Genomic DNA, 53452 nt, shown 5'->3' on the forward strand with positions numbered 1-53452 from the left:
TGACGAGCATCTCGAAACCGGGACGGATCCGGCCCTCCCACAGGCGGTCCATCCGCTTCGTCAGCCAGGCGGCGATCGGACCCATGATCATGGCCCCGAGGAACATCGGGATGTTCGTTCCGACGATCACACCGACGGTCGCGATGGTCGCCACGACACCGCCGCGCTCGCCGTAGACCAGGCGGCCCGCGGTGTTGGCGATGAGGAGGGGCAGGAGGTACGTCACCATCGGGCCGACGAGGCCGACGTAGGCGGCGATGTTGCCGCTGTCTCCCTCGGCGACGGCGGTCATGGCGCCCTGCCATCCGATCACGGCCGAGTCGCCGCCGCCGCCGATGATCTCGGCGACGCCGGCCCAGTGCCAGCCGAACGGACTCCGGGCACCGAAGAACCCGTCGGGGATGAAGAGCATCGTGATGAAGCCCCAGGCGATGAAGGCCGCGATGTTCGGCATGATCATGCCGGAGAGGAACGTGCCGAAACGCTGCACGCCCACGCGGAGGCCACCGGTGCGGGTGGCGGCGGGTGACGTCGTCGTCATGATGTGGTCTCTTTCTGGTGAGGGGGGAGGGCCGCGGCGAGGGTCGCCGCAGCGGTGCGGGCGGAGGGGGCGTCGTCCGCGGCCAGCGCGGCTTCCGCGAGGCGCACGGCCTCATCGGGCGTGCGGGCGGCGAGCGCCTGACGCACGTCGGCGAGGGCGGACGGGGCCATGGACAGACTCGTGGCGCCGAGCCCCACGAGGACGACGGCGAGCAGCGGGTCGGCGGCGGCCTCGCCGCAGATCCCGACCGGCTTGCCCAGGCGGGCGCCGGCCGTGCCGACCTCCCGCACGAGGCGCAGCACGGCGGGATGCCACGGGTCCTGGAACGAGGCCACCGAGCCGAGGAGACGGTCTGCGGCCATCGTGTACTGCGTGAGGTCGTTCGTGCCGATCGACGCGAAGTCCGCGTGAGCCAGCACGCGGTCGGCGAGCAGCGCGCTGGAGGGCACCTCGACCATGACCCCTGCGGTCTGCAGGCCGTACTCCCGGGCGAGGCCGGTGAAGTACGCGGTCTCCTCGACCGTGGCGACCATGGGTGCCATGACCCAGAGGTCGGCGGAGGTCTCGGCGTCGGCCTCGGCGAGCGCCGTCAGCTGCTCGCGGAGGATGTCTTCACTCGCCCGGAGCGCTCGCAGACCACGCAGGCCCAGGGCCGGGTTCTCCTCGTGGGCGTCGTTGAGGAAGGCCAACGGCTTGTCCGCCCCCGCGTCGAGCATCCGCACGACGACCTTCTGCCCGGGGAAGGCCTCCAGCAGCTCCCGGTACGCCTGGCGCTGCTGGGCCACGGTGGGCGCCTGCGACGCGGACAGGAAGAGGAACTCGGTGCGGAACAGCCCGACGCCCTCCGCGCCGCGCGCCACCGCGTCCGCCGCGTCCGCGGGCTTGCCCAGGTTCGCGAGCAGCGCGACCGGCGTGCCGTCGGCGAGGGCACCGGGCGTGAGGGGCGCGTCGTCCGCGGCCCTGCGGGCGGCGGCGCGCTCGGTGGCACGAGCACGCTCGTCGTCGGTGGGTTCGCGGGTGACGACACCAGCGGCGGCGTCGACGATCACCGTCTCCCCGGTGGACAGCGCCGTGCCGCCGGCGACGCCGACGACCGCCACGATGCCCTTCTCCCTGGCGAGGATCGCGGTGTGGGAGGTGGGTCCGCCGTCGGTGGTCACGAGGGCGAGCACCTGGTCGAGGTTCAGCAGGGCCGTGTCGGCCGGGGCGAGGTCGCGCGCCACGAGGACGAAGGGGTGGCCGGGGTCGGGGACGCCGGGGGCGTCCACCCCGCGCAGGCGGGCGAGCACCCGCTGGGCGATGTCGTCGAGGTCGGCGGCGCGCTCGCCGAGGTAGCCGCCGACGGCCTCGAGCGTCGCACGGAACCCGGCGAAGGCGTCATGCACCGCCCACTCCGCGGTCGCACCGGCATCGATCCTGGCGTCGACCTCGTCCTGCAGGGTGGGGTCCTCCGCGATCATCGCCTGCGCCTCGAGGACCTCCCTGGCCGCCCCGCCGGCGGCCTCGCCGCGTTCCGTGAGTTCGCGGGCGACGACCGCGACCGCCTCGCGGGCCCTGGCGCGCTCTGCCTCGGCTCCCGCCGTGCTCGGAACGTTCTCAGGCGCCGGCAGCGCCTCGGTCATGCGCACGACCGGCCCCTGCGCGACGCCGAGGCCAATCCCCACTCCTCGCAGCGCGCTCATCCGGTCGCGTCCTGGTCGTGGTCGGTCGTCAGCAGCTCCGTGAGAGTGTCCAGCACGTCCTCCGCGCCGTCGCCCTCGGCCGTCAGCGTCACGTAGTCGCCGTGCTCGATCGCCAGGGCGATCACCCCGAGGATGCTCGCCGCGTTGACGGGCTTGCCGGAGTCCTTGGCGATGGTGACCGCGAGGCCGGAGTCCTTCGCGGCCTGCGCGAAGATCTTCGCCGGACGGGCGTGCAGGCCGTGCGAGGAGCCGATGCGGACGGTGCGGGTGGCGGTCATGGTGTTCCTTTCGGGGCCTCGCCGGCCGCGGCGAGGGTCGACTGGGCGAGCAGGAGGGTGCGACGGCCCTCGCGGTCGGCGAAGACGTCGTCCGGGAGGACGACGACGGGTGCGGACGTGAGAGTGCGGAGCATCGCCAGGCGCTCACGCAGATGCGGGCCGACGAGGACGAGATCATGGCCGCCGTGGGCGACCGCGCTCTCCGTCCCGGCGTCCGCGTCCCAGTCGAGACCGGTCGCGGCGGCGGCGGTGCGCAGGCGCTGTGCGACGAACGTGCTCGACGCCCCAGCGCCGCAGACCACGAGAATCCTCATCGATGTCACCTTCCTGAGAACAGTCTGGGAAAGCAGGGCGCGTGGGCACCAACACGTTCTCTTCCGCCCCTGCGGAACCCCCGTCGCCGCCCCGGAGCCGTCCGGGGCTGTCATCATGGAGAGCAATCGGACAGTGCCGTCAGCACGGGAACTCGGAGGGATCATGTCGCGCCAGCGTCAGGACCAGCTCCTCTCCGCGCTGCTGCGCGAGGAGGGCTGGGCGACCGCCGGCACCCTCGCCGATCTCCTGGGCGTGACCCCGCGGAGCATCCGCTCGTACGTCGCGGCGCTGAACGCCCGCACACCCGGCGCCGCCGTCGTCGAGTCCGGTCCCGCGGGCTATCGCGCCGGCCCCGGCGCCCGTGGCGCCCTCCGGGTCCGGCAGGGTGGCGACTCCGCACCGCGGGAACGCCTCCACGCGCTCGTCCGGCTGCTCCTCGACGCGCCGGAGGGCATCGACGTCTTCGACACCGCGGACGCGCTGCACGTGAGCGAGGCGACCCTCGAGGCCGATCTCGTGCGGGTGCGCGGCCTCCTCGACGGCACCGACCTGACGTTGGAGCGGGCGCGCGAACGGGTGCGGCTCCGCGGCGACGAGGCGGCGCAGCGGCGTCTGCTCAGCCGCCTCGCCCATGACGAGATGGACGACGCGTCCTTCCACCCCGAGATCTTCCGGAGAGCCCTCTCCGGCACGGCCGTCGACGCGAGGGCCGTCGGTCCCTTCAAATCCGCCCTGGTCGGCGAGCTCGGCGAACTCGGCTACTACGTCAACGAGCTCGCGATCGCCGACGTCCTGCTCCACATCGCCATCGCGGCCGAGCGCGTGGCGGCCGGCCGGGCCCTCGAGGCTCCGCCGTCCGGCGCCCGACCCGAGATCCCGCGGGTGGGTGCCGTCATCGCGCGGCTCGCGGCCGCGCACTTCGATGTGGTGCTCGGGGAGGGGGACAGCGGACACCTGGCCTCCCTCGTCCTGACGCGCATCGTCGCTCCGGGCGGCGAGGCGACAAGGGAACTCGCGCGCAGCGGTGTCAGTCCGGACGTGGAGGCCGCGGTACGGGCCGAGATCGCGCGGGCGGCCGACGACTACCGGGTCGACCTCGTCGACGAGACCTTCGTGCTGCGTCTCGCCCTGCACGTGCAGAACCTCCTCCGGCGGGCCGAGGAGAGCGCCCTCACCCGCAACCCGCTGACCCGGTCGTTGAAGACGACGTATCCGATGATCTTCGAGGTCGCGGTCTCGATCGCGAGCGGCCTCCACGACCGGCTCGGGACCCCGATCCACGACGACGAGATCGCCTACATCGCCATGCACGTCGGGGGACGGCTGGAGCGGAGCCGCAAGGCGGAGTCCATCCTCACCGCGACGATCGTCTGCCCCGGCTACTACGAGCTGCACGAACTGCTCCGCTCCAGCGTCGACCGCTCGCTGGGGTCGGCCATCGAGGTCACCAGCGTCGTCACCAACGTCGACCCGGACTGGGCGTCCTTCGACACCGACCTCGTGCTGAGCACGATCGAACCGGGAACCGGCGGCGACCGGTTCGTCCGCATCCAGCCGTTCCTCACCGATGCCGATGTCGACCGCATCCAGCAGGCCGCGGCCCGGCTGCGGCGCGGTCGGCGGCTCACCAGACTCCGCGAGGAGCTCGCCCGCTACTTCCACCCGGACGCCTATGTGCACCCGCTCCCCGACGACGGCGAGGAGGCCATCATCCGACGCCTCGGCGCTCCGCTCGTCCGCGCCGGGCTCATCGGCGACGACTACGTGGACAACACGATCGTGCGCGAGCGGATGTCATCGACGGCCTTCACCGACGCGCTCGCCGTCCCGCACGCGCTCCAGATGACCGCGACGCGCACGGCCATCGCACTCGGTGTGGCCGACGGATCGGCGGCGTGGGGAGACGGCCGCGTGCAGGTCGTCGCGCTCGCCGCCTTCAGCGAGAGCGACCGGGCCGCGTTCCAGACCGTGTTCGAGCAGCTCGTCGAGGTGTTCAGCGAGCGGGAGAGCGTGCAGCGGATCGTCCGCCGCGGCACGACGTTCGAGGGCTTCCTCGACGAGCTCGTCGCCGTCATCGACGGCTGAGGCTCAGGCGTCCGGCGCCAGCACCCGCGCGAGCTGCGCGAGGACGCTCTCCGACGTGGCGGAGGGGGCGGTCTCCAGCAGCACCTCGTCGCCCGGAGCGAGGGCGAGGTCCATCACGGCGAGGACGCTGCGCAGATCGACCGTGGTGCCGTCGGACGTGCGCAGCGTGACCGGGAGCTCGTGCGCCTGCGCAAGGCGCACGAGCTCCGCGACCGGTCGTGCGTGCACCCCGTTGTGGGCGCTGACGACGACGTGGCGGACCGGCATGGTCAGGAGCGCTCGTCCAGGAGCGTCCGCACGCCCGCCTCGAGTTCGGCGACGGCGGCCGCGGCGGCCTCCGCCGACTCGCCCGTGGCATCGATGTAGACCTTGAGCTTCGGCTCGGTGCCGCTCGGTCGGACGATCACCCGCGAGCCGTCCGAGAGGCGGTACCGCAGGACATCCCCGGACGGCTGGCCCGGCGCGCTCCGGAGCAGGTCCTCCGCGGAGCCGATCGAGCGTCCGCCGATCTGCGTCGGCGGAAGCGAACGCAGCGAGAGCATGACCGTGCCGATGAGGGAGAGATCGGCGACGCGCACCGACACCTGCGCGCTCGCGAAGTGGCCGTACGTGTCGCCGACCTCGCGGACGAGGTCGGCGAGGGTCAGGCCGCGCTCCTGTGCCTCCGCGGCGAGTCCGAGCACCGCGACGGCCGCCGAGATGCCGTCCTTGTCGCGCACGGTCTCCGGGTTCACCAGATAGCCGAGCGCCTCCTCGAATCCGAACACGATGCCGGGGGCACGCGAGATCCACTTGAAGCCCGTGAGCGTCTCGTGGAAGTCCAGGCCGTGGTGCGCGGCGATCGCGCCGAGGCCGGGGGAGGACACCAGCGAGCAGGCCAGGGAGGCACCGGGCGTGCCGGCGGCGGCGCGTGCGGCGCGCGCGCCGAGCAGCAGACCCACCTCGTTGCCCGTCAGCCGTCGCCACCCGTCCGGGGCGGAATCGTCCGGGATCGCCACGGCGAGACGATCGGCATCGGGATCGTTGGCGAGGATGAAGTCCGCCTTCGTCCTCCGCGCCTTCGCGAAGGCGAGGTCCATGGCCCCCGGCTCCTCCGGATTCGGGAAGGACACCGTGCGGAAGGTCGCGTCCGGGTGCAGCTGCTCGTCGACGACCAGGGGGCGCGGGTATCCGGCGGTGTCGAGGATGCGGGCGAACGTCTCCCAGCCGACCCCGTGCATCGCCGTGTAGACCCAGCGGAGGCGACGGGCCGCGGCGGGAGCCGGGGCGACGGCCGCGGTGGCGGCGACGTACGCCTCGACGAGGTCCTCGCCCGCGGTCTCGTAGGCCGTCGACCGCGGCAGTGCGCGTGCGTCCGCGGTGTCGGCGATGCGCTGGATGTGCGCCGCGATCTCGGCGTCCGCGGGAGCGACGATCTGCGAGCCCGCGTCGGCACCGCCGAGGTACACCTTGTAGCCGTTGTCGTCCGGCGGGTTGTGGCTCGCGGTCACCATGACGCCCGCGTCGGCGCCGAGGTGCCGCACGGCGAAGGCCAGCACCGGCGTCGGCAAGAGGCGGGGGAGCAGGATCGCGCGCAGCCCCGCACCGGCGAAGAGCTCCGCCGAGTCCTGGGCGAACACCCGGGAGTTGCGCCGCCCGTCGTAGCCGATGACGACGGTGGGCGTCGCCCCGCCGGCGCGCTCCCGCAGATACGCCGCGAAGCCGGCCGCGGCCTGCGACACGAGCAGGCGGTTCATCCGGTTGCTCCCGGCGCCGAGGGCGCCGCGCAGGCCTGCGGTCCCGAAGGCCAGGCGACTGCCGAAGCGGTCGTCGAGGTCGGCTGCGGCGGCGTCGTCGCCCGCGGCGGCACGCGTGACGATGCCCGCGAGCTCGTCGCGGGTCTGCGGATCGGGGTCCTGGCGCAGCCAGGCGCGGGCCTGGGCGAGACGCTCCTCGCTCACAGCGCCTCGACCACCCGCGCGAGGAGGGCGGAGATCACCGGCTCCGCCTCGCGTCCGGCCTCGATGACCTCGGCGTGGCTGAGCGGCGTCTGCTGGATGCCCGCGGCGAGGTTCGTGATGAGCGAGAACCCGAGGATCTCCATGCCGGCCTCGCGCGCCGCGATGGCCTCCAGCGCCGTCGACATGCCGACGATGTGCCCGCCGATGTGCTTCGCCATCTGGACCTCGGCCGGGGTCTCGTAGTGCGGGCCGCGGAACTGCGTGTACACGCCCTCGTCGAGGGAGGGGTCGACCGTGCGGGCGATGTCGCGCAGGCGCTTCGCGTAGAGGTCGGTGAGGTCGATGAACGTCGCGCCCTCCAGCGGGGAGTCGGCGGTGAGGTTGATGTGGTCGCTGATGAGCACGGGCTGGCCGGGCTTCCAGGTCTCGCGGATGCCGCCGGCGCCGTTGGTGAGGACCATGATCGAGGCGCCGGTCGCGGCCGCCGTGCGGACGCTGTGGACGACCCGGCGGACGCCGTGGTTCTCGTAGTAGTGCGTGCGGGCGCCGATGACGAGGACGTTCTTCCCGCCCGGGGTGCGGATGCTGCGCAGCGTCCCGACGTGGCCCTCCAGCGCGGGCTTCGAGAAGCCCGTCACCTCGGTCGCCGGGATCGTGGCGACGGTCTCGCCGATGAGGTCGGCCGCCTTGCCCCAGCCGCTGCCGAGCGTGAGGGCGATGTCGTGCTTCTCGACGCCTGTCAGCCGCGCGATGTCGGCGGCGGCTTCGGCGGCGACCTCGAACGGGTTCGCGGCGGGGTCGTCGAGGGGGTTGCTGTGGGTTTCAGGCATGGATCCACTCTAGGAAGTGGCAGGCTCCGGTGCCAGGATTGCGGAAGAATGGAGAGCATGTCTTCCACCACTTTCGAGCGCACTCAGCGCGTCGCCGTCCTCGGCGGCGGACCCGGCGGTTACGAGGCGGCCCTGGCGGCCGCCCAGCTCGGAGCGGAGGTCACCCTCGTCGAGCGCGTCGGTGTCGGCGGATCGGCCGTGCTCACCGACGTGGTGCCGTCGAAGAGCCTCATCGCGACCGCGGACGCCGCCGTCGCGATCTCCGAGGCGAGCGACCTCGGTGTGAACTTCTACGCCAAGGGGGAGAACGGGAAGCCTCTCAAGCCGGAGATCGCCATCAACCTCGCCGCGGTGAACAAGCGCCTCGTCGCGCTCGCCGGACAGCAGTCCGAGGACATGCGCACGACCCTGCTCGACGCCGGCGTCCGGATCCTGTCCGGGCACGGCCGACTGGAGGGGCCGAACGCCATCGTCGTCTCCACCGGCGAGCGCGGCACCGACTTCGACCGGGTCGAGGCCGACACGATCGTCGTGGCGGTCGGCGCCTCGCCGCGGGAACTCGACTCCGCGAAGCCCGACGGCAAGCGCATCCTCACCTGGACCCAGCTCTACGACATGAAGGCGCTGCCGGAGCACCTCATCGTCGTCGGCTCCGGTGTGACGGGGGCCGAGTTCGCCTCGGCCTACATGAACCTCGGCGCGAAGGTCACCCTGGTCTCCAGCCGCGAGCAGGTGCTCCCCGGCGAGGACCAGGATGCCGCACGCGTGCTGGAGAAGGTGTTCAAGCGGGGCGGCATGCAGGTGCTGTCGAAGTCGCGGGCCGAGAAGGTCGAGGTCGTCGGCGACGGCGTCACCGTGACCCTGTCGGACGGCCGCACGGTCGAGGGCAGCCACTGCCTCATGGCCGTCGGCTCGATCCCCAACACGGCCGGCATCGGGCTGGAGGAGGCGGGCGTCGAGCTCGACGACTCCGGTCATGTCCGGGTGAACCGCGTCGCGCGCACCTCGGTGCCGAACGTGTACGCGGTGGGGGACTGCACGAACTTCTTCCCGCTGGCCTCGGTGGCCTCGATGCAGGGACGGACGGCGGTGTTCCACGCGCTGGGCGACATCGTCATCCCGCTCGAGCTCATCAAGATCACGTCCAACATCTTCACGGCTCCGGAGATCGCCACCGTCGGCTACGGCGTGAAGGACGTGGAGGACGGCTTGGCGGACGGCATGGTCTACAAGCTTCCCCTCGCCGCGAACCCGCGCGCGAAAATGATGGGCATCAAGGACGGCTTCGTCAAGCTCATCGCCCGCAAGGGCTCCGGCACCGTCATCGGCGGTGTGATCGTGGCGCCGAAGGCCTCGGAGCTGATCTATCCGATCGCGATCGCGGTGGAGCGGCGCCTCACCGTCGACCAGGTCTCCCGCGTGTTCGCCGCGTACCCCTCGCTCTCGAGCAGCATCACCGACGCCAGCCGCGCGATGCACCTCGTCAACATCTCCTGATCCGAGACCCGGTCTCACGCCGAGACCCCGGGCTGCATACGTCTGCAACCCGGGGTCTCGGCGATTGAGCGGGTTCTCGGCTCAGGAGATCGTGAGGAGCTGGTGACCGGCGGCGACCGTGGCCCCCGCATCGGCGTTGATGTTGCCGACGACGCCGTCCTTGTGCGCCTGCAGCGGCTGCTCCATCTTCATGGCCTCGAGGACGACGACGAGGTCGCCCTTGACGACCTGCTGCCCCTCCTCGACGGCGACCTTGACGACCGTGGCCTGCATGGGCGACTTCACCGCGTCGCCCGACGCACCGGCGTTGGCGACGGTGGCGTGGCTGCGGCGCGACGGCGGGACGGCCGCCGGGCGACCCGTGGTCCCCGGCACTGTCGCGACGCGATCAGGAAGGCTGACCTCCAGGCGCTTGCCGCCCACCTCGACCACGACCGTGTGCCGGGCGTTCGCGGGAGCCGGAGCCTCGAGCTCGCCGTCCCATGCGGGGATGTCGTTGTCGAACTCCGTCTCGATCCAGCGCGTGTAGACGCCGAACGTCCCGTCCTCGGCCGTGAAGGCGGGGTCGCGGACGACCTTGCGGTGGAACGGGATGACGGTGGGAAGGCCCGCGACCTCGAACTCGTCGAGGGCCCGGCGCGAACGCTCCAGCGCCTCGGCGCGGTCCTTGCCGGTGACGATGATCTTCGCCAGCAGCGAGTCGAACGCGCCCGAGACCGCGTCCCCGGCGGTGACGCCGGAGTCGAGGCGGATGCCCGGGCCGCCGAACGTCTTGAAGACGTGGATGGGGCCCGGCTGGGGGAGGAACCCGCGGCCGGGGTCCTCGCCGTTGATGCGGAACTCGATGGAGTGGCCCTGCGGCTGCGGATCGTCGTAGTCGATCGTGCCGCCCGCGGCGATGCGGAACTGCTCGCGGACCAGGTCGATGCCGGTGACCTCTTCGGACACGGGGTGCTCGACCTGCAGACGGGTGTTCACCTCGAGGAAGGACACGGTGCCGTCGGCGCCGATCAGGAACTCGCAGGTGCCGGCGCCCACGTAGCCGACCTCCTTGAGGATGGCCTTCGAGGCCGAGTAGAGCTTCTCGTTCTGCTCGGGCGTCAGGAAGGGGGCGGGAGCCTCCTCCACGAGCTTCTGGTGGCGGCGCTGCAGGGAGCAGTCGCGGGTGGAGATGATGACGACGTTGCCCTCGGCATCGGCGAGGCACTGGGTCTCGACGTGGCGGGGCTTGTCGAGGTACTTCTCCACGAAGCACTCGCCGCGACCGAACGCGGCCACGGCCTCGCGCGTCGCGGACTCGAACAGCTCTTCGACCTCGTCCAGTTCGCGGGCGACCTTGAGGCCGCGTCCGCCGCCGCCGTACGCGGCCTTGATCGCGATCGGGAGACCGTACTCCTTCGCGAAGGCCACGACCTCGTCGGCTCCGGAGACCGGACCGGGGGTGCCAGGGGCGAGCGGGGCGCCGACCTTCTCGGCGACGTGGCGGGCGGTGACCTTGTCGCCGAGCGCCTCGATGGCCTCCGGGGAGGGGCCGATCCAGGTCATGCCCGCGTCGATCACGGCGCGAGCAAATTCGGCGTTCTCGGCGAGGAACCCGTAGCCGGGGTGCACGGCGTCGGCGCCGGCGCGGCGGGCGACGGAGAGGATCTTCTCGATCTGGAGGTAGGTCTCCCCGCTGGTCGCGCCGCCGAGCGCGTAGGCCTCGTCGGCCAGGCGCACGTGCAGAGCGTCACGATCCTGATCGGCGTAGACGGCGACCGAGGCGATCCCGGAGTCACGAGCGGCACGGACGATGCGGACGGCGATCTCGCCGCGGTTGGCGACGAGCACCTTCGCGATTTCAGGCATGGTTGCCAGCCTAGCGAGTAGCATCCCGATACTTTTGACGACTCTCGACAAGAAAGAGGGAAAAACGTGGAGGGGAGTCTACGACCACAGATCCGTCCACCGGACCCCCAGGTCGGCCGCGAGGCGGCGCACGGTGGACAGTGACATCCCGACGACCGTCGAGGGATCCCCCTCGACGCGGGTGATGAAGGCGCCGCCGAGGCTGTCCACGGTGAAGGCGCCAGCGACATGGAGCGGCTCCCCCGAGGCCACGTAGGCCGCGATCTCCTCCTCGCACACGTCATCGGCGAACGTCACCGCGGCGTCGGCGACCGCGGTCGCCTCGACGGGGGCGGCCCCCGGCGCGACACGGAACACCGAGTGCCCGGAGTGCAGCACCCCGGTCGCGCCGCGCATCTCCCGCCACCGTCGCGTGGCCTCTTCGGCGGTATAGGGCTTGCCGTAGACGCGGTCCCCGAGCGCGAACATCGAATCCCCGCCGATCACGATGCCGTCGAAGTCGCCCTCGGCGGCCAGTCGCTCCGCGACCGCGGCCGCCTTGGCCCGGGCGAGCAGCAGCACGAGGTCGGCAGGGGCCAGGGGGCCCATGCGCTCCTCGGCGGCGGTCGCGAGGGCGTCCTCGTCCACATCGGGGGAGAGGGTGAGGGGTTCGATGCCCGCCTGGCGCAGCAGCATGAGCCGGGCGGGGGAAGTCGAGGCGAGGCAGACGCGCATGGAGACCACCGTATCCTCGAAGGATGACTTCCTCCGCAGCCGACGTGCTCGATCTCGACATCACCGGCATCGCCCACGGAGGCACGTTCGTCGCCCGACACGAGGGCCGCGTGGTCTTCGTGTCCGATGCGATCCCGGGCGAGCGGGTGCGAGCCCGTCTCCTGGAGTCCGCCGCGGGGGCCGGCGACGCGGACACGCGGAGCTTCTGGCGGGCGGAGACCGTCGAGGTCCTGGAGGCGTCGCCGCACCGCCGGCCGCACATCTGGGCGGAGGCGGACGTCACGCACGACCCGGCGGACCGACCGGGCGGTGCGGATCTTGGTCACATCGAGCTCGGGCAGCAGCGGGTCCTCAAGCGGCAGGTGCTGACCGAGGCTCTCGACCGCTTCGCCGGACCGGGTCTCGAGGCGCCGGAGATCGAGGCCGTGGAGTCCGGGGACGGCACGGGATGGCGCACGCGGATGACTCTCCACGTGGACGACGACGGCCGCGTCGGTCCGTTCGCGGCCCGCAGCCATCGCATCGTGCCGGTGTCGTCGTATCCGCTCGCGCGACCGGCGATCGCGGAGGCCGCGCTCGCACTGGGAGCGGAGCGGCCGGGCCGCATCGACCTCGTCGAGCCTGCGGACGGCCGGGTGCGGATCCTGCGTCACCCGGAGGCGGCGCGGCGATCGGCGCGAGACCGCCGGGCGCGGCCCACGCCGGAGGTCGTGCAGGAGCGGGTCGGCGACCGCGGGTTCGCCGTCGACGCCGGAGGATTCTGGCAGGTGCACCCGCGGGCCGCGTCCGTCCTCGACGGCGCCGTCTACGGCCTGCTCGACGGGCACGTGGAGCCGGACGCGACGCACTATGACCTGTACGGGGGCGTCGGCCTGTTCGCCCGCACGCTCGCGGATCTCGGCGGCACGGACATCGTCACGGTGGAGTCGAGCCGGCGGGCCACGGAGCACGCGGCCGCCAATCTCGCCCCGCTCGAGGTGAGCGCCGTCACCGCCCGGGTCGACCGCTTCCTGCAGCAGCCCCGCGGCGCGGGCGCGACGGGGGCCGTCGTGCTCGACCCGCCCCGCTCCGGCGCCGGTCGTGCGGTGGTCGAGGGGGTGCATGCGATGGCGCCGTCGGCGATCGCGTACGTGGCGTGCGATCCGGTCGCCCTCGCCCGTGATCTCGGCACGTTCCGGGGCCTCGGCTGGCGGGTGGACACGCTCCGCGGGTTCGACCTGTTCCCGCACTCGCACCACTTCGAGGTCGTCGCGCTGCTCACTCGGTGAGCGCATTCCCGGGCCCCCACGCGACTCAGTAGGCTGAGGGCATGAGCACCGTCGCCCTCATCGACGACCACGAGTCCGTCCGCCTCGGCCTCGAGGCCGCGTGCGCCAGGGACGGCCATGCCGTGGTGTTCTCGGGAAGCACGGTCGGCTCGTACCTCTCCTGGCGCTCCGCGACGGGGGCCCCGCCGGCGGACGTCGTGGTCCTCGACCTCACATTGGGCGACGGGACGACGGTGACGGAGAACGTGACGTCGCTGGTCGCCGACGGCGCCAGCGTCGTGATCCACAGCGTCGCCGACCGCCCCGCCGCGGTCCGCGAAGCGCTCGCGGCCGGTGCCGCCGGAGTCGTCAGCAAGTCGTCCGCCCTCGACGACGTCCTGGACGCGATCCGCACGGTCGCCCAGGGCGAGGCGCTGAACAACGTGGAGTGGGCGAGCGCCGTCGACGGCGACCGTGCCTTCGCCGACGCGCAGCTGTCCACGAGGGAGCGCGAGGTGCTGCGGCTGTACGCCACAGGACTGCCCCTGAAGGCGGTGGCGGAGCGGCTCGGCGTCGCGTACTCCACCGCCAAGGAGAACATCACCCGCATCCGCGTGAAGTACGTCGAGGTCGGGCGGCCCGCGCCCACGAAGGTGGACCTGCTGCGACGCGCGATGGAGGACGGCATCGTGACGGCCGACGGGGCGCCGAGTGCCCGCTGAGCCGCTGAGCGTCCGCGACGCCTGGAGCAAGATCCCGTCTCCCGGCAGCGCGGAGAACGGCTTCGAGCGGTTCACCGGCAAGCGGATGGAGCGCATCCTCGCGATCGTGGTCGCGCTGGGCTCCGCCGTCCTCGGCGTCCAGGCGCTGATCGCCGCTCTGCATACGCTGTCGCGCCCGGACGCGCCGCACATCGCGATGCTCGTCATCGTCTTCGTGCCCCTGGCCGCCATGCTCATCGCGTGTCTCATCGGACGCGGCGTGCGCGTGGCGTCCGGTGTCTTCGCCGTCGTCTACGTCCTCGCGCTCGCGGCCTGGCCGGCCGTCGTGGACCCGACGGACAAGGTCGCCGGGGACCAGCCGTGGATCTTCTTCCTCGTCAACGTCGGGGTCGTGGCGGCGATGCTGGCCTTCCCCGTCCGCCTGCAGTTCGCGTGGGCGGTGGGAGTGCCGTTCGTCTACGGGTACGTGCGTCTGGTGCAGGGGGAGTTCTCCCGGGAGTTCTGGGTGACCACGGCGTTCGACGTCTCCTTCACCCTCATCCTCGGTGTCGTGATCGTGTCGCTCGGCTGGATGTTCCGGTCGGTCGCCGCGGGCGTGGACGAGGCACGGGGCACGGCGGTCGCGTCGTATGCGACCGCCGCCGCCGCCGCGGCCGCCGAGGAAGAACGGGTGGCCATGTCGGCGCTCATGCACGACAGCGTGCTGGCGGCGCTCATCGCCGCGGAGCGGGCGGAGGGGGACCGGGCCCGCGAGCTCGCGGTCGCGATGGCCAGGGAAGCCCTCACCCGCCTGGCGAACACCGAGGCGGCGGTGGCGGAGGAGGGCAGCGACGAGCCGGTGGGGGCGGCGCAGATCGTGGTGGAGCTGCGGCGGGCGCTCTCCGAGCTCGGCGCCGACGCGATCGTGGAGGAGCGCGGCGGCAGCGGCCTCATCCCCGGACGTGCCGCGCGGGCGCTCGTCCTGGCGGCCCGCCAGGCGATCGGCAATGCGGTCGCGCACGCGCAGGGACGCGGCCTGCACATCCTCGTCGTCGGGCACGGCGACGAGGGCATCGCGGTCACCGTCTCCGACACCGGGCCCGGCTTCGCCGTCGACGCGATCGGCCCGGATCGTCTCGGCATCCGGGCGTCGATCCTCGCGCGCATGGCCGGGGTCGCGGGGACGGCGGACATCGCGTCCGACGCGGACGGCACCGTCGTGACCCTCGGGTGGGAGCGCTCATGAACCGGACCGTCCGCAGTGTCGCGACCTCGCTCGCCGTGGGCTTCGCCCTCTACTTCGTCGCCCGAGGGATCTGGTGGATCGAGCAGCCGACGGCGCCGCTGCTCATGGTCCTCGCCATCGCCGCCTACCTCGTGGTCGTCAACCTGGCGATCCTCGGGAGTCCTGCCACGGTCCGTATGCCGCTGTGGTCGGCGCTCCTCGCCCTCGTGGTGAGCGCCGCGGTCCCGGTGCTCGTGACCCTTTCTCTGGAGCCCGACGACCGCACCGCGCCGTTCGCCACCTGGTACATCGGTGCCCTCGGACTCCTCGGGGTCGTCTGCGTGGTCCGGCGGCGCCCAGCGGTGGGCTGGACCATCCTCGCCGTGCTCATCGTCGCCGCCTCGCTCGCCCTGGGCATGGGGGTCGCGATGAACCTCGGCGTGGTCGGCTCGATCATGTGGGTCGCCGTCGCCCAGCTGCTGGTGATGTTCTGGGATCGCGCCGTGAGCGACACGGAGCGGCTGTCCGAGATCCAGCAGGCCGTATCGGCGTGGCACGCCACGCAGCGCGTCCGTCAGCGTGAACGCCGCCTGCGCACGCAGTTCGCGCTCGCCGTCGCCGGTCCCGTCCTCAGCCGGGTGGTGGCGGCGCGCGGCGAGCTCGACGAGGAGGAGCGGCTGGAGGCGCGGCTCGCGGAGGGACGCCTCCGTGACGAGCTGCGGGGCGCGGACCTCCTGAACGACGACGTGCGCAATGCGATCGATGCCGCCCGTCGCCGCGGCGCCTCCGTGACCGTGTTCGACGAAGGCGGGCTGGACGGCGTGGACGAGGGCCGGCGCATGGAGATCCGCGACGAGCTCGCCGGGGTCCTCCGCAGTGCCGGGACCGGCCGCATCATCATCCGCTCCGCGCGGGACCCGCTCGTCGCGGTGACCGTGGTCGGCCGCGCGGGCCTGCGGGCGTCGGACGACGACTCCGTCGACCTGTGGCACGAGATCGCGAGGAACCGGAAGGGGAAGCCCTCCGACCCGCGGAAGTGAGAGTGGGCGAGGGGCGGCGAATCCGCCTGCCCCTCGCCGTGCGGACAGTTACCCGAAAACCGTCCGCTGGTGGCCGATCAGCGTCTGTCTACCCTGGGACAGAGAGACCAGCCGAACGCGAAGCGTCCCCTTCAGTCTGCGCGGTCCTGCGCAGGATGTCTGTAGGTATTTTGGGGGACAAATTCCGGGGAGTCCGGATCAGCCCGCGAAGCGGCCCCACGGGATGTCGCGCCGGAGCGGGCGGCGCAGCGGACGTTGCGTGCGCGCCCAGGCGGAGACCTGCGGCTCCTCGACCGTGGCCGCGGCCTCCTCGCTCGCATACGCGTCCCCGAGCACGGCGATGAGCGCGGCGAGCTCCTCTTCCGTGGCGGCGCCGCGCGTGATCTCGAACAGCAGGGGCGTGGGCGCCGCCGCGGGGTCCTGAGCGGTCACAGCGGGATGTTCCCGTGCTTCTTCGGGGGCAGCTCGGCACGCTTGCCCCGGAGCGCCCGCAGCGCCTTCGCGATCGCCACCCTCGTGTTCGCGGGCTCGATGATGCCGTCCAGCTCGCCGCGCTCGGCCGCCAGGAACGGCGACGCCACGTTGTACGTGTACTCGTTCGCGAGGCGTGTGCGCACGGCCGCCACGTCCTCCCCGGCTTCCTCCGCCTTGCGGATCTCTCCGCGGTACAGGATGTTGACCGCGCCCTGCCCGCCCATGACGGCGATCTCCGCCGTCGGCCACGCGAGGTTCACGTCGGCGCCGAGCTGCTTCGAGCCCATGACGATGTACGCGCCGCCGTAGGCTTTGCGCAGGATCACGGTCACGAGCGGCACCGTGGCCTCCGCGTACGCGTAGAGGAGCTTGGCGCCGCGGCGGATGACACCGGTCCACTCCTGGTCGGTGCCGGGCAGGTAGCCGGGGACGTCGACGAGGGTGACGATGGGGATGGAGAACGCGTCGCAGAAGCGCACGAACCGGCTCGCCTTCTCGCCGGCCTCGATGTTGAGGGTGCCGGCCATCTGCGACGGCTGGTTGGCGATGATGCCGACCGAGCGTCCTTCGACCCGTCCGAAGCCGATGACGATGTTCGGGGCGAACAGCGGCTGCACCTCGAGGAAGTCGCCGTCGTCCACGACGTGCTCGATCACGGTGTGGATGTCGTAGGGCTGGTTCGGCGAGTCCGGGACGACGGTGTTGAGGCTGCGGTCCGCGTCCGTGGTCTCGAACTCGAAGGCGCTCACGTAGGAGGGCAGCTCCGCCATGTTGTTGTCCGGCAGGAAGCCGAGGAGCGTGCGGGCGTAGTCGATCGCGTCATCCTCGTCCTCGGCGAGGTAGTGGGCCACGCCCGACCGGGTGTTGTGCGTGTACGCGCCGCCGAGCTCCTCCATGCCGACGTCCTCGCCGGTGACGGTCTTGATGACGTCGGGGCCGGTGACGAACATCTGGCTCGTCTTGTCGACCATGATGACGAAGTCGGTGAGGGCGGGGGAGTAGACGGCGCCACCGGCTGCCGGGCCCATGATGATCGAGATCTGCGGGATCACGCCCGAGGCCCGGGTGTTCAGGCGGAAGATCTCCCCGTACTTGCCCAGGGCGACGACGCCCTCCTGGATGCGCGCCCCGCCGGAGTCGAGGATGCCGATGCAGGGCATGCCGCCGGCCAGCGCGAACTCCATGATCTTGATGATCTTCTCGCCGGCGACCTCGCCGAGCGAGCCGCCGAACGTGGAGAAGTCCTGCGAGTACACCGCCACGGTGCGCCCGTGGATGGTGCCGACGCCGGTGACGACGGAGTCGCCGTACGGACGCGACCGGTCCATCCCGAAGGCGGTGGTGCGGTGCCGCACGTACTCGTCGAACTCGACGAAGCTGCCGGGGTCGACGAGGAGCTCGATGCGCTCGCGGGCGGTCATCTTGCCCTTCGCGTGCTGCTTCTCCTTGGCCTTCGCCTCGGCGTCGACGACGGCCTCGGTGTAGCGAGCGCGCAGGTCCGCGATCTTTCCGGCGGTGGTAAAGGGGTCGGGCTTGTCCGTCACGGATTCCACCCTAGCGTCGGCTCCGCGCCGTCCGTTGGATGATCGGCACAACGGGTCGGCGGATCCTTTGGCGACGCGGGCGATCCGTCACTCGGCGGAGGCGTCGGCACCCGGGCGGGGCGGCAACGTGTGCGCGCCGTCCGCGTCACCCGTCTCGATCTCCTCCGGGGAGTGGTCACGCCGACGCAGGGCGAGATCGCCGACCCGGTGTCCCACCCAGCCGGCGCCGCGGGCGACGGTTCCGGCGGCGCCCGCCACGGCGTTGCCGGCGTAGCGGGCGCCGCGCAGCATCCGCAGCTCCACCTTCTCGGCGCCGGGCACCGGCTCCAGCTCAGCGGGAAGGGTGAGGGGGGCGGCGCCGAACGCCCGGTGCGAGGTGGTGAGCACGCGACGGCCGAGGAGGTGGTTGCCCGCGCCGCCGATCGCGGCCCCGATGCCGAACGGCATGGCCTTGCCGATGAACGAAGCGCCGCCCCGCGCGGCGAACTGCTTCACGAACATGCCCTTGAGCTGGTCGACCAGGGGGCCCACGGCGGCGCGCGGCAGCGACTTCGTGACCATCTCGCCCCAATAGGCCGAGCGGCTGCCGCCGCGGCCGGTGGCCTGGCGGGCCAGCTGTCCGACGAGGTCGACGCCCTCCTTCCCGAGCATGAGCGTCATCACCAGCGCTCGGGCGCGGTCGGGGTTGGCGACGGCGATGCCGTGCACCTCGGCGACCGACTGGGCGAAGAGGGCCGTGGACTCCACGAACCCCACGGTCTCGACCCCGGAGAGGGCGAGCGTGATGCCGGTGCCGATCCCCGGGACGACCGCGGTCGCCCCCACGGCGGCCCCACCCGTCGTGACGGCGGCGAGGTAGCGGCGCTCCAGGATGCGGATGATCTCATCGGGGGTCGCGTGGGGGTTGCGGAGACGGATGCTGCGGATGTGCGCGAGGACGAGCGGACGCTGGATCGACAGCACCCGATCGAGACCTCGGACCATCATCGGATGCTCGGGGGAGCCGACCGGCGGCACGCCCTTGTCCCACGGGGCGTCATCCGGCAGGGAGTGGATCTTGTGCACCTTGGGGGCCATGTGCTGATCCTATGAAGCCCGTCCGCGAAAACACCGAGAGCCCCCGTCCGCGAAGGACGGGGGCTCTCTCGGAGCGGAAGGTCACACGAAGAGGTTCGCGCGCTCCAGGTCCTCCGCGAAGTCGACCTCGACCGCGTACAGGTCGGAGACGTCCATCGGCTCGAGCAGCAGGCCGTCCTCGGCGATCGCCAGCTCGAGTCCGCGCTCGAAGTAGTCCTGGTCCTCGACGCGCTGCAGCTGGCGCATGAACGCCTTCTTGAAGCCCGAGGAGATGTAGTTGATGCCGACCGCCTCGCCGAGGCCGCCCTTGACGGACTTCGACAGCTCCTTGATGAAGCCCTCCGCGGTGACGGTGTACTTGACCTCTTCGTCGCTGACCTTGGCGGTGTTGACGGTGACGAACGACTGGTCGCGCTCGATGTACGCCGCCGCGCGGCCGAGGATCATCGGGTCGAACACGACGTCGCCGTTCATCCACAGCACGCCGCTCTTGCCCGTGGCGCCGAGGGCGCGCAGCAGGCTCTTCGACGTGTTCGTCTCGTCGTAGCGGTCGTTGTGGACGTAGTTCACGGAGGGGAACGCCTCGATGATGGTCTCGGCGCGGTAGCCGACCACCGTGGTGATGCGTGCATCGGAGCCGAAAGCGGCGCGGATGTTGTCGTGCTGCTGGCCCATGATCGTGCGGCCGTCGCTGAGCTCGGTGAGCGGCTTGGGCAGCGCGCGGCCGAGGCGAGAGCCCATGCCCGCTGCGAGGATGACGGTCTGAAGAGTCACGAATGCTCCTAATGGAAGATGTGTTCACGGTCGGTTCACCGACCAGACACTTCGTCGTGCCGGGGTTCATGCTAGCGATTCCGCCTGGGAACCCCCGGGCCAGGCGGGCCCCGTTGCCATTTCGTGATCGAGTACACACGCAACGCTCAGGCACGACAACCCCCTTGCGCTTTCCGAAAAGGCGGGGATCGGAGCGCCGATTGTCGCGTGGGGCCTTGGCTCCCGGCCAGCCGTTGGTACCGTAGGACGGTGACTTCCTCCCCTGATGACCGTACCGCCCAGGCAGAGGGAGCCGAGACTCCGACGGACGCCTCCGCTCCGGCTCGGAAACCGGCCGCCAAGAGACCTGCCTCCGGCGCCAGCGCCGCGAAGAAGACGAGCTCGTCGACGAAGAGCGCGACGGTGAAGAGCGCCGACACGACGTCCGCGACCACCGCTGCGAAGGCTCCCGCGACGAAGACCGGCGCCGGCACGAAGCCGAAGGCCGCTGCCAAGACGGCCGCTGCCAAGTCAGCGGCACCGAAGTCGACGGCCGCCACGTCCACGGCTGCGAAGTCGACGGCTGCGAAGACGACCCCTGCGAAGACGACCGCTGCCAAGTCCACGGCTGCCAAGTCCACGGCTGCCAAGTCCGCGGCACCGAAGTCGGCGGCCGCGAAGACGACCACCGCGAAGACGGCGGCAGCGAGGTCTACGCCTGCCAAGTCGACGCCCGCGAAGACGACCACGGTGAAGACGACGACGGCGAAGAGCGCCGCGGCGAAGGCGAAGGCGACGCCGACCAAGGCGGCGGCGGAGAAGGCCGCGGCGTCCGCGGATGTCGTCGTCGAGCCCACCCCCCGGGCGAGCGTCGATCCCGCCAGCGCACCGGCCGGCGCCCGCACGGCGTCGGCGGCCCGGGCGGCGGCGGCGAAGAACACCGCGGCGCGCTCCGCCGGCACCACGCGCGCACCCGCGACGAAGAAGCCGGCCGCCACGTCCGCGGCGAAGACGGCGGCGGCGAAGAGCGCGGCCGCCAAGGCGCAGGCGTCGAAGACCACGGCGCGGGCAGCGGCAGCCAAGACCGCGGCGGCGAAGGCGGCCGCGGCGAAGGCAGCAGCGACCAAGGCTGCGGCGGCGAAGGCGGCGGAAGCCGCTGACCTCGAGGTCTCCGAGCCGGCGTCGATCGAGGCCCCGGCGACGAACACGGCGGTCGAGGCGCCGACCGAGGCTCCGGTCGTCGCGACCCCGGTGGCGGAACCGCAGGAGGAAACCGCCGCGCCTGAAGCCCCCGCGTCCGAGGACGTGGTGACCACGACCGCGGAGAGTGGCGCCCGGGAGAACGAGGTCGAGATCTCCGACACGACCGTTCCGGTGACGGAGGATCCCTCCCCGGAGGACAGCCGCGTGGCGGACGTGGAGGTCGTCGAGGTCGTCGAGCCTGTGACCGCCGAGGAGCCGCCCGCCCGCGTCGACCAGGAGTCGGAGGAGGGGGCGGCCACGGAGGCGATCCGGATCCGCGGTCTGGTGAAGCAGTTCGGCGAGAACCGGGCGGTCGACGGCATCGACCTCACGGTTCCCGCCGCCTCGTTCTACGGCATCGTCGGCCCCAACGGTGCGGGCAAGACGACCACCCTCTCGATCGTGGCCGGCCTGCTGCGTGCCGACGAGGGCAGCGTCCTCATCTGCGGGATCGATCAGGCGCGCGAGCCGCTCGCCGCGAAGCGCGTGATGGGTGTGCTTCCCGACCGTCTGCGCACGTTCGACCGGCTCACCGGGCGCCAGCTGCTCTATTACTACGGGCTGCTGCGCGGGCTCGCGGTCGACGTAATCGAGAAGCGCACCGCCGACCTCGCGCGGGCGTTCGACCTCGGTGACGCCCTCAACCGGGTGGTCTCCGACTACTCCGCCGGCATGACGAAGAAGATCATGCTCGCCGGCGCGATGATCCACTCGCCGCGCGTGCTCGTCCTCGACGAGCCGTTCGAGTCCGTCGATCCGGTGTCCTCCGCCGTGATCCTCGACATCCTCCGGGCCTACGTCTCGCACGGCGGCACGGTGATCCTGTCGAGCCACGGCATGGACCTGGTCGAGCGCGTCTGCTCGCGGGTGGCCATCATCGTGAACGGCGAGGTGCTCGCCGAGGGCACCATCGACGAAGTGCGTGCGGGGCAGACCCTCGAATCGCGCTTCGTGGAGCTCGCCGGCTCGAGCGGAGAGGTGGAGGGGCTCGAGTGGCTGCACACGTTCTCCGACTGAGGTTCGCCCTCCTCCTGGGTGCACTGCGCGGGGAACACCGCCTGCGGACCCTGCTGTCGTTCGGCGCCGTCGTCGCCGTCACCGTGGTCGTCTGCGTCGCGGTGTTCAGCCTCGCCGATGCGCCGGTCCCGGTCTCGAGCGCGGTGACCGTGCTCGGCGGCGCGGCCGTCCTGCTCGGATTCCTGGTGGGCCCGCTGCTGGTGGGCGCCGTCGACCAGCTCGATCCGCGTCGTTTCGCGGTGTTCGGGGTCGACGAGCGGCAGATGCCGTGGGTCCTCACCATCGCCTCCCTCGTGAGCGTGCCGAGCCTTGCGCTCCTCGCCGTCTACACCAGCGTGGCGACGGTGGCGATCCGTGCGGGTGCGCCCTGGCCTCTCGCCGTCGTCCTCGCCCTGGTCGGGCTGCTGACGACCGTGCTCCTGTCGCGGGTCGGGATGGCGCTCAATGCGCTCCTGCTCCCCGAGCGTCGGTCGCGCGAGCTCACCGCGCTCTTCGCGCTCGCCCTGATCGTCATCGCGTTCCCGGTCGCCGTGTTCCTCGGGTCGCTCCGCTGGGACGGCGAGGTGCCGACGTCGCTGGCCACCCTCACCGCGGTGATCGGCTTCACGCCGCTGGCCGCGTCGCCCGCCGCGATGTTCGCCGCGGCCGAAGGGGAGACGGCCGCCGCATGGATCAGCGGCCTCGTGGCGGTCGCCACGCTGGCGCTGCTGTGGGTCGCCTGGGCCTGGTTCGTGCGACGGCTGCTCACCACCACGGAGCGCCCGGTGGCCGCGCGGGAGCGCAGTGGGCTGGGCTGGTTCGGCCTGCTGCCCTCCAACGCCTTCGGGGCGATCGCCTCACGCAGCCTCGTGTACTGGCTGCGTGACCGCCGGTACATCATGAACATCATCGTGGTGCCGGTGGCCGGCCTGCTGACCGTCTTCCCGCTGATCGTCGCGGGGGTGCCGGTCGAGATCGCCGCCCTCGTGCCGGTGCCCGTCATGGCGCTCTTCTTCGGCTGGCTGCCCCACAACGACGTCGCCTACGACTCCACCGCGCTGTGGACCCACGTCGCCAGCGGCGTCCGCGGCCTTCCGGACCGTCTCGGGCGCCTGGTGCCGGTGCTGCTGGTCGCCGTGCCGGTCCTCGCCGTCGCGGTGCCGCTCTCGCTCCTGCTCGCGGGACGCTGGAGCCTCCTCCTCCCGCTCGTCGGCCTCGGCGCGAGTCTGCTGTTCTCCGCCCTCGGGATCTCCAGCGTGGTGTCGGTCGTCGCGCCCTACGCCGTCTCCCGGCCCGGCGACAGCCCGTTCCAGCAACCCCAGCGGCCCACGTCCCGCGGGGTCTACGGACCGGCCGCGGCGTTCCTCGGCGCGATCGTCCTGAGCGTGCCGACGATGTGGCTGTTCGCGGCGACCATCGTCGCCGATCCCGGCTTCGCGCCCGCCGCGTTCTGGGTGGGCGTCCTCACCGGCGTCGTCGTGTTCATCGGGGGCGCGGTGCTCGGCGGACGCATCTTCGAGCGCAGCGGGGAACGCCTGATGGAGTTCGTCGAGACGGCATGAGACCGCCCCGCCGGGGCGTTGACGCCGCTAGAATCACGGGATGAGTACTCCGCTGGACAGCCCCGATCAGGGCGGCGTGGCAACGCTTGATCGCGAACTGGAAGAGCTCCTCCGCGAGGAGAACATCGAACCGGGCGACCACGAGCGCTTCTCCCACTACGTCAAGAAGGACAAGATCCTCGAGTCGGCGATCACCGGCAAGCCCGTCCGCGCGCTCTGCGGCAAGAAGTGGACGCCGGGCCGTGACCCGGAGAAGTTCCCGATCTGCCCCACGTGCAAGGAGATCTACGAGTCGATGGTCCGCTGAGGGCCGTCAGTCGGCCTCGGCATAGATCGTCGGGATCGCCGGGTCGGACTTGCTGAGCGCCAGTGCGCGCACCGGAAGCTCCTCACGCACCCGCAGATGATGTGCGCGGGCGGCGGCGGTCCCCGCAGGCCCCTCGAACGCGGTGTCGATCTCCCCGTCCTCGACGAGGACGACCTGCAGCGGCCGTCCGTCCGGGTGCTCGGCCGGGGTGTCGAGCGCCTCGAAGCCGTCGGAGACGACCACCGTCTCTGCGGCGGCCACGCCGTCGCTGAGTGTGCGGAACGCCGCTTTGCGCCCGCCGAACGAGGCCTTGTCGGCGGAGGCCTTGGCGACTCCCACCCAGCCGCCGTCGGCGTCCTGCCGGGCGACGAGCTTGTAGACCATGCTCGCCGTGGGGTATCCGGATCCGGTCACGACGGAAGTCCCGACGCCGTAGGCGTCCACCGGCGAGGCGGCGAGCGCGGCGATCGCATACTCGTCCAGGTCGCTGGTCACGGTGATGCGGGTCCCCGTGGCGCCGAGCTCATCGAGCTGCGCGCGGACCTCCGCGGCGACGATCGGGAGGTCGCCGGAGTCGATGCGCACGCCGCCGAGCCCCGTTCCGGCCACCCGGATCGCGGTCTCGACCCCGGCGCGGATGTCGTAGGTGTCGACCAGCAGCGTCGTCTCCACTCCCATGCTCTCCACCTGGGCGCGGAAGGCGGCCTCCTCGCTGTCGTGCAGCAGGGTCCAGGAGTGCGCGGCGGTGCCCATGGTCGGGATGCCCCAGGCGCGCCCGGCCTCGAGGTTGCTGGTGGCGCCGAAGCCGGCGATGTAGGCCGCCCGCGCGGCGGCGACGGCGGAGCGCTCCGCCGCGCGGCGGGAACCCATTTCGGCGAGGGGACGCTCTCCGGCCGCGATGCTCATGCGCGCGGCGGCGGTGGCGACCGCGGAGTCGTGGTTCAGCACGCTCAGCGCCAGCGTCTCCAGCACGACGGCATCTGCGAAGGACCCCTCGACGGTGAGGATGGGCGACCCGGGGAAGTAGAGCTCGCCCTCCCGGTACCCGCGGATCGTGCCGGTGAACCGGTAGCGCTCGAGGTAGCTGAGGGTCTCGGAATCGACGACGTGCTCGTCGCGGAGGAAGCGCAGCTCGTCCTCCCCGAAGCGGAAGTCCCGGAGCAGTTCGAGCAGTCGGCCGGTGCCGGCGACGACGCCGAAGCGGCGTCCGCCGGACAGTCGCCGGGAGAAGAGCTCGAAGACGCTCGGACGGGACGCGGTGCCGTCTCTGAGTGCGGCGGCGAGCATCGTGAGCTCGTAACGGTCGGTGAGCAGCGCCGTCGACGTGGTCATGCGCTCAGCTTAGTGAGCACGGCGATGCACGAGGCGGCGCGCACGCGGGTAGGCTGGGGAGTCATGAACGACGCGCCCATCGGGATCTTCGACTCCGGTGTCGGCGGGCTCACGGTGGCCAGGGCCATCCGCGCCCAGCTGCCCCGCGAATCGTTCGTCTACATCGGCGACACCGCCCACTCGCCGTACGGACCCAAGCCGATCGCCGACGTGCGGCGATACGCCCTCGAGGTGCTCGACACGCTGGTCGACCAGGGCGTCAAGATGCTCGTGATCGCCTGCAACACCGCCTCCGCGGCCATGCTGCGCGATGCCCGTGAGCGGTACGACGTGCCCGTGGTCGAGGTGATCGGCCCGGCTGTCCGCCGCGCGGTCTCGACGACGAGGAACGGCCGCGTCGGCGTGATCGGCACCGTCGGCACCATCGGATCCCGGGCCTACCAGGACATGCTCGAGGTCAACGAGCGGCTGCAGGTGTTCACGGCCGCGTGTCCGCGGTTCGTCGAGTTCGTCGAGGCGGGTGTCACCGGCACGCCCGAGGTGCTCGCCGTCGCCGAGGAGTACCTCGCTCCGCTGCGGGAGGCCGACGTGGACACCCTCGTCCTCGGCTGCACGCACTACCCGTTCCTCCGCGGCGCGATCAGCTATGTCATGGGGGAGGGCGTCACGCTCGTCTCCAGCGACGATGAGACCGCGGGGGACGTGTACCGCCAGCTCGTCCGTGGCGACCTGCTGGCACCGGCTGATGCCACCGCGACCTACGTGTACGAGGCCACTGGCGACTCCGCCGACGACTTCACGGCGCTCGCCAACCGGCTCATGGGCCGCGAGGTGCGCGACGTGCAGCTGGTCCAGACCGGCGTCATCACGCTTCCCGATTCCGCCCTCGACGCGCGCTGAGCGCGTCGCTCCATCCCCGACCGAGAGAAGCCCATGACCGACATCGTCCGCGCCGACGGCCGTTCCGCCTCGCAGCTCCGCGAGATCACCATCGAGCGCGGCTGGAGCGCGCAGGCCGAGGGGTCGGCTCTCATCAGCTTCGGGGGGACGAAGGTGCTGTGCACCGCCTCGTTCACGAACGGCGTGCCTCGGTGGCTCACCGGCAAGGGCAAGGGCTGGGTCACGGCCGAGTACGCGATGCTCCCGCGGGCGACGAACAGCCGCAACGACCGGGAGAGCGTGAAGGGCCGCATCGGCGGTCGGACGCACGAGATCTCGCGCCTCATCGGTCGCGCGCTGCGCGCTGTCGTCGACACCAAGGCGCTCGGCGAGAACACCATCGTCATCGACTGCGACGTGCTCCAGGCGGACGGCGGCACCCGGACCGCCGCGATCACCGGCGCCTATGTGGCCCTGGCAGACGCGATCGAGTGGGGCAGGGAGAAGAAGTTCATCGGCAAGAACTCGACGCCGCTGCTCGACTCCGTCTCGGCCGTCTCGGTCGGCATCGTCGACGGGGCGCCGATGCTCGACCTCGCCTACGTCGAGGACGTCCGCGCCGAGACCGACATGAACGTGGTCGTCACCGGCCGCGGCCTCTTCGTCGAGGTGCAGGGCACGGCCGAGGGAGCGCCGTTCGACAAGCGCGAGCTCGACGCGCTGCTCGACCTCGGCGTCGCGGGCTGCGCGGACCTGAAGGAACGGCAGCTGGCCGCCCTGGCGGGAGCCTGAGCATGCGCGTCGTCCTGGCGACCCACAACCCGCACAAGGTCGCGGAGTTCCAGCAGATCGTGCAGCAGACGCGGCCCGACCTGGAGGTCGTCGGCTACGACGGGCCCGAGCCCGTCGAGGACGGGGTGACCTTCGCCGAGAATGCGCTCCTCAAGGCGCGTGCCGCCGCGGCGCATACCGGCCTCGCCGCGCTCGCCGACGATTCCGGCATCTGCGTGGACGTGCTCGGCGGGTCGCCCGGGGTGTTCTCGGCGTACTGGGCCGGGCAGAAGAAGGACGCGACGGCGAACCTGGAGCTGCTCCTCGATCAGCTGCACGACATCGCCGATCCGCATCGTGCCGCGCACTTCACCTCGACCATCGCGCTCGTCCTGCCGGACGGTCGCGAGCACGTCGTGGAGGGGATCTGGCCCGGGCGGCTCGCACACGAGGTGTCCGGAGCCGGGGGCTTCGGCTACGACCCCATCTTCATCCCGGACGGTCAGCCGGCCGGCGCGGAGCGCACCGTGGGGGAATTCACCGCGGAAGAGAAGCAGGCGCAGTCGCATCGCGCCCGCGCCTTCGCGGCCCTCGTGCCGCTGCTCGCCGCCCTCTGAGGGCCGTGGAAGAACTCCTGCTGACGCTGAGAATCGTTACTGTTCCCGACTAGCCGGGAACGGCCTCTTCCGGTGCGCCGCCGGGCTAGCCTGGGGGCATGCACGACCACGCGCCCGCTCCCGGCGGCCTCCGTTCGGCGAGCAGCCGACGCCTGCTCGCGATCTCGCTGACCCTCACGGCCACGGTGATGATCGTCCAGGTCGTCGGCGCGCTCCTCACGGGATCGCTGGCGCTGCTCGCCGACGCCGCGCACATGTTCACGGACGCCTCCGCGCTCGTGATCGCCCTGATCGCGGCGACGGTCGCCGCGCGCCCGGCCGACGACCGGCGGACGTTCGGGTACCAGCGCGCCGAGGTCTTCGGCGCGCTCATCAACGCGGTCATCCTCATCGCCCTCGCCACCGTCGTCGCCGTGCAGGGGGTGCAGCGCCTGCTGAACCCCTCGGAGGTCGAGGTCGCCGGCGGGCTGATGCTCGTCGTCGCGGTCGTCGGCCTCTTCGCCAACGCGGTGTCGATGTGGCTGCTCAGCCGGGCCCAGCGCACGAACCTGAACGTGCGCGGCGCCTACCTCGAGGTGATGGGCGACCTGCTGGGCTCGCTCATGGTGATCATCGCGGCCGGCGTCATCCTCGTCACAGGGTGGATGCCCGCCGATGCCCTCGCCTCGCTGTTCATCGCGGCGATGATCATCCCCCGGGCCGTCGTCCTGCTCAAGGAGGTGTTCTCCGTGCTCGCCGAGTCGGCGCCGAAGGGCATGGCCGTCGGCGAGATCCGCACGCACCTGCTCGGTTACGACGGCGTCGTCGGGGTGCACGACGTGCACGTGTGGCAGCTCACCCGCGGCGCGCCGGTGTTCACCGCGCACGTCAGCGTACGGCCGGACCTGCTGGCGGAGGGGCGCTCGGCGGCGCTGCTGTCGGAGATGCAGGCGTGTCTCGCCGACCACTTCGACGTCGCCCACTCCACCTTCCAGATCGAACCGGCCGAGCAGAGCGACTGCGAGCCGCACCACGCCTAGCCTCCTGTGGGCTCAGGCCTCGACCGTGATCTCTTCCACGGTCTTGTCCGGGCGCAGTCCCCGCCAGCGGGCGTGACGGAGGATGCCGTCCGGCGTCCAGTTCGCGAACTCCACCTCGCCCACGAGCTCCGGGCGCACCCACAGGGCGTCGGAGGCGTCGGGGCGCGGCACCCCGTCGACGGGGGCGTCCCGCACGCGCAGCGGCTCCAGCCGGGCGAGGAGATCGCGGAGGATCCGGTCGGTGAACCCCGTGCCCACCCGCCCGATGTAACGGAGGTCGTCGCCCTCCGGGACGGCGAGGAGGAGCGAGCCCACCGTGCCCTCGCGTTCGCCCTTTCCGGGCCGGATGCCGATGATGACCGCCTCCTGCATGCGCGTGTTCTTGAGCTTGAGCCACGAGGGGGAGCGCTGACCGGGCCGGTACCGTGACGCCGGATCCTTCACGACGACGCCTTCCAATCCGAACTCGTCGCTGGCCGCGAGCGCGGCATCCACGTCGTCGAAGACGGGAGGCACCTGGATCGGCGCATCGAGGCCCGCCACGATGTCGTTCAGCAGCGTACGGCGCTCCCGCAGCGGCAGGCCGGTGAGGTCGTGACCGTCGAGGCGGAGCAGATCGAACAGCATGTACACGACGGGCGTGCGGACGACCTCCCGCTCGATCTCCCGCGGGCGGGTCAGGTGCATCCTGTTCTGGAGCAGGGAGAAGCTCGGTCGGCCGGCGGCATCGAACGCGACGACCTCGCCGTCGACGATCGCTTCGTCGACCGGCAGGAACGGTGCCCCGTCGGCCGTCAGCTCGGGGTAGCGGGCGGTGATGTCGGTGCCGCGGCGGGCATGCAGCGACAGGCTTCCGTCGCGCCAGGTGCCGATCGCCCGGATGCCGTCCCACTTCACCTCCACCCAGGAGGGGGAGCTGAGGCTCCGAGCGATCGCGGGCGTGCCGTTCTCGGCCAGCATGGGCGCGAGGGAGGGGAGCGTGGTCGCCGTCGGTGCCGACGACGGCTCGGCGAGCGGACGAGAGCGGCGGTGCGCGGCGGGGGCAGCAGCCCGGATCGTCGGGGGCGGAGTCGGAGGAGGCGCCGCCGAGGCGGTCGCGGACCGCGCGTCCGACGGCAGCGCGGGCACGGCCGGACGGAGCGACGACAGGGGATCGAAGCCCGTGGCCGCGCGCGCCAGCACCTCGTCCAACTCGAGGTGCGCGAGCTGCGGATCGTCGAGCTCCTCCCAGGTGCGCGGCGCGGCCACACCGGGCCGCGCGCGCCCGCGCAGGGAGTAGGGGGAGATCGTCGTCTTCTTGCCGTTGTTCTGGCTCCAGTCGAGGAACACCTTGCCGCCCCGCACCGCTTTCGACATGACGCTCGTGGCGAGATCCGGATGGTCGTTCTCGATGATGCGGGCGAGCTCCTTGACGACGGCGGAGACCTCGGCGCTGGTCTGCTCCCCGGGAAGGGCCGCATACAGGTGGATGCCCTTGCTGCCGCTCGTCACGGGGAGCGGGTCGAGACCCATGCCGCTGAGGAGCGTCCGGGCGATCCGGGCGACCTCGGCGCACTGGGCGAGGTCGGCACCGGGTCCGGGATCGAGGTCGAGCACGAGACGGTCGGGGCGGCCGGGGAGCCCCTCCGGGGTGAACCGCCACTGCGGCACGTGCAGCTCGATCGCGGCGACCTGCGCCAGCCAGACGAGCGTCGGGACGTCCTCCACGAGCGGGTAGGCCTTGGGGCCATCGGAATGCTGGATGTCCTGCCGCGGGATCCAGTCCGGGGCACCGGGCTCGAGCTGCTTCGTGAAGAAGGAGTCCTCGGGGGCGGCGGCGGTGCCGACGCCCTCGACCCAGCGCTTGCGGGTGACCGGGCGGCCGTCGAGGAGGGGGAGGAGCAGCGGCGCGATGGCGGTGTAGTAGGCGATGATCTCGCCCTTCGTCGTGCCCGTCTCCGGGTAGACGACCTTGTCGAGATTGGTCACGCGCAGACGCCGGCCGTCGATCTGCACGACCTGCGCCTCTCCCACCATGCAGCCAGCGTAGTCAAGGGGTGGTCGTGACGGGTGGGGCTGGTGTCTACTGGTGTGATGAGGACGATCTGGAAGGGCGCCCTGACGTTCGGGCTGGTGAACGTGCCGGTCAAGGTGTACTCCGCGACCGAGGATCACGACGTACCGCTGCATCAGGTGCACGAGAAGGACGGCGGGCGCATCCGGTATCAGCGCACGTGCGAGGTGTGCGGCGAGACGGTGGCGTACTCGGACATCGATCGCGCCTACGTCGACGACGGCCAGACGGTCGTGCTCACCAAGGACGACCTCGCCGCGCTGCCGGCCGAGAAGAGCCGCGAGATCGACGTCGTGGAGTTCGTGCCATCGGAGCAGGTCGATCCGCTCACCCTCGACAAGCCGTACTATCTGGAGCCCGACTCGAAGTCGCCCAAGGCCTACGTGCTGCTGCGCAAGACGCTGGAGCAGACCGACCGCACCGCGATCGTGCGGTTCACGCTGCGCCAGAAGACCCGGCTCGCCGCGCTGCGCGTGCGGGGCAAGGTGCTCGTGCTGCAGACGCTGCTGTGGTCCGACGAGGTGCGGGAGGCGGAGTTCCCCTCGCTCGACGAGGATGTGCGGATCTCGAAGAAGGAGCTGGAACTGTCCTCGTCGCTCGTGGACAGCTACTCGGCGGACTTCGATCCCGAGGAGTTCGTGGACGAGTACCAGAAGGAGCTCCGCACGCTCATCGACGCGAAGATCGAGGCCGGGGAGACGTTCGACGTCGCGGAGACCTTCGGCGGCGAGGCCGAGAAGGCAGCCGATGGTGGCGAGGTCATCGACCTGATGGAGGCGCTCCGCGCGAGCGTCGCGCGCTCCAAGGAGAAGCGCTCGAAGAGCGCGGGCTGACCGGCGCCGGCCGTGGCGTCGGGGTCAGTGCTTCCCGTCGCCGTCCAGGTCGGGAGCGCGATCGAACACCTCGGAGTCCAGGACGAGTTCCTCCGCCTCCTCGTGGTCGGTCACGACGTCCTCCCCGGCGGCCGCGGCCTTCTTCGCCTTGTGCCGCTCGGAGAAGTAGTGCCACACGGTGACGAGCGCGGTGCCGCCGACGGCGATGAGCAGGATGATGTCGATGTACTCGACCACCAGGTCGCGGACCCAGGGGATGTAGGCGATGAGGTAGCCGACCATCGTCAGGCCGAAGCCCCAGATCATCGCGCCGATGAAGTTGTACAGCGAGTACCGGCGCCACGGCATGTGGCCGACGCCCGCCGCGACGGGGGCGAACGTGCGCACGATCGGCACGAAGCGCGCGAGGATCACGGTGAGGCCGCCGAAGCGCTCGAAGAACGCGTTGGTGCGCTCGACGTTCTTGCGGCTGAAGAGACCGGACTCCTTGCGTTCGAATACGGCCGGCCCGCCCTTGTGGCCGATGACGTAGCCGACCTCGCCGCCGATGAACGCGGAGAGGGCGATGAGCAGGGAGACGACCCAGATGTTCACGCCGAACACGTTGCTCGTGTGGGTCAGCAGGCCCGCGATGATGAGCAGGGTGTCGCCCGGCAGGAGGAACCCGACCAGCAGGCCCGTCTCGGCGAAGATGATGAAGCAGACCACCAGCAGCGCCCACGGACCCGCCGCCCCGATGATCGTCTGCGGATCGAGCCACGGGATGAGTGCGGTGGGGGCGTGCAGCATGGTTTCGAGCACTGGCGGGATTCCCGTCGGTCGTGAGGTGTCAGCGATGCGGGTGCGGAAGCACCCGTCGTGCGGAAGGTGGGACTTGAACCCACACGCCCTGGGGCACAGGAACCTAAATCCTGCGTGTCTGCCAATTCCACCACTCCCGCGCGGTGGGTTCAGTCTACTGACCCGCGCCCGGTTCGACCCTGGGGATCATCCCGCAGCTCCGCGTCGTCACGCCGGACGGCGCCGCTCCAGTCGCACGAACGCCACGAGGATCCCGGCGGCGAGGGAGCCGATGCCGCCCATCGCCATGTCGCCGATGGTGTCGTCGTAGGTGACGAAGATCTGGTCGGTGACGTAGGTGCGACCGGCCCACTCGATCATCTCCCAGACGGCGCTGGCGGCGAGGCCGATCACGGTGCAGAGGACGATCGGGATGCGGGGTCGGAACGCGGCGGACTCCTGGGGCGTGAGGATCCCGAGGCGGGAGAGGACGAGGTAGCCGGTGGCGGCGATGGCTCCCGTGCAGACGAAGTGCACGACGAGGTCCCAGCCGGAGAGGGACCGGTAGAGGTCGAAGACATTGCTCGCGGCGGCCACGAGCACGGTCACCCCGATGGCGAGGTCGAGGCCGCCGCGCATGCCCAGCACGCGGGGGAGCATGAGGGCAGGGAGGGCGAGGGCGAGGATGCCCATGTCGGTCGGCGTCGACCAGACGGCGGCGATCAGGACGCTGAGGACGCCGATCACGCGGACCGCGTCGGCGGCGTACTCCGCGACGGTCCGCGGCGGCCGCAGGAAGTCCTCCTTCACGGTGCCTCCTCGGGGTGGACGGCGGGCGGGGCGAGCGCGATCAGGGCCTGGACCGGGAGGTGGTCCGATGCCCAGCCCCCTCCATACTGCCGCGGGTTGATGCCGACACGGCGCACGGAGAACTCCGGGGACGCGAGGATGCCGTCGATGCGCCGTCCGCGGTGGGCCGGACGGTATCCGCCGAACGTGCTCCAGGCGGGTGTCCGACGGGATGCGGCGGTCGGCCAGGTGTCGCGAAGCCGGTCGCTCGCGGCGAGGGCACGCCAGGGTGCGGCACCCGCGGGGCTGTTGAGGTCGCCGAGGACGAGGACCGGGGTGCGCGCGGCGGCCGCGATGGCCTGCACGGCCTGCGCCTGCCGGAGCCGCGCCCACGGCGAGAAGGCGTCGAGGTGGGTGTTCAGCACGGTGAGGAGGCGTCCCGTCCGACGGTCGCGGAAGGTCGCCGTCACCACCACCCGCGGGGCGACGCTGAGCCAGGAGCGGGATCCCGGCTGGCCGGGGCGACGGGACAGGGCGACCTGGCTCCACTCGCGCAGCGCCAGCCGGTCGGCGTCGTAGAACAGCGGGCAGCCCTCGCCGCGCGGGCCGGGGAGCCGTCCGTGGCCGACGATGCGGAACGTCGGACCCAGCGCGGCGGCGACGTGAGCGGCCTGCGCCGGCAGTGCTTCCTGCACACCCAGCACATCCGGTCGTTCCGCCTGCAGCAAGGCCGTCAGCCGGGACCGCCGAGCCTCCCACCGATCCGCAGGCGGCCAGGCGAGCGCCCCCAGGTCGCGGCGGATGTTGAGGGTCATGACATGCAGCTCGGAGTCCGACGGCACACCGAGCAGGGGACCGGTCACCGGCGCGCTCCCGGGGCGGGCACACCGAGACGATGGAGCAGGCGTCTCAGCAGCAGTCGCACCCAGCGCACGGGCGGGAAATCCTCCGGCCAGTGCACGAGGACGGTGCGGACGCCGATCGCGGACCGGCGGGCGAAGGACCGACCACTGCCGAACGGACGCATGGAGATCCCCATGTCGGTGTGCAGGAGCCAGCGGATGCGGTGGCGCTCGCCGACGTGGAATGCGAGGTCGAGATCGTCGTGCAGCTCAGGGTCGTCCCGATGCACCCTGTCCCGGACGGCGAGCCACGCCGACCGGCGGAGAGCGAGGTTCGAGCCGAACAGCGGCGCATGGCCGAGGGCCGAGCCGCACACGACGACGTAGGAGAGCAGATAGACGACCGCGAGGGGCCGCCGCAGGAACCGGGGGCCGTCGACGAAATGCGCGTCGCCCGTCCACGCGCCGACCCGCGGATCCCGCACGCACGCCGCCGCCATCGTCTCGACCCACCGCGGGCCGGGGACGCCGTCGGCGTCCAGCCGCAGGATCACGTCCCCTGTCGCGGCGTCGTAACCGGTCGCGCTCGCCGCGGGGATGCCCGGGGTGTCGCACCGCACGACCCTGGCGCCGTGCAGGGCGGCGACGGCGGCCGAGTCGTCGGTCGAGGCGTTGTCCACGACGACGATCTCGTCGGGTGGGAGCGTCTGCGCGGCCAGGGCCCGCAGGCACCGTCGCAGTTCCGCCGCATCGTCCTTGACCGGGATGACCACGCTCAGCGTCGGTTCGGGGGCGGCTGGTGTGGCGCGGTGCACATCGTCTCCTCGCAGGTGTGAGCCTCAGCCTAGGGAGCGCTGTCGGACGCCGCGAACCGGTTGACACGTGCCGTCCGCCTCGGTACCGGTGTGGATAACTTCGCCGGGGGACGGGTGATCGTTGCAAGGATGCCGGGATGGATCAGCCCACCTCGACCATCGCCGGCTTCGTGCGGCGCCGTCTGCGCGCCGAGGGGGTGGACCCTGCGGCGGATCCCGACCACGCCCGGGCACTTGCTCGCGCTGAGGTGCGACGGCACGATGACCGGGCGCTCGCCCGCGGCGGCACTCTCGTCGAGGACGAGGCGGCGTGTGTGCGGGACGTGCTCGCCGCGGTGAGCGGGTTCGGGGTGCTGCAGCCGCTCCTCGACGACCCCGGCATCGAGGAGGTGTGGATCAACGGCGACGGGGGTGTGCACGCCGCGCGGGGAGGCAAGACGGAGCACACCGCGTTGCGCGTGGACGAAGCGACCGTCCGTGACCTCGTGGAGCGCATGTTGCAGTCGACCGGGCGGCGGGTCGACATCGGTCAGCCGTTCGTCGACGCCTCGTTGCCGGACGGCTCACGTCTGCACGTCGCGATCGCCGATGTCGTCCGTGGGGCGTGGTCGGTCAACATCCGGAAGTTCCTGCCGGGGCATCGGTCCCTCGACGCGCTCGCCGCCCAGGGGGCCCTCGCCGTCGAGACGGCGCACGCGCTGGGCGAGGCGATGCGGACCGGTTCCTCCGTGATCGTGTCGGGGGCCACGCACGCCGGGAAGACGACCATGCTCGGAGCACTGCTCGCCTCGTGCGTCGCCGACCAGCGGATCATCACGGTGGAGGAGACCTTCGAGCTCGCCGTGGACGGGCCCGACGTCGTGGCGCTGCAGGGGCGTCAGCCGAGCCTGGAGGGGACGGGCGAGATCACCCTGCGGCGTCTGGTCAAGGAGGCCCTGCGCATGCGGCCGGACCGGCTCGTGGTGGGGGAGGTGCGGGATGCGGAAGCCCTCGACCTCGTGCTGGCCCTGAACACGGGCGTGCCCGGTGCCTGCACCGTCCACGCCAACTCCGCTGTCGAGGCCCTCGACAAGCTGTGCCTCCTGCCGCTGCTCGCCGGGAGGAACATCGACCGCGACTTCGTCGCGCCGGCCCTGGCATCGTCCGTCGATCTGGTCGTGCACTGCGCGCGGGACGAGACGGGCCGGCGGTACGTCGCCGAGATCGTCGCGCCGACAGGAGAGGTCGTCCACGGCCGTGTGCTCGCCGCACCGGTCCTCACGTCGGGGCATCCGAACGCCGCGCCGAACCGTGCCGCCCGGGAGGGAGGCGCATGACGATCCTCCTCGGCGCTACGCTCGCCGCCGGTCTGCTCCTGACCGTGTCTCCGTGGCTCTGGCCTCCCGCCGAGCGCTCCGCGTCCGGGCCGCGGCGCGGACGCCTTCTCCGACTCGCGGGCGAGGCCGGTTTCCCCGCGCTGCAGGCGCGTGTCCTCCTCCTCGGCATCGCCGGTGCCGCGCTCGCCGCCGCGTCCGTCGCCTGGCTCGTCACCGGCAGCGCGGCGCTCGCGGTCCTCGCCGGTCTCGCCGGTGGCACCGCCCCGATCGCGTTCCTGCGCGGGCGTCGGCTGCGGCTGCGTCGGCTGCGCCGGCAGGTCTGGCCGGACGTGTGCGATCTGCTGATCGCCGCCATCCGGGTCGGCCTGTCGCTGCCGGATGCCGTGGCCGCGCTGGCCGAGTCCGCTCCGCCCTCCCTGCGCCCCGCCTTCACGGTGTTCGCTCGAGACCTGCACGCGAGCGGACGGTTCGACACGAGTCTCGACCGGCTGAAAGACGTCCTCGCTGATCCCCTCGGCGACCGCATCATCGAGACGCTGCGGATGGCGCGCCAGGTTGGCGGCACCGAGCTGATCGGCGTTCTGCGGGCGTTGTCGGCCTCGGTCCGTGCCGATGCGGCGCTGCGAGGAGAGGTGGAGGCCCGGCAGTCGTGGATCCGGGGTGCCGCGGTCCTGGGTGCTGTCGCGCCCTGGGTCATCCTCGTTCTTCTCGTGCTGCGCCCGGAAGGTGCCGAGGCGTACAGCACTCCGGAGGGCGTCGCGGTGATCTGCGGGGGTGCGCTCGTCTCCGTCCTGGCGTTCCGCATCATGATCCGGATCGGCCGGCTGCCCGAGCCCCGGCGGTGGTTCGGATGAGCGGGGTCTCCGCTCTCGCCGTGGCCGTGCTGCTCGGCGGCGGTCTCGCTGCGGGCGTGCTGGTGCTCCTGACGGCTCTTCCGCGATGGCGAGCCGCGTCGCTCGTCATGCGGATCGCGCCGTATGTCCGTGACGTCGTCGGTGACGACGTGCTCCCGCAGGAAGCCCTCCCGCGTCCGGGAGTGCTGCCGGCTGGCGGGTTTCGTCCCCTCGTGCGCGGCGCGGTCGCGATCGACCGGATGCTCGGCGGCAGCGACGGGCTCGACCGCCGTCTCGCCCAGGCCGGTTCGCCCCTCGGCGCTGTCGCCTTCCGCGGGCGACAGCTGGCCTGGACGCTCGGTGGCGTCGTGAGCGGGGCGCTCGTCGTCATCGCTCTCGTGCTGGCGGGCCGGTGGTCGGTGCCGATCGGCGTGATCCCGCTCCTCGGAGGGGCGGTGGCCGTGGTCGGCTACGACATGCAGCTGTCGATGAGAGTCCGTGCCCGGAAGGTGCGCCTCACGGAAGAGCTGCCCACGACGCTGGAGTTCCTGGCGCTCTGCCTCTCGGCGGGGGAAGGGTTCCTCGACGCGGTGAGACGTGTCGCCGGCGTGGGGTCGGGGGAGCTCACGGTTGAGTTGCGGCGCGTGGTCGTCGAGGTGGGTACGGGCTCGCCGGTGGCGGATGCGCTGGGCGACATGGCGCGACGGCTGGAGCTTCCCGGATTGACGAGGGCCGTGGATCAGGTGGTCGCGGCGCTCGAGCACGGATCGCCCCTGGCGGCCGTGCTGCGCGCCCAGGCCGACGACACCCGGGAGGAGGCCAAGCGCACGCTCATCGAGCAGGCCGGGCGGAAGGAGATCTTCATGCTGCTGCCGCTGGTCTTCCTCATCCTGCCCCTGTCGGTGGTGTTCGCGATCTATCCCGGGCTCTTCATCCTCCGCCTCGGCATCGGATGAGTGGTCGGCGGGGAGGCCCGGCGGGGGGACCTCTCACTTGCTTGGCTGAGGAGCTGTGCGAGGGCGGCGAGTTCGGGACTGAGACGGTCTGAGCGCCAGACGAGGCCGAGCTGGCTGGTGGCTTCGAGGCCGTGAACGGGAATGAACCGCAGATCAGCGCGCGCATGATGCTCTGCCAAGGGGCGGCAGGCGAGCAGTGCGTACTGCCCTGACGCGGCGAGCGCTGTCCCCTGCTGGATCGTGGTCATCCCGGTTGTCGAGAGGATCGGAGTTCCCAGAGGCGTTGCGGACGGTGTGCGAGCAGCCTTCCAGTAGTCCGGGGCATCGCCGATTCTGTGCAGCAGGTCGACGCACGCGAGCTCCTCAACGTGAATCGAGCTACGACCGGAAAAGGGGTGATCGCTGCTGACTGCGATGAGCTGGTCTTGTGGCGGGAATCGGTACCCGACGGTCAGTTCGGGTTCGTGGACGGGAAGTTCGGCAATGACCGCATCGACCTCCTCGTCGCGTACCGCGAGGAACGGTGAACCGAGCGGGAGGTCATGGACGTGGACGGAGATTCCGTGCTGCTCGTAGAGGGCGCGAAAGACGGCGGTGATCTCTTCATAGACCATGCCGGTGAACCCGATCCGTAGTTCTTCCACTGCTCCCCGGAGGGCGCGTTCGCGAGCTCTGGTGAAGGTGCGCACCAATGCCCGGTAGGCGGGCCTGACTTCGCTGACGAACTGTGAGCCGATGCGGGTGAGGGCGACGCGACGACTGGTGCGGTCGACCAGGCGTGCGCCGATGCGGGTTTCAAGTTCGGCGATGAGCTGGCTGACTCGGGATTGGGAGTAGCCGAGCCGCTCGGCAGTGCGTCCGAAGTGGAGTTCTTCCGCGAGGGTGATCAGGCACTCGATCTGTTGGATGTTCGCCTGATGCATCGTCGGGTACTCGGTGCTCATGCTCTTCATCGTACGAGCAGATCGATCAGTCTGACTCATCGTTGGATGAGGAAACGAGCGTTGTTCTGAATGCTGTCAGACGGTGGACTCGTAGTCATGGGCTCTTCTGCATCCGCTCCAGCTTCGGTCCGAGAGAATCGCACATCATTGCCTCAGTGGGTCGCCGTCGGCGTGCTCACGTTGGCGACTTTCCTCGTGGTCACCTCCGAAATGCTGCCCGTCGGGGTGCTGACACCGATGGCTGATGGTCTGGGAATTCCCGGGGGCGCTGTCGGCATGAGCCTGACCGTCACCGGCCTCGTCTCCGCTGTCACCGCGCCGGTCGCCCCCCGAGTGCTCGGCAACTTGGATCGCCGCAAGGTACTCGCAGCGGCGATGGTTGTCCTGGCGATAGGGAATGCCGTGACCGCAATGGCGAGTGACTTCGGACTGATGGTGGTGTCACGCGTCCTGCTCGGCATCGGCATCGGCATCGTCTGGGGCATTGCCTCCGCTGTGGCGACCCGGCTCGTCGCCCCGCGCAACATCGCACTCGCGGTCTCCTTCGCCGTCAGCGGTGTCGCTTCTGCTTCGGTGCTCGGTGTCCCACTCGGTACGTTCGTTGGCAATGCCTTTGGCTGGCGGCTCGCATTCGGCTCTCTCTCTGCTCTCGCGCTCGTCATCGCGCTCGCAATCCTGATCGCGTTGCCGACGCTGCGCCGCCCAGAGGCCAACATCTCAGCTGTCGAGGCCGTGCCGCGTATGTCGTTGCTGCGTCCGGCGGTCATCACCGGTCTGATGGTGGTGGTGCTGCTCGTGACGGCACACTTCGCCGCCTACACGTACGTGCGCCCCGTGCTCGAGAACCAGACCGGCTTCTCGGCGAACGCCATCGCTCTGCTCCTGCTCCTCTACGGCCTGTTCGGACTGGCGGGGAACTTTGCAGCCGGAGCCGCAGCCGGACGCAGACCTCGCCTCACCGTGCTCTTGTTAGCAGCCGGGATCACGGTCGCGATAGTGATTCTCGCCAGGTTCGGTACCAACGCCCTTGCCGCTGGTGCCGCCATAGCCCTGTGGGGAGCCGCATACGGCGGCGTGTCGGTAAGCGCACAATTGTGGATGACGACAGCAGCGGCGGATCGAGTCGAGCACATCACCGGTCTCTACGTCGGCATTTTCAATGGCTCCATCGCCCTCGGCGCCGCAGTTGGCGGGCTCATGGTCGAGAATTCGGGCATCCTTCCGATGCTCTGGGCCACATGCGCCCTCGCCTTCGCCTCTCTGCTCGTCGGACTCTTCGGTCCACGTCCAACGACTGGTCCCGTCGAAGAGATAAAACTGACCGTTCGGTGAGTCGCTCTTTTCAGCCCCAGGGCGTCGCGGAGCGCTGAGCTCGCCAGCGGCGCGTGGTCCTCGAGGTGGGAACGGGCTCGCCGGTGGCGGGAGGAGGCCAAGCGCACGCTCATCGAGCAGGCCGGGCGGACTTCATCCTCCGACTCGGCATCGGATGAGTGGTCGGCGGGGGGACCCGGCGGGGGTACCTTTTGACTATGGGAAGTCTCGAGTACAACAGCTCTCGTCCGCCGATCGAAGTCGAGGACGTGCTGTTGGCCCACCTGAAGATCGTGATCGCCACGAAGCTTCGCCGTCAGGAGAGCTTCATGATGACGTGGCCCTCGGGAAAGAAGACCCCGGGTCGGCTCTCCACCTGGATGCATCCGGCCATCCCGCTGGTGCTCGAATTCGACGAGGAGCCGCCTCCGTCCATCGACCCGGCACGTGTCGGCCACATGATGGAGCGGTTGAACTCCCGAGGAGAGCTCGTCCTCGACGAGTTCACCTCCTGATCCCTGGTCCACCCCACTCCGGCGGATCGGACGAGGCGGTCAGACCTCCCAGTCGGGGAGTCCGCCGAGGTCGGCCTCGAGGCTGACCACGTCGGTCACCCGGACCTGGAAGATGAACACCTGAGAGGTCGGGCGGACGAGGACGCTGGCGATGCCGTCTGATGTCGCGAACGAGACGAACGTGGGCTCCGCCCGCGCCGCGCTCTGGATCCCCTCGCGGAGTGCGTCGACGTCGGTACCGGGAGGCAACGGGTAGGTGAGCCCGTCGATCTCCACTCTGGCGCGCATCTCGTCGTCAGGTCCGGGGCGCATGCGTGCCAGGCTAACCCTCGTCCTCGTGACCGAACCCGGGGTTGTGCGATCACCGCGGCAAGAGTAAAAGGTTCTTCCCGTGTGACGCCTGTCGACAGCCGGAAGGGGGGGCGAGTCAGGCCGCCCCTTCCGACCGTGGAGGCACGGGTCAGCGGGTGCGTGACGCGGCCGTTCGGATGACGTCGGCGAGGTCGCGCGGCCGGCTCCACTGCGGCCAGTGCCCGGTGGGGAGATCGATCATCTCGACGTTCTCGAGCAGGGCGACCTCGGCGAACATGGGGTGGCCGGCCTCGGCCCACGCCTGCACCTGCTCGGTCGAGAGGGAGCAGCAGACCAGAGTCGTGGGAACGGCATGGCGGGCGTCGTTGTCGAGCACGACCGGCGCCCGCATCACGGACGCCGGCTCCGGCACCGCACGCGTCCGGAATCGCGTGAGGACGTCGGGGCTCAGGCCGTCGAGGCTCGCCTGCTGCCCGAGTACCTCGAACGGGGGGAGAGCCACCTCTCGCACCTCCTCCGGAAGGTCAGGGGCGAAAACGCTGCCGCTCGCCACCGGGCCCGAGTCGACCCACACCACCCGGGCGACGAACTCGGGATGCCGATCGAGGATGAGGCTGACGGGAGCGTTGGCACCACTGTGCGCGACGAGCACCACCGGCTGGTCGCCATGCTGCGCGATGACGTCACGGATCGCCGCGGCCTGGTCGTCGAGAGTTCTCGTGGTCCGGTCGGGGTCTTCCGGGTCGAGGCCGGGCAGAGTCATCGCGACGGCACGGAGGCCGTCGGCGTGGAGGTGTTCCCTGGTCTCGTCCCATGCCCATCCTCCGAGCCAGTGCCCGGCGATGAGGAGGAGGGGCGGAGTGTTCGCTGTCGTCGTCATATCCCCACCCTCGCAGCCCCGGAGGACAAGCCCGTGTCACTATTTATGTCATGAATTCGATGAGGTTCGACGGATGAGGCGTGCGGAACGGCTGCATGCCCTCACCGAGACGCTGCGACGCAGCGGCACCCGGGGTGTCTCCGCCGAGCGTCTGGCCCGAGAGTTCGAGGTGTCGGTGCGCACCGTGAAGCGCGATCTCGATGCGTTGGAGAACAGCGGCGCTCCCCTCTGGTCCCGCCCCGGTCCCGGCGGCGGGTACGGGCTCGTGGACGGCGGGTCGTTGCGGCCGGTCACGCTCTCTCCCACTCAGGCTGTGGCGCTCATGGCAGCGGTGTCCGCGGCACCCGACGCCCCCTATGCCGACCTGGCGGCCGCCGGAATCCGCAAGATCATGGACGTCCTCGATCCCGCGACGCGAGCACACGCCCATGAGCTCGCCGAGCGTATCTGGGTGCAGGCGCCTCCCGCGCCGTCGCGCGCCACCCGGTCGGCGCTCGAGGAGGGGATGGCGGAACAGCGGGTGATCCGCCTCCGCTACACGGCACAGGACGGCGTCACCACGGCGCGCGATGTGGAGCCCGTGCTGTTCGCCTCCACGAGCGGGCGCTGGTATCTGGTCGGATGGTGTCGTCTGCGAGACGCGATGCGATGGTTCGCGGTGTCGCGCATCGAGCGGGCGCGCGTGACGACCATGGCCTGCAGCGGACACACCGTGGACGAGGTGGGGGAACCACCCGAGAACGCCCGGCCGGTGCATGGTGGAGGCGGGGTCACACGCAGCGCACCGACCCGAGTCCCAGGAACGAGAACACGCTGACGCTGACGGTGCTCGACGTCGCCGTCCACGAGCCGCCCAGATCGGAACGGATCGAGATCTTCTGACGAGACCAGGAGAAGAGGCTCGAGAGGGAGATCTTGGCGCTTCGCGCGTCGGGTCCGAGGGTGCCCGCCGGACGTCCGTCGACGAGCAGGGTGAAGCTCTGGCCGCCGCCGGGGTGCTCCCACGTGACAGTCGACGTCCGGTCCGAATTGGTCGTGCACTGCAGGCCCTGTGGGGCCGCTGCCACCGCCGCAGCGAGGGTCGTGTGCTGCCCCGTCGATGACGCGAACGCGGCGTGTGCCGTGGAGATCGGCGTCGCCAGCGCGAGGCCGATCGAGGCGAGTGCCACGGCCGCGACGACCGTCGATCCCCGTCGGCGGGCCCGGCGGCGGCGTCGCATCCCCGCCGGTCCCTGCCGGTGCGACCTCAGCCGATGGTCGTCCGGCGGTGCCTGCCAACCGGGGGGTGGTGTCTCCGAACGGACGGCGCCGCGCCGCACGGCGGGCTGGACGGCGACTACGAGGGCCGCGAGCAGCACGACAGTGGTGGCGGTGAACGGTACCCACTGCTGCGTCTGCGCCCAGACGACGGGCTGGCCGAACAGGGGCACCCGCAGCACACCGACACCGATGACGTCGGACGCGTCGACGGGGGAGGAGTCGGCCTCCGGGTTCGCATCACCCTTTGTGATGATCGCACCCTCGGCCGTGCTCTCCGCGTAACGGTGCAGGCGCAGCCGCTCGGCATGGTCGGGATCGGCGAACAGCAGGACCTGCCCGGCCTGCAGCTGATCGGCGTCCGCCGGACGAGCGGCGACCACGTCCCCCGCCGCGATGGCGGGGCGCATCGAGTCGGAGGACACCGTCGTCACGTGCCAGCCGAGCAGGGCCGGCCCGACGGCCCACAGGGCGAGGCCCGCCACCATCGCGATGAGGCCACGGCTCGCGGTGACGACGACGAGCCTCGTCCAGGCGAGGGCTGTCGCGGTGCGGCCCGTCCTCGTGATGCTCTCGTCGATCCCCATGCTCCGTGCTCCCCGCTCGTGTCGGACCTCGTCCCGGATGGGTCAGAGGTTCTGCGCCTCCCAGGTGAAGCCGAGCGACGCCGTGGCGCCCATGACCGAGGAAGGGGCGTCGGGGGAGACGGCGTAGCTGATCTCGTAGACCACCGTCTCTTCGGCGGTGCCGGTGGGCTGCCAGGTGCCCACGCCCGTCGCGTACGACGTGCTCGCGCCGGCGAACTTGGACAACGATCCGCTGTACAGCACGGGCGAGGTCGTCGCGGGGGTGAAGCCTGCGCACGTCCCGTGGCCGCCGCCGGTGCCCTGGCGGATCTGGAGCGTCACGTAGGACCCCAGGTTGCCGGTCTGCCGCACATCCGTCGCGTACAGGCGCACGGCCGACGGGAGGGATCCGCTCGACGTGACCGCGATGCAGTTCGTGTCGGCGGACCCCGGCTTGAGGTTGCTCGCGGAGAACAGCGCCTCCTGAGCGGAGTCGTCGCTGAGCGCGACGGAGCCCATGGACCAGGCGTTGCCGCCGTCGGACGTGCTGGCGGAGAAGGCCGAGTACGACGCCTGCGACACCACCAGGCCCGAAGCCAGGAGGGCGAGCGGCACCACGGCGAGGGTGGTGATTCGGGCCGTCCGTGCGGAGGGGCGGAGAGCGGCAAAGCGAGCCATGACGGTTCCATTCGTTCGGGGTTCGGGTGGACCTCGCGGTGGCGAGGACCCATCGGGACTGGACGAAAGTCTACACATAGTTCGACTTTCGTACTGTTAGAAAGACTAGACGTATGATTTTCGTATAAGGTCTTCCCGTGGACGATGACAGGCCCTCGGAATCGCCGAGCGTTCCGATCACGATCGAGGAGATGGTGGACGGATTTCACCGCATGCAGGTCGAGCATGCGCGCGTCGTGCAGCACGTGGGCGTGCAGAGCGGCCTGAACCCGACCGACGTACGCGTGCTGAAGTACCTCGGCCTGACCACGGCGGGCGACGAGGCCGCGACCCCGAAATCCGTCGGCGCCTACCTGCAGATGAGTCGAGGAGCTGTCACCGCGCTGCTCGATCGGCTGGAGTCGCGCGGGCTGCTCGAAAGATCCGGCAACCCGAAGGATCGGCGCATCACATTCCTGCGCCTCACCCCGCAGGGGGTGATGATCGTCGACCGGGTGCGCGACGCGTACGCGCGCGCCATCGAGGCGAGCGTCCGGCCCGAATGGCGCGAGGCGTTCCTGCGGGGGTGCCACTCGCTCGGCCGCGAGCTGGATGCTCAGGTCAGCGGGGACATCGCCCGCAGTGCGGTCGACGCAGGGTCCGCGTAGCCGGATCGACGGCGGGCGGTGCCCTGTGGATAACGCCCGCGGAGGTGGCGGCCCCCGGGGCACACTGTCCGCATGATCTCTCGCGCGCGTTCGGTTTTCCGTGCCTTCCACGACGATGAACGGGGCGACGTCCCGGGATGGGTGCTTGTCACCCTCGATGACATGGCGGTTGCCGCAATCTCCCTCTGCCAGGCTGCGGTTACCGCGGTTCGTGCGACAGATGCCACGGCCGGGGCGCACGATGATCTTGCGCTGGTCCAGGACACCTATGAGTTCCTCGTCGGCGGTAGGTACGCGGCCGCGGCTCCGATTTACGAGCGGGTGCGAGATCTAGTGCCCGAGGCCGGATCACGCGAGATGATCCGGGCGAGTTCTTACCACGCCCGAAAGATGTTTCACGGCATCGAAGCCGTGCGAGCCGACGTCGAAGCCTGGGACGTCTCTTCGTCCTCCGCCGAGTTCGTGTTGGTTCGGCACTGTCTGCTGGACGAGATCGATCGTGCCAGGGCACTCTATGCGAGCCTTAGCGAGCGTGGCATCGTCGGCGTCTCCGAACTTGCGACGTGGCCGATCCTTTCAGAACTACGGGATGCCATCGCCAACGATGAACAGGCGGGGGCAAATTCGGAGGGGTAGTCTTCGAGCGTGCGCCGTTTGCGACTCTGCTCTGATCCCCACGCAGGGATCTAGCACTATTCACACTGATGACCGGGGGTACACCCTGGTCAGACGCCGCCCTGAACGGGGGCACCGAGGTTGCCGACAATCCCTGAGATGGAGTCGAGTGCGCCCGGATTGAGGCTGTAGTAGGCCCAGGTTCCTCGCTTCTCTCGAGACAGAAGCCCGGCGTTCACGAGGATGCGCAGGTGGTGAGAGACCGTCGACTGCTGCAGGCCGAGGGGCTTGGTGAGGTCACAGACACAGGCTTCACGATCGATGTGCACGGCAACCATTGAGAGGATTCGAAGCCGCGCGGGATCGGCTATGGCTTTCAATGCGAGCGCCGCCTGCTCGGCGGTAGAAGGATCGATGGGGCTTCCCGCGACCGGCGAGCAGCAGGCCGCGAGGTCGCGGAGGGGCAGCAGGTCGGTCGTTGTCACACCTTCATCATCCCATATGCATTGACAAACGTCGATGTATTGATTCAGGCTTACATCGAAGATCATCGATCTAAGGAGTTTCGCGTGAGTGATAAGCCCACCGTCCTGTTCGTCTGCGTGCATAACGCCGGGCGCTCCCAAATGGCCGCCGGCTTCGCGCGGGCGCTCAGCGGCGGGACGGTAGAAGTTCGATCAGGCGGGTCCGAGCCTGGTGAACAGATCAACCCTGCTGCAGTCGAAGTCATGCGCGAGAAGGGGATCGACATCTCTCAAGCGGTGCCACAGATGCTCCTCACGGAGGACGTCCGCGACGCGGACGCCGTGATCACTATGGGGTGCGGCGACGCGTGCCCGATCTTTCCGGGAAAGCGCTACGAAGACTGGGAGCTCTCGGACCCAGCGGGGCGAGATATTGCCTTCGTCCGATCGGTCCGAGACGAGATCGAGACGCGTGTGCGCCAGCTTCTCTTGAGCTTGACCAAGTGACATCGGAGTCAACCGAGGGAGGTGACGAGATGACCGAGACCGAACCGTGCTGCGGGGGCATTCCCTGCTGCTGAGCGATCAGCTCACGACGCCCTCCTGGCGACAGTCAGGAGGGCGCGGTGTCACCAGACAGGAGTCACCCTAATGACGAGAGCGATACCCTGGTCGAGGTCGCACAGATGCGGGAGGGGTGGCTTCGTCGTCGCGCGACGCTTGCCGGAATCCCGGCGTCTGCAGACCACCGACTCAACCGCTCGGCAAGAGTGCCGGGCCGGCGCCGATCGCGACGACAATCTCGAGAGGCCATACCCGATCGTCATCCTCGTGCGGCGCTCATAGCGCTCGGAGCATAACCTGCGGGAGTGCGGCACGATGACGCAGCAGAGTCGCGCGTGACTTGTTCGGCGATGATCGCAACGCGGCTGCTGGGCGTGACAAGTGTGCTCACTCCACGGTTACCCGCGGCAACGAACTCCACAAAGTCACCCATGGACGTCGCCGCTGTTCTGATTGCGCACTCGGAGTGCTTCCGCGTCATGCGATGACGCGAGGATGAAGCTAGATCCAACGACGACGATCTCCGTCTGCACCACCGTCTGCTCTCCCATGCGCGCGACGCTATGACCCTCACATCACCCGGTGAGGGGGGTTACTTGTGCGAGGCGGTCTTCAGGTCGTCGTCCAGTGTCGTGCCCTCTCGGGGCTCCGGTGTCAGGTACATGCCGGAGGGGGAGTTCGCCGTAAATGCGAGTGCATCGACCCATGAGCGGTTGATGGACGAGTGGGCTGCGACTGTGTACTTGAACACCATTGAGGAGGCCGCGTGGATCCACACCGTGGTTCGTCCTCCACCGAGACTCGCGTCGTCTTTCCATGAGAAAGGGAGAGGTTCTCCGCGGCGCAGTTTCGCGGTGATGACGAGCTGAATGTGGGTGAGGGCGCGGTCGTCGATGTCGACGCGCGGCCCGTTTTCGTAGATGAACTTACCCATGGTCGGGTTTCCTCTGCTTGGTTTCTCCACGGAAACCCGTGCCAAGAGGCGCAACCCGGTCGATCGCTGTGTGGGGATGACCTTACTGTGTCACCATTCAGCCGTCCACGCTAGAGCCGTCCCGCTCCGATACTCCGAGCAGTCTGTGAACGCGCACATCTTCAGGGCGTACGGTCAGCAAATGGGTACACAACTGAAGAACGACTCCCCGCTCGGCCTCGGCTCCGTCCTGGTCGGCTCGCTGCCGGCGACACTGATGACAGACAACGCTCCCGACCGCTATACCGTCGAGGCGGTGTTCACACGTCAAGCGGACCGCGACGAGGTCGCCGCGATCCACGACGCGTCGACCCGCGACTACCTGAAGTCATCCGGGTTCCCCACCGTCGAACTCCGCGTATCAGACCGACGCCTCGAGATCGCCAACACCAACCTTGAAGAACTCCGCGACGGTCTCGCCAATGTCATCGCAGACCACCTCGCCGCGATCACTCTCAACCTGCGCGCCGAACGAGAACTGGCCGCACTCCGGTTCAGCGAAGCAACCGAGCTTGAACAGCGACGCGCAGCGGCAGTCGCGGACCTCGCCGAATCGGTGACCTTCTCCCGCCCCGCCCATCTCCCAGGACACGACGCACTCATCGCCAACGACTAAGGTTCGACGAGGCCGAGGTGCGGCGCGCCCGCCTCGGCTCCGGCATCAGGACATAGTCACGCTGATGACCGCGGGACTCGTGGTACTCATCTGGGCGGTCGCGGGCCCGGCGCTCACGTCGCTGTTCGAACAGGCCATCCAGCGGGTGTCGGGGCTCTGACGTGCGGCTGTCCGCCGCCCTCGACGAGCGCGGGTCGAACCCGGTGGAGTTCGTGCTGGTCGGCACGCTGCTGACCGCCCTCACCCTCGCGGTGCTGCAGCTGGCCTTCGCGATCTACGTGCGCAACGTCCTCCACGACGCGGCCGTCGAGGGGGCGTACTACGCGGCTCTCGCCGACACCACCACGCAGGAGGGGGAGGAGCGGGCGCGCGAGGTCATCCGCCGCGCGCTCGGTCGCTCGCATGAAGGCGACAGGCGGTGGTTCGCGGTGTGTTCCGTCGAGCGGGCGAGTGTCACGGTCAGAGCCGGAGACAGACATGCGGTGGACGAAGCCGAACATCTGACCGAGCGTGCGCGGCCGATGAACGGTGAGGACGCGTGATGACGGGCTCGCCCGGGGTCGGCCTGGGCCGCCGGGCCGGTGGGTGTTGCCCTGTGGATAACGTCCGCGGAGGTGGTGACCCCCGGGGCACACTGTCCGCATGATCTCTCGCGCGCGTTCGCTTCTCCGTGCCTTCCACGACGATGAACGGGGCGACGTCCCGGGATGGGTGCTTGTCACGCTGATGACCGCGGGACTCGTGGTACTCATCTGGGCGGTCGCGGGCCCGGCGCTCACGTCGCTGTTCGAACAGGCCATCCAGCGGGTGTCGGGGCTCTGACGTGCGGCTGTCCGCCGCCCTCGACGAGCGCGGGTCGAACCCGGTGGAGTTCGTGCTGGTCGGCACGCTGCTGACCGCCCTCACCCTCGCGGTGCTGCAGCTGGCCTTCGCGATCTACGTGCGTAACGTCCTCCACGACGCGGCCGTCGAGGGGGCGTACTACGCGGCTCTCGCCGACACCACCACGCAGGAGGGGGAGGAGCGGGCGCGCGAGGTCATCCGCCGCGCGGTCGGTGCCTCGTATGCGGACGACATCACCGTCGCGCCGTCCCGGCAGGGCGAGAAGGGCACCGTCGAGGTGTGCATCCGTGCCACGCTTCCGGTGTTCGGGCTGCTCGGGGTGCCTGCCGGACTGCAGGTGGAGGCCCAGGCCCCGGCGGAGTCGTTCGATGCGGAATGAGGCGGGTTCGAGTTCGCTGGAGTTCATCGCGGTCGGCGTCCTGCTGCTCGTCCCGCTCCTCTACCTCGTGATCGCGATCGGCGCAGTGCAGGAGCAATCCCTGGGCGTCGAAGCCGCCGCGCGTCAGGCCGCCCGGGCCCTCGCGGCGGCGCCGACCACCGCGCAGGGTGCCGAACGCGGCGAGCAGGTGCTGGCAGGGATCATCGACGAGTACGGCCTCGACCCCGACGCGATCGAGGTCGCCGTCACCTGCACCCCGCGGAGCACGGCATGCCCCACGGCGGGAGCGACGGTGCGGGTGACGGTCTCGACGCGGGTGGCGCTGCCGCTGGTCCCGAGCGTGCTCGGTCTGGACGAAGCCGTATCGGTCCCGGTCGAAGCCGTGTCGGTGCAGAAGGTGTCCCGGCGGGGGAGCGACGGATGAGAGTGCGTGTTCTCGGACGGGCCGGCAGTGCGGCGGATGCCGACGACGGGAGCGTCCTTCTCCTCGTCCTCGGGTATCTCCTGCTCGCGCTGGCCGTGATCTTCGTCTGTGCCTGTGCGACGGATCTCTACGTCGCGCAGAAGCGCCTGGACGGGCTCGCCGACGCGGCGGCGCTCGCCGGCGCCGACGGGTTCACGGTGCAGGTGGTGGGGGAGACGCCGCAGGCCGCGCTCACCGACGACGGGGTCTCGGCGGAGGCGCGTCCGCTCGTCAGCGACGCCGGCTTCGAGGCGACCGTCGTCGAGGCGGGCACGCCTGACGGCGTCAGCGCCCGCGTCACGGTCGCGGCGGTCTGGCACCCGCCGCTGATCTCGCCCTTCGTCCCCGACGGGATGACACTGCAGGCGACCGCGACGAGTCGCACGGCTCTGCGCTGATTCGTGGCTGTCGCGCTCTCCGGCGGGAATGCGCTCCCAGGGGACGATGGCGACGATTCGTGATGACATCCGAGTGTCTTCGTGTGAGGTGTTTGATATCTTCCATGTGTGCGAAATGACGCGATATGAACCTGCCCCGGACGGTCTTGGCTCTGGTTGCCGCGCTATTCGTCGTGGGGACGAGCGGGTGCGCGGGGTCAGGCGGAGGTTTCTCCGATCTGACGAGCGCGGCGTCGACGGGCATCGAGCTCCCCGCCGGCCTTCCCGCGAATGTGCTCCAAGGGTTCGAGGTCGACAGCGCGCGCTGGGTCGGCGCCAGCGGTGACGCGGATGTGTGGGTCGCGCACGGCGAAGAGCATCCGATCTGCTTCCTGACGTCGTCCGGCGACCGCTGGTTCAGCGCATGCGGAAGCGGCGGCACCTACTCCTTCGGCGATGAGACGTACTGGGTCATTCCCGACGGAGGCGCGGTCCCGGCGGAGGCGGTGCCCATCTCTCGGAACGTGTATCGAGCCCCGTAGGCGCGCGATCGCTCAGTCGCCCTCCGGCGGGGCCGGGGCGCCCGGGGGAGTGCGGGGCACGAACCGGGGGATCCAGCGGAGGAATCCGGCCGCGCCGACGAGCCCGATCACGCCCATCGCTCCCGCCGCGAACGACAGGGACGCGATCGCCGTGATGCCGGAGACGAGGAGCGGGGCCACCGCGCCACCGGCGTCGGTCAGGGTCCGCCACGAGCCGAGGAAGGCCGCGGGGTCGCGTCGGGGCGCCACGTCCGCCCCCAAGGTCAGCAGGATGCCGCTCGACAGTCCGTTGCCGACCCCGAGCACGGCCGCGAACATGCCGAACCAGAGCACCGCGGAATCGAGGTCGTGTGTGACCGACAGGGCGAGGAACCCGGCGCCCATCAGCACCATCGCGGGCATCGCCGCCCAGAGCCGACCGAAGCGGTCCATCACCTGCCCGCTCGCATAGAACAGGGCGAAGTCGATCGCTCCGGAGACGCCGACGACGAGCGCGATGGTCGAGGCGTCGAGGCCCAGCGAGAGCCCCCACAAGGGCAGGACCACCTGTCGAGCCGAGCGCAGCGCCGAGAGAGACGCGGCGGCGAGCCCCAGCCGGCCGAGCACACCGCGCTGCCGCCACATCGTCTGGAAGATGCCCGCCCGCTCGATCGTCGGGATCGATCCGCTCACGGCCTCACCGCTGTCCTCCACGAACCGGTCGGTCGTGCGCAGAGGCGCCACGGTCTTCTCGGGATCGGGCCCGAAGAGCACCAGCACCACCATCACCACGAGGCAGGCGAGGAAGAACCAGATGGCCGCGGCCTCGGTGCCGAAGAGCTGGAGGAGCCCCGCGGAGACGAACGGTCCGATGAAGATGCCCAGACGGAAGCTCCCGCCGAGCAGGGAGAGCGATCGGGCGCGGAACGCCAGCGGCACCCGGGTGGTCATGAACGCATGCCGCGCCAGTCCGAAAGCGGCGGCGCACAGGCCGAGGAGGAACACCGACGCCGCGAGGACCCCGAGCGACGGTGCGAACACCATCCCGGCGGCCGCGAGGATCGCGATGCCGCCCGCGATCACCATCGTGAAGCGCTCGCCGATGCGTCCCACCGCCCATCCCGCCGGCAGGTTGCCGCAGAGCTGGCCGACCACGAGCGCCGAGGCGACGAGGGCCGCGAAAGCGACATCCGCCCCCATCGACGCGGCGATCACGGGGATGAGCGGGATCACTGCCCCTTCGCCGAGCGAGAAGAGGACGGTCGGCAGGTACACCATCGGCCCGAACTGACGGAGGACCGTGGATGCACTGCTCACGTCCCTCACGCTACTCCGCCCGGTGTCGGGCCCCCGACACCGCCGTCCCCGCAGGAGCGGGCGGCACGTTAGGCTGAGGTGTCATGCTCGAACTAGATCTCTCCGCCGAAATCCAGGCGCTCAGGCACACCTTCGGCGACATCAGCGAGGTCGTCGATGTCAACCGTCTCCGCGAGGACATCGCGCGGCTCAGCGAAGAGGCCGGCGCGCCCGACCTCTGGGACGACACCGAGAACGCGCAGAAGGTCACCAGCGCCCTGAGCCACCGCCAGTCGGAGCTCGCCCGCATCACCGGCATCGCCCAGCGCCTCGATGACCTCGAGGTGCTCGTCGATCTGGCGAACGAGATGGGCGACGAGGAGTCGGCGATCGAGGCGCGCAAGGAGCTGCAGACGCTCACCGACCTCATCAACCAGCTGGAGGTGCAGACGCTGCTCGACGGCGAGTACGACGACCGCAGCGCGATCGTCACGATCCGCTCCGGTGCCGGCGGCGACGACGCCACCGACTTCGCCGAGATGCTCATGCGCATGTACCTGCGCTGGGCGGAGCGCCACAAGTACCCCGTGAAGGTCATGGACACCTCGTACGCGGAGGGCGCCGGCATCAAGTCCGCGACCTTCGAGATCGACGCGCCCTACGCCTTCGGCACGATCTCCGTCGAGGCCGGGACCCACCGCCTCGCGCGCATCAGCCCGTTCGGCTCCGCGGACAAGCGCCAGACGTCGTTCGCCGCCGTCGAGGTCATCCCGCTCATGGAAGAGGCGACCGAGGTCGACATCCCCGAGAGCGACATCCGGGTGGACGTCTTCCGCTCCTCCGGTCCCGGTGGGCAGTCGGTCAACACCACCGACTCCGCGGTGCGCATCACGCACCTCCCGACCGGCATCGTCGTGTCGATGCAGAACGAGAAGTCGCAGATCCAGAACCGCGCCGCGGCGATGCGCGTGCTGCAGAACCGCCTCCTTCTGCTGCAGAAGGAGCAGGAGGCCGCCAAGAAGAAGGAGCTCGCGGGCAACATCACCGCGAGCTGGGGCGACCAGATGCGCTCCTACTTCCTCTACGGTCAGCAGCTCGTGAAGGACCTCCGCACCGGACAGGAATCCGGCAACCCGGCCGCCGTGTTCGACGGCGACCTCGACGACTTCATCTCGGCGGGCATCCGCTGGCGCAAGCGCAAAGACGAAGACTGACACCACGACGAAGGCCCCGGGGAATCCCCGGGGCCTTCGTCGTGCGCGGAGCGCTGCGCGTCAGCGCGCGGTGGCCTCGACGGTCACCCGGGCGACCTCCTGCAGCAGTTCGTCGGTGATGACCACGACGTACGACGAGCTCTGGGCGACGTCGAACGAGATCGTGCCCTCGGCGGACTTGCCGGCCGTGAGCTCCCCGGACTCGAGGGTGGCGTCGCCGAAGATGTCGTAGTCGCCCTCCGTGCCGTCCGCGGTCTCGACCGCGAAGTAGAGCGGGTTGACGT

At 70.5% G+C, this 53452-nt stretch carries 60 protein-coding genes and 1 tRNA gene (2 of these 61 cut by a window edge); 31 read left to right on the top strand and 30 right to left on the bottom strand.

Annotated features, from left to right (window positions below; genetic code table 11):
* The 4 genes in view from KAF39_RS15305 to KAF39_RS15320 are tightly spaced (each overlapping or abutting the next) and all read right to left on the bottom strand, a layout consistent with a single transcriptional unit that may run on beyond the window.
* Positions 1-541: the beginning of a PTS mannitol transporter subunit IICB gene (locus tag KAF39_RS15305; RefSeq protein ID WP_210678318.1), read on the bottom strand. 1085 nt of this gene lie to the left of the window's left edge; 541 of the gene's 1626 nt are visible here — the first part of the coding sequence; it begins with the start codon at positions 539-541; the stop codon falls past the left edge of the window.
* The gene (ptsP, locus tag KAF39_RS15310) at positions 538-2223 is read right to left on the bottom strand and encodes a phosphoenolpyruvate--protein phosphotransferase (protein WP_210678320.1); all 1686 of its coding nucleotides are present in this window, start codon (positions 2221-2223) and stop codon (positions 538-540) included. Before ptsP ends, KAF39_RS15305 begins: the two co-directional genes overlap by 4 nt.
* Positions 2220-2501, bottom strand: a complete 282-nt coding sequence (locus tag KAF39_RS15315) for an HPr family phosphocarrier protein (protein ID WP_210678322.1) — start codon at positions 2499-2501, stop codon at positions 2220-2222. The genes ptsP and KAF39_RS15315 overlap by 4 nt, the downstream gene beginning before the upstream one ends.
* The gene (locus KAF39_RS15320) at positions 2498-2815 is read right to left on the bottom strand and encodes a PTS sugar transporter subunit IIB (RefSeq protein WP_210678324.1); all 318 of its coding nucleotides are present in this window, start codon (positions 2813-2815) and stop codon (positions 2498-2500) included. Before KAF39_RS15320 ends, KAF39_RS15315 begins: the two co-directional genes overlap by 4 nt.
* 163 nt (positions 2816-2978) lie before the next feature.
* Between KAF39_RS15320 and KAF39_RS15325 the strand changes: the two genes are divergently transcribed.
* Positions 2979-4901 carry a PRD domain-containing protein gene (locus tag KAF39_RS15325; protein WP_210678326.1) on the top strand — a complete coding sequence of 641 codons (1923 nt, stop codon included), beginning with the start codon at positions 2979-2981 and terminating at the stop codon, positions 4899-4901.
* 3 nt (positions 4902-4904) lie between these two features.
* Here the strand turns inward: KAF39_RS15325 and KAF39_RS15330 are convergent, their stop codons facing one another.
* Genes KAF39_RS15330 through KAF39_RS15340 form a run of 3 tightly spaced genes read right to left on the bottom strand, consistent with a single transcriptional unit; the run spans position 4905 to position 7671 of the window.
* Entirely contained in the window at positions 4905-5168 is a 264-nt protein-coding gene (locus KAF39_RS15330) for an HPr family phosphocarrier protein (protein ID WP_210678327.1), read from the bottom strand.
* A gap of 2 nt (positions 5169-5170) precedes the next feature.
* Positions 5171-6841 carry a phospho-sugar mutase gene (locus KAF39_RS15335; protein WP_210678328.1) on the bottom strand — a complete coding sequence of 557 codons (1671 nt, stop codon included), beginning with the start codon at positions 6839-6841 and terminating at the stop codon, positions 5171-5173.
* Positions 6838-7671 carry a purine-nucleoside phosphorylase gene (locus KAF39_RS15340; protein ID WP_210678329.1) on the bottom strand — a complete coding sequence of 278 codons (834 nt, stop codon included), beginning with the start codon at positions 7669-7671 and terminating at the stop codon, positions 6838-6840. Before KAF39_RS15340 ends, KAF39_RS15335 begins: the two co-directional genes overlap by 4 nt.
* Positions 7672-7719: 48 nt before the next feature.
* Here KAF39_RS15340 and KAF39_RS15345 point away from each other — a divergent pair, with 48 nt between their 5' ends.
* A complete protein-coding gene (locus KAF39_RS15345; protein WP_060923621.1) occupies positions 7720-9168 on the top strand; it encodes an NAD(P)H-quinone dehydrogenase in 1449 nt (482 codons plus the stop codon).
* 81 nt (positions 9169-9249) lie between these two features.
* Here the strand turns inward: KAF39_RS15345 and KAF39_RS15350 are convergent, their stop codons facing one another.
* Positions 9250-11016 carry a biotin carboxylase N-terminal domain-containing protein gene (locus KAF39_RS15350; RefSeq protein WP_210678330.1) on the bottom strand — a complete coding sequence of 589 codons (1767 nt, stop codon included), beginning with the start codon at positions 11014-11016 and terminating at the stop codon, positions 9250-9252.
* A gap of 78 nt (positions 11017-11094) precedes the next feature.
* The gene (locus tag KAF39_RS15355) at positions 11095-11730 is read right to left on the bottom strand and encodes a nucleoside triphosphate pyrophosphatase (protein WP_210678331.1); all 636 of its coding nucleotides are present in this window, start codon (positions 11728-11730) and stop codon (positions 11095-11097) included.
* A 23-nt stretch (positions 11731-11753) separates the two neighbouring features.
* On the opposite strand from KAF39_RS15355, the gene KAF39_RS15360 reads away from it, so the two are divergent.
* Genes KAF39_RS15360 through KAF39_RS15375 form a run of 4 tightly spaced genes read left to right on the top strand, consistent with a single transcriptional unit; the run spans position 11754 to position 15943 of the window.
* Positions 11754-12998 (top strand): class I SAM-dependent RNA methyltransferase, encoded by a 1245-nt coding sequence (locus tag KAF39_RS15360; RefSeq protein WP_210678332.1) that lies wholly within the window; start codon positions 11754-11756, stop codon positions 12996-12998.
* 41 nt (positions 12999-13039) lie between these two features.
* A complete protein-coding gene (locus KAF39_RS15365; protein WP_210678333.1) occupies positions 13040-13699 on the top strand; it encodes a response regulator transcription factor in 660 nt (219 codons plus the stop codon).
* Positions 13689-14924: an ATP-binding protein gene (locus tag KAF39_RS15370; RefSeq protein WP_210678335.1), complete on the top strand. Its 1236-nt coding sequence runs from the start codon at positions 13689-13691 to the stop codon at positions 14922-14924. The genes KAF39_RS15365 and KAF39_RS15370 overlap by 11 nt, the downstream gene beginning before the upstream one ends.
* Positions 14921-15943 carry a hypothetical protein gene (locus tag KAF39_RS15375; RefSeq protein ID WP_210678337.1) on the top strand — a complete coding sequence of 341 codons (1023 nt, stop codon included), beginning with the start codon at positions 14921-14923 and terminating at the stop codon, positions 15941-15943. Before KAF39_RS15370 ends, KAF39_RS15375 begins: the two co-directional genes overlap by 4 nt.
* Positions 15944-16141: 198 nt before the next feature.
* Here the strand turns inward: KAF39_RS15375 and KAF39_RS15380 are convergent, their stop codons facing one another.
* The 5 genes from KAF39_RS15380 to KAF39_RS15400 all read right to left on the bottom strand — a co-directional run bounded on the left by KAF39_RS15380 (position 16142) and on the right by KAF39_RS15400 (position 20597).
* Positions 16142-16375, bottom strand: coding sequence for an acyl-CoA carboxylase subunit epsilon (locus KAF39_RS15380; RefSeq protein WP_210678339.1), 234 nt, complete (start codon positions 16373-16375; stop codon positions 16142-16144).
* On the bottom strand, positions 16372-17961 hold the full coding sequence (locus KAF39_RS15385; protein ID WP_374093976.1) for an acyl-CoA carboxylase subunit beta: 1590 nt from the start codon (positions 17959-17961) through the stop codon (positions 16372-16374). The genes KAF39_RS15380 and KAF39_RS15385 overlap by 4 nt, the downstream gene beginning before the upstream one ends.
* Before the next feature lie 87 nt (positions 17962-18048).
* A complete protein-coding gene (locus KAF39_RS15390) occupies positions 18049-19038 on the bottom strand; it encodes a hypothetical protein (protein WP_246878780.1) in 990 nt (329 codons plus the stop codon).
* Positions 19039-19119: 81 nt separating this feature from the next.
* Positions 19120-19812, bottom strand: coding sequence for an NTP transferase domain-containing protein (locus KAF39_RS15395; RefSeq protein ID WP_210678343.1), 693 nt, complete (start codon positions 19810-19812; stop codon positions 19120-19122).
* 146 nt (positions 19813-19958) lie between these two features.
* Positions 19959-20597, bottom strand: a complete 639-nt coding sequence (locus tag KAF39_RS15400; protein WP_210678345.1) for a hypothetical protein — start codon at positions 20595-20597, stop codon at positions 19959-19961.
* Here KAF39_RS15400 and KAF39_RS16280 point away from each other — a divergent pair.
* The 3 genes from KAF39_RS16280 to KAF39_RS15415 are packed head-to-tail and all read left to right on the top strand — an operon-like array spanning position 20542 to position 23898.
* Positions 20542-22050, top strand: coding sequence for an ATP-binding cassette domain-containing protein (locus KAF39_RS16280; protein WP_307805230.1), 1509 nt, complete (start codon positions 20542-20544; stop codon positions 22048-22050). The two genes, KAF39_RS15400 and KAF39_RS16280, sit on opposite strands and share 56 nt — an antisense overlap.
* On the top strand, positions 22026-23591 hold the full coding sequence (locus KAF39_RS15410; RefSeq protein WP_210678347.1) for a hypothetical protein: 1566 nt from the start codon (positions 22026-22028) through the stop codon (positions 23589-23591). Before KAF39_RS16280 ends, KAF39_RS15410 begins: the two co-directional genes overlap by 25 nt.
* Before the next feature lie 40 nt (positions 23592-23631).
* Positions 23632-23898 (top strand): DUF3039 domain-containing protein, encoded by a 267-nt coding sequence (locus tag KAF39_RS15415; protein ID WP_025105320.1) that lies wholly within the window; start codon positions 23632-23634, stop codon positions 23896-23898.
* A gap of 6 nt (positions 23899-23904) precedes the next feature.
* Here the strand turns inward: KAF39_RS15415 and KAF39_RS15420 are convergent, their stop codons facing one another.
* Positions 23905-25230 (bottom strand): nicotinate phosphoribosyltransferase, encoded by a 1326-nt coding sequence (locus KAF39_RS15420; RefSeq protein ID WP_210678349.1) that lies wholly within the window; start codon positions 25228-25230, stop codon positions 23905-23907.
* A 63-nt stretch (positions 25231-25293) separates the two neighbouring features.
* Here KAF39_RS15420 and murI point away from each other — a divergent pair, with 63 nt between their 5' ends.
* The 4 genes from murI (at position 25294) to KAF39_RS15440 (ending at position 28516) form a co-directional block, all read left to right on the top strand.
* Positions 25294-26130: a glutamate racemase gene (murI, locus tag KAF39_RS15425; RefSeq protein ID WP_187661916.1), complete on the top strand. Its 837-nt coding sequence runs from the start codon at positions 25294-25296 to the stop codon at positions 26128-26130.
* A 33-nt stretch (positions 26131-26163) separates the two neighbouring features.
* Positions 26164-26901, top strand: coding sequence for a ribonuclease PH (gene rph, locus KAF39_RS15430; protein ID WP_210678351.1), 738 nt, complete (start codon positions 26164-26166; stop codon positions 26899-26901).
* Positions 26902-26903: 2 nt separating this feature from the next.
* Complete coding sequence (gene rdgB, locus KAF39_RS15435; RefSeq protein ID WP_210678353.1) at positions 26904-27497, top strand: RdgB/HAM1 family non-canonical purine NTP pyrophosphatase; 594 nt, start codon at positions 26904-26906, stop codon at positions 27495-27497.
* A 98-nt stretch (positions 27498-27595) separates the two neighbouring features.
* On the top strand, positions 27596-28516 hold the full coding sequence (locus KAF39_RS15440) for a cation diffusion facilitator family transporter (protein WP_210678355.1): 921 nt from the start codon (positions 27596-27598) through the stop codon (positions 28514-28516).
* A gap of 12 nt (positions 28517-28528) precedes the next feature.
* Here KAF39_RS15440 and ligD read toward each other — a convergent pair whose 3' ends face one another.
* Entirely contained in the window at positions 28529-30532 is a 2004-nt protein-coding gene (gene ligD / locus KAF39_RS15445; RefSeq protein WP_210678357.1) for a non-homologous end-joining DNA ligase, read from the bottom strand.
* A gap of 57 nt (positions 30533-30589) precedes the next feature.
* Between ligD and KAF39_RS15450 the strand changes: the two genes are divergently transcribed.
* Positions 30590-31402: a Ku protein gene (locus KAF39_RS15450; RefSeq protein WP_210678359.1), complete on the top strand. Its 813-nt coding sequence runs from the start codon at positions 30590-30592 to the stop codon at positions 31400-31402.
* Between the two features lie 24 nt (positions 31403-31426).
* Here the strand turns inward: KAF39_RS15450 and KAF39_RS15455 are convergent, their stop codons facing one another.
* The 5 genes from KAF39_RS15455 to KAF39_RS15475 form a co-directional block, all read right to left on the bottom strand.
* Positions 31427-32191, bottom strand: coding sequence for a DedA family protein (locus KAF39_RS15455; RefSeq protein ID WP_210678502.1), 765 nt, complete (start codon positions 32189-32191; stop codon positions 31427-31429).
* Between the two features lie 70 nt (positions 32192-32261).
* Positions 32262-32343, bottom strand: a tRNA-Leu gene (locus tag KAF39_RS15460).
* Between the two features lie 67 nt (positions 32344-32410).
* A complete protein-coding gene (locus KAF39_RS15465; protein ID WP_210678361.1) occupies positions 32411-32992 on the bottom strand; it encodes a hypothetical protein in 582 nt (193 codons plus the stop codon).
* Entirely contained in the window at positions 32989-33834 is an 846-nt protein-coding gene (locus tag KAF39_RS15470; RefSeq protein ID WP_210678363.1) for an endonuclease/exonuclease/phosphatase family protein, read from the bottom strand. The genes KAF39_RS15465 and KAF39_RS15470 overlap by 4 nt, the downstream gene beginning before the upstream one ends.
* A complete protein-coding gene (locus KAF39_RS15475; protein ID WP_210678365.1) occupies positions 33831-34628 on the bottom strand; it encodes a glycosyltransferase family 2 protein in 798 nt (265 codons plus the stop codon). The genes KAF39_RS15470 and KAF39_RS15475 overlap by 4 nt, the downstream gene beginning before the upstream one ends.
* Positions 34629-34765: 137 nt before the next feature.
* Here KAF39_RS15475 and KAF39_RS15480 point away from each other — a divergent pair, with 137 nt between their 5' ends.
* From KAF39_RS15480 to KAF39_RS15490, 3 genes are read left to right on the top strand one after another with little or no spacing between them, the layout of a single operon-like run.
* A complete protein-coding gene (locus tag KAF39_RS15480) occupies positions 34766-35944 on the top strand; it encodes a CpaF family protein (protein ID WP_210678367.1) in 1179 nt (392 codons plus the stop codon).
* Positions 35941-36798, top strand: coding sequence for a type II secretion system F family protein (locus tag KAF39_RS15485; protein WP_210678369.1), 858 nt, complete (start codon positions 35941-35943; stop codon positions 36796-36798). Before KAF39_RS15480 ends, KAF39_RS15485 begins: the two co-directional genes overlap by 4 nt.
* Entirely contained in the window at positions 36795-37733 is a 939-nt protein-coding gene (locus KAF39_RS15490) for a type II secretion system F family protein (protein WP_210678371.1), read from the top strand. The genes KAF39_RS15485 and KAF39_RS15490 overlap by 4 nt, the downstream gene beginning before the upstream one ends.
* On the opposite strand, the gene KAF39_RS15495 is transcribed toward KAF39_RS15490, so the two are convergent.
* Positions 37694-38677, bottom strand: coding sequence for a LysR family transcriptional regulator (locus KAF39_RS15495; protein WP_210678373.1), 984 nt, complete (start codon positions 38675-38677; stop codon positions 37694-37696). The genes KAF39_RS15490 and KAF39_RS15495 overlap by 40 nt on opposite strands.
* Positions 38678-38773: 96 nt before the next feature.
* Between KAF39_RS15495 and KAF39_RS15500 the strand changes: the two genes are divergently transcribed.
* Positions 38774-40009, top strand: coding sequence for an MFS transporter (locus KAF39_RS15500; RefSeq protein WP_282595540.1), 1236 nt, complete (start codon positions 38774-38776; stop codon positions 40007-40009).
* 197 nt (positions 40010-40206) lie between these two features.
* Positions 40207-40503, top strand: a complete 297-nt coding sequence (locus tag KAF39_RS15505) for a hypothetical protein (RefSeq protein ID WP_210678377.1) — start codon at positions 40207-40209, stop codon at positions 40501-40503.
* Between the two features lie 39 nt (positions 40504-40542).
* Here KAF39_RS15505 and KAF39_RS15510 read toward each other — a convergent pair whose 3' ends face one another.
* Together KAF39_RS15510 and KAF39_RS15515 are read right to left on the bottom strand one after the other, a co-directional pair.
* Positions 40543-40815, bottom strand: a complete 273-nt coding sequence (locus tag KAF39_RS15510; RefSeq protein ID WP_210678379.1) for a hypothetical protein — start codon at positions 40813-40815, stop codon at positions 40543-40545.
* Positions 40816-40963: 148 nt separating this feature from the next.
* The gene (locus KAF39_RS15515; RefSeq protein ID WP_210678381.1) at positions 40964-41695 is read right to left on the bottom strand and encodes an alpha/beta fold hydrolase; all 732 of its coding nucleotides are present in this window, start codon (positions 41693-41695) and stop codon (positions 40964-40966) included.
* A 73-nt stretch (positions 41696-41768) separates the two neighbouring features.
* Between KAF39_RS15515 and KAF39_RS15520 the strand changes: the two genes are divergently transcribed.
* Entirely contained in the window at positions 41769-42512 is a 744-nt protein-coding gene (locus tag KAF39_RS15520; RefSeq protein ID WP_210678383.1) for a YafY family protein, read from the top strand.
* On the opposite strand, the gene KAF39_RS15525 is transcribed toward KAF39_RS15520, so the two are convergent.
* Complete coding sequence (locus KAF39_RS15525; RefSeq protein WP_210678385.1) at positions 42466-43539, bottom strand: signal peptidase I; 1074 nt, start codon at positions 43537-43539, stop codon at positions 42466-42468. The two genes, KAF39_RS15520 and KAF39_RS15525, sit on opposite strands and share 47 nt — an antisense overlap.
* A 42-nt stretch (positions 43540-43581) precedes the next feature.
* Positions 43582-44196, bottom strand: a complete 615-nt coding sequence (locus tag KAF39_RS15530) for a hypothetical protein (protein WP_246878781.1) — start codon at positions 44194-44196, stop codon at positions 43582-43584.
* Between the two features lie 137 nt (positions 44197-44333).
* Here KAF39_RS15530 and KAF39_RS15535 point away from each other — a divergent pair, with 137 nt between their 5' ends.
* On the top strand, positions 44334-44843 hold the full coding sequence (locus tag KAF39_RS15535) for a MarR family winged helix-turn-helix transcriptional regulator (protein ID WP_210678387.1): 510 nt from the start codon (positions 44334-44336) through the stop codon (positions 44841-44843).
* A 72-nt stretch (positions 44844-44915) separates the two neighbouring features.
* A complete protein-coding gene (locus tag KAF39_RS15540) occupies positions 44916-45479 on the top strand; it encodes a hypothetical protein (protein ID WP_210678389.1) in 564 nt (187 codons plus the stop codon).
* A gap of 89 nt (positions 45480-45568) precedes the next feature.
* On the opposite strand, the gene KAF39_RS15545 is transcribed toward KAF39_RS15540, so the two are convergent.
* Positions 45569-45943, bottom strand: coding sequence for a metalloregulator ArsR/SmtB family transcription factor (locus KAF39_RS15545; protein WP_307805231.1), 375 nt, complete (start codon positions 45941-45943; stop codon positions 45569-45571).
* A gap of 84 nt (positions 45944-46027) precedes the next feature.
* On the opposite strand from KAF39_RS15545, the gene KAF39_RS15550 reads away from it, so the two are divergent.
* Entirely contained in the window at positions 46028-46429 is a 402-nt protein-coding gene (locus tag KAF39_RS15550; protein WP_210678393.1) for an arsenate reductase ArsC, read from the top strand.
* A 649-nt stretch (positions 46430-47078) separates the two neighbouring features.
* Here KAF39_RS15550 and KAF39_RS15555 read toward each other — a convergent pair.
* Positions 47079-47420, bottom strand: a complete 342-nt coding sequence (locus tag KAF39_RS15555) for an ATP-dependent DNA ligase (RefSeq protein ID WP_210678395.1) — start codon at positions 47418-47420, stop codon at positions 47079-47081.
* A gap of 145 nt (positions 47421-47565) precedes the next feature.
* Here KAF39_RS15555 and KAF39_RS15560 point away from each other — a divergent pair, with 145 nt between their 5' ends.
* The 7 genes from KAF39_RS15560 (at position 47566) to KAF39_RS15595 (ending at position 50679) form a co-directional block, all read left to right on the top strand.
* Positions 47566-48075, top strand: coding sequence for a hypothetical protein (locus KAF39_RS15560; protein WP_307805232.1), 510 nt, complete (start codon positions 47566-47568; stop codon positions 48073-48075).
* Positions 48076-48236: 161 nt separating this feature from the next.
* Positions 48237-48617 carry a TadE/TadG family type IV pilus assembly protein gene (locus KAF39_RS15570; protein ID WP_307805233.1) on the top strand — a complete coding sequence of 127 codons (381 nt, stop codon included), beginning with the start codon at positions 48237-48239 and terminating at the stop codon, positions 48615-48617.
* A 100-nt stretch (positions 48618-48717) separates the two neighbouring features.
* Positions 48718-48897, top strand: a complete 180-nt coding sequence (locus KAF39_RS15575; RefSeq protein WP_210678397.1) for a hypothetical protein — start codon at positions 48718-48720, stop codon at positions 48895-48897.
* Between the two features lies 1 nt (position 48898).
* On the top strand, positions 48899-49297 hold the full coding sequence (locus KAF39_RS15580) for a TadE/TadG family type IV pilus assembly protein (protein WP_307805234.1): 399 nt from the start codon (positions 48899-48901) through the stop codon (positions 49295-49297).
* Positions 49287-49721 carry a TadE family protein gene (locus tag KAF39_RS15585; RefSeq protein WP_210678399.1) on the top strand — a complete coding sequence of 145 codons (435 nt, stop codon included), beginning with the start codon at positions 49287-49289 and terminating at the stop codon, positions 49719-49721. Before KAF39_RS15580 ends, KAF39_RS15585 begins: the two co-directional genes overlap by 11 nt.
* Complete coding sequence (locus KAF39_RS15590; RefSeq protein WP_210678401.1) at positions 49718-50158, top strand: pilus assembly protein TadG-related protein; 441 nt, start codon at positions 49718-49720, stop codon at positions 50156-50158. Before KAF39_RS15585 ends, KAF39_RS15590 begins: the two co-directional genes overlap by 4 nt.
* A gap of 125 nt (positions 50159-50283) precedes the next feature.
* Positions 50284-50679, top strand: coding sequence for a hypothetical protein (locus tag KAF39_RS15595; RefSeq protein ID WP_210678403.1), 396 nt, complete (start codon positions 50284-50286; stop codon positions 50677-50679).
* Between the two features lie 12 nt (positions 50680-50691).
* On the opposite strand, the gene KAF39_RS15600 is transcribed toward KAF39_RS15595, so the two are convergent.
* Entirely contained in the window at positions 50692-51936 is a 1245-nt protein-coding gene (locus KAF39_RS15600) for an MFS transporter (protein ID WP_210678514.1), read from the bottom strand.
* A gap of 122 nt (positions 51937-52058) precedes the next feature.
* On the opposite strand from KAF39_RS15600, the gene prfB reads away from it, so the two are divergent.
* Positions 52059-53168 (top strand): peptide chain release factor 2, encoded by a 1110-nt coding sequence (gene prfB, locus KAF39_RS15605; protein ID WP_210678405.1) that lies wholly within the window; start codon positions 52059-52061, stop codon positions 53166-53168.
* Between the two features lie 60 nt (positions 53169-53228).
* Here the strand turns inward: prfB and KAF39_RS16070 are convergent, their stop codons facing one another.
* Positions 53229-53452, bottom strand: the final stretch of a protein-coding gene (locus KAF39_RS16070; protein ID WP_246878782.1) for a DUF2510 domain-containing protein. Its footprint extends 1189 nt past the window's final position; the window shows 224 of its 1413 coding nt (coding positions 1190-1413); its start codon lies beyond the right edge, outside the window; it ends in the stop codon at positions 53229-53231.

The organism is Microbacterium sp. BLY (assembly GCF_017939615.1).
GTDB lineage: Bacteria > Actinomycetota > Actinomycetes > Actinomycetales > Microbacteriaceae > Microbacterium.

What these genes read in the sequence shown, in the direction of transcription:
- ptsP (WP_210678320.1), bottom strand. Translation starts at nt 2,223, where the DNA reads ATGAGCGCGCTGCGAGGAGTGGGGATTGGCCTCGGCGTCGCGCAGGGG.
- KAF39_RS15315 (WP_210678322.1), bottom strand. Translation starts at nt 2,501, where the DNA reads ATGACCGCCACCCGCACCGTCCGCATCGGCTCCTCGCACGGCCTGCAC.
- KAF39_RS15320 (WP_210678324.1), bottom strand. Translation starts at nt 2,815, where the DNA reads ATGAGGATTCTCGTGGTCTGCGGCGCTGGGGCGTCGAGCACGTTCGTC.
- KAF39_RS15325 (WP_210678326.1), top strand. Translation starts at nt 2,979, where the DNA reads ATGTCGCGCCAGCGTCAGGACCAGCTCCTCTCCGCGCTGCTGCGCGAG.
- KAF39_RS15330 (WP_210678327.1), bottom strand. Translation starts at nt 5,168, where the DNA reads ATGCCGGTCCGCCACGTCGTCGTCAGCGCCCACAACGGGGTGCACGCA.
- KAF39_RS15340 (WP_210678329.1), bottom strand. Translation starts at nt 7,671, where the DNA reads ATGCCTGAAACCCACAGCAACCCCCTCGACGACCCCGCCGCGAACCCG.
- KAF39_RS15345 (WP_060923621.1), top strand. Translation starts at nt 7,720, where the DNA reads ATGGAGAGCATGTCTTCCACCACTTTCGAGCGCACTCAGCGCGTCGCC.
- KAF39_RS15350 (WP_210678330.1), bottom strand. Translation starts at nt 11,016, where the DNA reads ATGCCTGAAATCGCGAAGGTGCTCGTCGCCAACCGCGGCGAGATCGCC.
- KAF39_RS15355 (WP_210678331.1), bottom strand. Translation starts at nt 11,730, where the DNA reads ATGCGCGTCTGCCTCGCCTCGACTTCCCCCGCCCGGCTCATGCTGCTG.
- KAF39_RS15360 (WP_210678332.1), top strand. Translation starts at nt 11,754, where the DNA reads ATGACTTCCTCCGCAGCCGACGTGCTCGATCTCGACATCACCGGCATC.
- KAF39_RS15365 (WP_210678333.1), top strand. Translation starts at nt 13,040, where the DNA reads ATGAGCACCGTCGCCCTCATCGACGACCACGAGTCCGTCCGCCTCGGC.
- KAF39_RS15375 (WP_210678337.1), top strand. Translation starts at nt 14,921, where the DNA reads ATGAACCGGACCGTCCGCAGTGTCGCGACCTCGCTCGCCGTGGGCTTC.
- KAF39_RS15390 (WP_246878780.1), bottom strand. Translation starts at nt 19,038, where the DNA reads ATGGCCCCCAAGGTGCACAAGATCCACTCCCTGCCGGATGACGCCCCG.
- KAF39_RS15415 (WP_025105320.1), top strand. Translation starts at nt 23,632, where the DNA reads ATGAGTACTCCGCTGGACAGCCCCGATCAGGGCGGCGTGGCAACGCTT.
- KAF39_RS15420 (WP_210678349.1), bottom strand. Translation starts at nt 25,230, where the DNA reads ATGACCACGTCGACGGCGCTGCTCACCGACCGTTACGAGCTCACGATG.
- murI (WP_187661916.1), top strand. Translation starts at nt 25,294, where the DNA reads ATGAACGACGCGCCCATCGGGATCTTCGACTCCGGTGTCGGCGGGCTC.
- rph (WP_210678351.1), top strand. Translation starts at nt 26,164, where the DNA reads ATGACCGACATCGTCCGCGCCGACGGCCGTTCCGCCTCGCAGCTCCGC.
- rdgB (WP_210678353.1), top strand. Translation starts at nt 26,904, where the DNA reads ATGCGCGTCGTCCTGGCGACCCACAACCCGCACAAGGTCGCGGAGTTC.
- KAF39_RS15440 (WP_210678355.1), top strand. Translation starts at nt 27,596, where the DNA reads ATGCACGACCACGCGCCCGCTCCCGGCGGCCTCCGTTCGGCGAGCAGC.
- ligD (WP_210678357.1), bottom strand. Translation starts at nt 30,532, where the DNA reads ATGGTGGGAGAGGCGCAGGTCGTGCAGATCGACGGCCGGCGTCTGCGC.
- KAF39_RS15450 (WP_210678359.1), top strand. Translation starts at nt 30,590, where the DNA reads ATGAGGACGATCTGGAAGGGCGCCCTGACGTTCGGGCTGGTGAACGTG.
- KAF39_RS15455 (WP_210678502.1), bottom strand. Translation starts at nt 32,191, where the DNA reads ATGCTGCACGCCCCCACCGCACTCATCCCGTGGCTCGATCCGCAGACG.
- KAF39_RS15480 (WP_210678367.1), top strand. Translation starts at nt 34,766, where the DNA reads ATGGATCAGCCCACCTCGACCATCGCCGGCTTCGTGCGGCGCCGTCTG.
- KAF39_RS15485 (WP_210678369.1), top strand. Translation starts at nt 35,941, where the DNA reads ATGACGATCCTCCTCGGCGCTACGCTCGCCGCCGGTCTGCTCCTGACC.
- KAF39_RS15490 (WP_210678371.1), top strand. Translation starts at nt 36,795, where the DNA reads ATGAGCGGGGTCTCCGCTCTCGCCGTGGCCGTGCTGCTCGGCGGCGGT.
- KAF39_RS15495 (WP_210678373.1), bottom strand. Translation starts at nt 38,677, where the DNA reads ATGAGCACCGAGTACCCGACGATGCATCAGGCGAACATCCAACAGATC.
- KAF39_RS15500 (WP_282595540.1), top strand. Translation starts at nt 38,774, where the DNA reads ATGGGCTCTTCTGCATCCGCTCCAGCTTCGGTCCGAGAGAATCGCACA.
- KAF39_RS15505 (WP_210678377.1), top strand. Translation starts at nt 40,207, where the DNA reads ATGGGAAGTCTCGAGTACAACAGCTCTCGTCCGCCGATCGAAGTCGAG.
- KAF39_RS15510 (WP_210678379.1), bottom strand. Translation starts at nt 40,815, where the DNA reads ATGCGCCCCGGACCTGACGACGAGATGCGCGCCAGAGTGGAGATCGAC.
- KAF39_RS15515 (WP_210678381.1), bottom strand. Translation starts at nt 41,695, where the DNA reads ATGACGACGACAGCGAACACTCCGCCCCTCCTCCTCATCGCCGGGCAC.
- KAF39_RS15520 (WP_210678383.1), top strand. Translation starts at nt 41,769, where the DNA reads ATGAGGCGTGCGGAACGGCTGCATGCCCTCACCGAGACGCTGCGACGC.
- KAF39_RS15525 (WP_210678385.1), bottom strand. Translation starts at nt 43,539, where the DNA reads ATGGGGATCGACGAGAGCATCACGAGGACGGGCCGCACCGCGACAGCC.
- KAF39_RS15530 (WP_246878781.1), bottom strand. Translation starts at nt 44,196, where the DNA reads ATGGCTCGCTTTGCCGCTCTCCGCCCCTCCGCACGGACGGCCCGAATC.
- KAF39_RS15540 (WP_210678389.1), top strand. Translation starts at nt 44,916, where the DNA reads ATGATCTCTCGCGCGCGTTCGGTTTTCCGTGCCTTCCACGACGATGAA.
- KAF39_RS15555 (WP_210678395.1), bottom strand. Translation starts at nt 47,420, where the DNA reads ATGGGTAAGTTCATCTACGAAAACGGGCCGCGCGTCGACATCGACGAC.
- KAF39_RS15575 (WP_210678397.1), top strand. Translation starts at nt 48,718, where the DNA reads ATGATCTCTCGCGCGCGTTCGCTTCTCCGTGCCTTCCACGACGATGAA.
- KAF39_RS15585 (WP_210678399.1), top strand. Translation starts at nt 49,287, where the DNA reads ATGCGGAATGAGGCGGGTTCGAGTTCGCTGGAGTTCATCGCGGTCGGC.
- KAF39_RS15590 (WP_210678401.1), top strand. Translation starts at nt 49,718, where the DNA reads ATGAGAGTGCGTGTTCTCGGACGGGCCGGCAGTGCGGCGGATGCCGAC.
- KAF39_RS15595 (WP_210678403.1), top strand. Translation starts at nt 50,284, where the DNA reads ATGAACCTGCCCCGGACGGTCTTGGCTCTGGTTGCCGCGCTATTCGTC.
- KAF39_RS15600 (WP_210678514.1), bottom strand. Translation starts at nt 51,936, where the DNA reads ATGGTGTACCTGCCGACCGTCCTCTTCTCGCTCGGCGAAGGGGCAGTG.
- prfB (WP_210678405.1), top strand. Translation starts at nt 52,059, where the DNA reads ATGCTCGAACTAGATCTCTCCGCCGAAATCCAGGCGCTCAGGCACACC.